This is a genomic window from Flavobacterium sp. 83, assembly GCF_000744835.1.
Classification (GTDB): Bacteria; Bacteroidota; Bacteroidia; order Flavobacteriales; family Flavobacteriaceae; genus Flavobacterium.
The window spans coordinates 3,748,318-3,790,620 of record NZ_JQMS01000001.1 but is presented as its reverse complement, the minus strand read 5'-3'; the positions used below and the strand labels follow the sequence as shown (position 1 = coordinate 3,790,620).

At 34.8% G+C, this 42,303-nt stretch carries 27 protein-coding genes, 2 tRNA genes and 3 rRNA genes (1 of these 32 only partly in view); 11 read left to right on the top strand and 21 right to left on the bottom strand.

Annotated features, from left to right (window positions below; translation table 11 throughout):
* From T410_RS16325 to pafA, 6 genes are all read left to right on the top strand, one after another.
* Nucleotides 1–1,315 (top strand): 16S ribosomal RNA (locus T410_RS16325); the annotation flags it as partial.
* A gap of 124 nt (nt 1,316–1,439) precedes the next feature.
* Nucleotides 1,440–1,513: transfer RNA gene (locus tag T410_RS16320), tRNA-Ile, on the top strand.
* A 94-nt stretch (nt 1,514–1,607) separates the two neighbouring features.
* Nucleotides 1,608–1,681, top strand: a tRNA-Ala gene (locus T410_RS16315).
* A 192-nt stretch (nt 1,682–1,873) separates the two neighbouring features.
* Nucleotides 1,874–4,757, top strand: a 23S ribosomal RNA gene (locus T410_RS16310).
* A 144-nt stretch (nt 4,758–4,901) separates the two neighbouring features.
* A 5S ribosomal RNA gene (gene rrf, locus T410_RS16305) occupies nt 4,902–5,011 on the top strand.
* Nucleotides 5,012–5,340: 329 nt separating this feature from the next.
* Nucleotides 5,341–6,957 carry an alkaline phosphatase PafA gene (gene pafA, locus T410_RS16300; RefSeq protein ID WP_035673844.1) on the top strand — a complete coding sequence of 539 codons (1,617 nt, stop codon included), beginning with the start codon at nt 5,341–5,343 and terminating at the stop codon, nt 6,955–6,957.
* Between the two features lie 160 nt (nt 6,958–7,117).
* Here the strand turns inward: pafA and T410_RS16295 are convergent, their stop codons facing one another.
* The 4 genes from T410_RS16295 to gltB all read right to left on the bottom strand — a co-directional run bounded on the left by T410_RS16295 (nt 7,118) and on the right by gltB (nt 15,197).
* A complete protein-coding gene (locus T410_RS16295) occupies nt 7,118–7,768 on the bottom strand; it encodes an SIMPL domain-containing protein (protein ID WP_035673841.1) in 651 nt (216 codons plus the stop codon).
* A 22-nt stretch (nt 7,769–7,790) separates the two neighbouring features.
* Nucleotides 7,791–9,020 carry a diaminopimelate decarboxylase gene (lysA, locus tag T410_RS16290; protein WP_035673840.1) on the bottom strand — a complete coding sequence of 410 codons (1,230 nt, stop codon included), beginning with the start codon at nt 9,018–9,020 and terminating at the stop codon, nt 7,791–7,793.
* Nucleotides 9,021–9,225: 205 nt separating this feature from the next.
* The gene (locus tag T410_RS16285) at nt 9,226–10,680 is read right to left on the bottom strand and encodes a glutamate synthase subunit beta (protein WP_035673839.1); all 1,455 of its coding nucleotides are present in this window, start codon (nt 10,678–10,680) and stop codon (nt 9,226–9,228) included.
* 2 nt (nt 10,681–10,682) lie between these two features.
* Nucleotides 10,683–15,197 carry a glutamate synthase large subunit gene (gene gltB, locus T410_RS16280; protein ID WP_035673838.1) on the bottom strand — a complete coding sequence of 1,505 codons (4,515 nt, stop codon included), beginning with the start codon at nt 15,195–15,197 and terminating at the stop codon, nt 10,683–10,685.
* Nucleotides 15,198–15,595: 398 nt separating this feature from the next.
* Between gltB and sucC the strand changes: the two genes are divergently transcribed.
* Both sucC and T410_RS16270 read left to right on the top strand, forming a co-directional pair.
* Entirely contained in the window at nt 15,596–16,789 is a 1,194-nt protein-coding gene (sucC, locus tag T410_RS16275; protein ID WP_035673832.1) for an ADP-forming succinate--CoA ligase subunit beta, read from the top strand.
* Between the two features lie 207 nt (nt 16,790–16,996).
* Nucleotides 16,997–18,562: a YdiU family protein gene (locus T410_RS16270; protein WP_035673829.1), complete on the top strand. Its 1,566-nt coding sequence runs from the start codon at nt 16,997–16,999 to the stop codon at nt 18,560–18,562.
* A gap of 156 nt (nt 18,563–18,718) precedes the next feature.
* Here T410_RS16270 and T410_RS16265 read toward each other — a convergent pair whose 3' ends face one another.
* The 6 genes from T410_RS16265 to T410_RS16240 all read right to left on the bottom strand — a co-directional run bounded on the left by T410_RS16265 (nt 18,719) and on the right by T410_RS16240 (nt 23,584).
* Entirely contained in the window at nt 18,719–19,411 is a 693-nt protein-coding gene (locus T410_RS16265) for an endonuclease/exonuclease/phosphatase family protein (RefSeq protein ID WP_035673827.1), read from the bottom strand.
* Between the two features lie 83 nt (nt 19,412–19,494).
* Entirely contained in the window at nt 19,495–20,151 is a 657-nt protein-coding gene (locus tag T410_RS16260) for an NAD(P)H-binding protein (protein WP_035673825.1), read from the bottom strand.
* On the bottom strand, nt 20,152–20,619 hold the full coding sequence (locus tag T410_RS16255) for a DUF1456 family protein (RefSeq protein WP_035673822.1): 468 nt from the start codon (nt 20,617–20,619) through the stop codon (nt 20,152–20,154).
* Between the two features lie 64 nt (nt 20,620–20,683).
* Nucleotides 20,684–21,709, bottom strand: coding sequence for an aminotransferase class I/II-fold pyridoxal phosphate-dependent enzyme (locus T410_RS16250; RefSeq protein WP_035673818.1), 1,026 nt, complete (start codon nt 21,707–21,709; stop codon nt 20,684–20,686).
* 6 nt (nt 21,710–21,715) lie between these two features.
* A complete protein-coding gene (locus tag T410_RS16245) occupies nt 21,716–22,726 on the bottom strand; it encodes a dipeptide epimerase (protein ID WP_035673816.1) in 1,011 nt (336 codons plus the stop codon).
* A 45-nt stretch (nt 22,727–22,771) separates the two neighbouring features.
* Complete coding sequence (locus tag T410_RS16240) at nt 22,772–23,584, bottom strand: alpha/beta hydrolase (RefSeq protein WP_035673814.1); 813 nt, start codon at nt 23,582–23,584, stop codon at nt 22,772–22,774.
* Nucleotides 23,585–24,012: 428 nt separating this feature from the next.
* On the opposite strand from T410_RS16240, the gene T410_RS16235 reads away from it, so the two are divergent.
* Together T410_RS16235 and T410_RS16230 are read left to right on the top strand one after the other, a co-directional pair.
* Nucleotides 24,013–24,351 (top strand): hypothetical protein, encoded by a 339-nt coding sequence (locus T410_RS16235; protein ID WP_035673812.1) that lies wholly within the window; start codon nt 24,013–24,015, stop codon nt 24,349–24,351.
* Between the two features lie 174 nt (nt 24,352–24,525).
* Nucleotides 24,526–24,927, top strand: a complete 402-nt coding sequence (locus T410_RS16230; protein WP_035673809.1) for a hypothetical protein — start codon at nt 24,526–24,528, stop codon at nt 24,925–24,927.
* Here the strand turns inward: T410_RS16230 and uvrB are convergent.
* From uvrB to trmD, 11 genes are all read right to left on the bottom strand, one after another.
* Nucleotides 24,924–26,915 (bottom strand): excinuclease ABC subunit UvrB, encoded by a 1,992-nt coding sequence (gene uvrB / locus T410_RS16225; protein WP_035673806.1) that lies wholly within the window; start codon nt 26,913–26,915, stop codon nt 24,924–24,926. The genes T410_RS16230 and uvrB overlap by 4 nt on opposite strands.
* Before the next feature lie 127 nt (nt 26,916–27,042).
* Entirely contained in the window at nt 27,043–30,099 is a 3,057-nt protein-coding gene (locus tag T410_RS16220; RefSeq protein WP_202963263.1) for a TonB-dependent receptor domain-containing protein, read from the bottom strand.
* 538 nt (nt 30,100–30,637) lie between these two features.
* Entirely contained in the window at nt 30,638–31,753 is a 1,116-nt protein-coding gene (locus T410_RS16215) for a FecR family protein (RefSeq protein WP_035673804.1), read from the bottom strand.
* 88 nt (nt 31,754–31,841) lie between these two features.
* Nucleotides 31,842–32,450: an RNA polymerase sigma factor gene (locus tag T410_RS16210; protein ID WP_035673802.1), complete on the bottom strand. Its 609-nt coding sequence runs from the start codon at nt 32,448–32,450 to the stop codon at nt 31,842–31,844.
* Between the two features lie 423 nt (nt 32,451–32,873).
* Entirely contained in the window at nt 32,874–33,854 is a 981-nt protein-coding gene (gene rlmF, locus T410_RS16205) for a 23S rRNA (adenine(1618)-N(6))-methyltransferase RlmF (protein WP_035673800.1), read from the bottom strand.
* A 67-nt stretch (nt 33,855–33,921) separates the two neighbouring features.
* On the bottom strand, nt 33,922–34,584 hold the full coding sequence (locus tag T410_RS16200) for a thiamine diphosphokinase (protein WP_035673797.1): 663 nt from the start codon (nt 34,582–34,584) through the stop codon (nt 33,922–33,924).
* A 228-nt stretch (nt 34,585–34,812) separates the two neighbouring features.
* Nucleotides 34,813–35,634, bottom strand: a complete 822-nt coding sequence (locus T410_RS16195; protein WP_035673795.1) for a DUF4249 domain-containing protein — start codon at nt 35,632–35,634, stop codon at nt 34,813–34,815.
* 5 nt (nt 35,635–35,639) lie between these two features.
* The gene (locus tag T410_RS16190) at nt 35,640–38,048 is read right to left on the bottom strand and encodes a TonB-dependent receptor (RefSeq protein WP_035673792.1); all 2,409 of its coding nucleotides are present in this window, start codon (nt 38,046–38,048) and stop codon (nt 35,640–35,642) included.
* Nucleotides 38,049–38,196: 148 nt separating this feature from the next.
* A complete protein-coding gene (locus T410_RS16185) occupies nt 38,197–40,419 on the bottom strand; it encodes an NADP-dependent isocitrate dehydrogenase (RefSeq protein WP_035673787.1) in 2,223 nt (740 codons plus the stop codon).
* 269 nt (nt 40,420–40,688) lie between these two features.
* On the bottom strand, nt 40,689–41,039 hold the full coding sequence (gene rplS / locus T410_RS16180; protein ID WP_035673785.1) for a 50S ribosomal protein L19: 351 nt from the start codon (nt 41,037–41,039) through the stop codon (nt 40,689–40,691).
* Between the two features lie 170 nt (nt 41,040–41,209).
* Nucleotides 41,210–41,887, bottom strand: coding sequence for a tRNA (guanosine(37)-N1)-methyltransferase TrmD (gene trmD / locus T410_RS16175; RefSeq protein ID WP_035673782.1), 678 nt, complete (start codon nt 41,885–41,887; stop codon nt 41,210–41,212).
* Nucleotides 41,888–42,260: 373 nt separating this feature from the next.
* Between trmD and T410_RS16170 the strand changes: the two genes are divergently transcribed.
* Nucleotides 42,261–42,303 carry the 5' portion of a peptidylprolyl isomerase gene (locus tag T410_RS16170; RefSeq protein ID WP_035674757.1) on the top strand. The gene runs 890 nt beyond the window's last position, so the window shows 43 of its 933 coding nt (coding positions 1–43); the start codon lies at nt 42,261–42,263; the stop codon falls past the right edge of the window.

Below are 42,303 nucleotides of genomic sequence, written 5' to 3'. Positions count from 1 at the left end.
AAAGATTTATCGGTGAAAGATGAGCATGCGTCCCATTAGCTAGTTGGTAAGGTAACGGCTTACCAAGGCTACGATGGGTAGGGGTCCTGAGAGGGAGATCCCCCACACTGGTACTGAGACACGGACCAGACTCCTACGGGAGGCAGCAGTGAGGAATATTGGACAATGGGCGCAAGCCTGATCCAGCCATGCCGCGTGCAGGATGACGGTCCTATGGATTGTAAACTGCTTTTGTACAGGAAGAAACACTACTTCGTGAAGTAGCTTGACGGTACTGTAAGAATAAGGATCGGCTAACTCCGTGCCAGCAGCCGCGGTAATACGGAGGATCCAAGCGTTATCCGGAATCATTGGGTTTAAAGGGTCCGTAGGCGGTTTAGTAAGTCAGTGGTGAAAGCCCATCGCTCAACGGTGGAACGGCCATTGATACTGCTAAACTTGAATTATTAGGAAGTAACTAGAATATGTAGTGTAGCGGTGAAATGCTTAGAGATTACATGGAATACCAATTGCGAAGGCAGGTTACTACTAATATATTGACGCTGATGGACGAAAGCGTGGGTAGCGAACAGGATTAGATACCCTGGTAGTCCACGCCGTAAACGATGGATACTAGCTGTTGGGCGCAAGTTCAGTGGCTAAGCGAAAGTGATAAGTATCCCACCTGGGGAGTACGTTCGCAAGAATGAAACTCAAAGGAATTGACGGGGGCCCGCACAAGCGGTGGAGCATGTGGTTTAATTCGATGATACGCGAGGAACCTTACCAAGGCTTAAATGTAGATTGACCGGTTTTGGAAACAGACTTTTCGCAAGACAATTTACAAGGTGCTGCATGGTTGTCGTCAGCTCGTGCCGTGAGGTGTCAGGTTAAGTCCTATAACGAGCGCAACCCCTGTTGTTAGTTGCCAGCGAGTCATGTCGGGAACTCTAACAAGACTGCCAGTGCAAACTGTGAGGAAGGTGGGGATGACGTCAAATCATCACGGCCCTTACGCCTTGGGCTACACACGTGCTACAATGGCCGGTACAGAGAGCAAGCCACTGGGCGACCAGGAGCGAATCTATAAAACCGGTCACAGTTCGGATCGGAGTCTGCAACTCGACTCCGTGAAGCTGGAATCGCTAGTAATCGGATATCAGCCATGATCCGGTGAATACGTTCCCGGGCCTTGTACACACCGCCCGTCAAGCCATGGAAGCTGGGGGTGCCTGAAGTCGGTGACCGCAAGGAGCTGCCTAGGGTAAAACTGGTAACTAGGGCTAAGTCGTAACAAGGTAGCCGTACCGGAAGGTGCGGCTGGAACACCTCCTTTCTAGAGCCTTAGTGTTAGTATTTATACACGCTAGGGAAAGAAGACGAAAGTTCAAGTTGGAAACAAATGCCAATATTTTATTACTCTTGCTGTTAGTTCAAATAATACCATTTAAGAATAAGAGTGTCTCGTAGCTCAGCTGGTTAGAGTACTACACTGATAATGTAGGGGTCGACAGTTCGAGTCTGTCCGAGACAACTATTTTAGACTTAAAAGAAAAGAAGAAATTCTAGAGTTGAGGAGTTATGAAGTGAAAATTCATAATTCATAATTCACAATTCATAAATAGATTGGGGGATTAGCTCAGCTGGCTAGAGCGCCTGCCTTGCACGCAGGAGGTCAACGGTTCGACTCCGTTATTCTCCACTATCTTGAGTAGTAATTATTAAGGATTGGGTAGTAAGTATGACTTACGACTTTATAATTAATAATTCATACCTAAAGAAAAAGTTCATTGACATATTGAGATAAGAAAATAATAAAAAGTAGAAAGCATTTTTTGCTTGTTTATTTATAGACAAGTAGAAGAAACGGCACATTTTAATTAATGTGTTGGTACAATAAGCAAAATAAGGGCGTATGGGGGATGCCTTGGCTCTCAGAGGCGATGAAAGGCGTGATAAGCTGCGAAAAGTTACGGGGATTGGCACACACGATATGATCCGTAAATACCTGAATGGGGCAACCCACTATGTTGAAGACATAGTACACCGATAGGTGGGCAAACCCGCTGAACTGAAACATCTAAGTAGGCGGAGGAGAAGAAAACAAAAGTGATTCCGTAAGTAGTGGCGAGCGAACGCGGATTAGCCCAAACCAATGATGTTACGGCATTGTTGGGGTTGTAGGACCACGACATTTGTTGCGGATAGAATTAGAATCTACTGGAAAGTAGAGCCAAAGAAGGTGATAGCCCTGTATAAGTAATAGAAGATAACGATAGTGGTATCCTGAGTAGGGCGGGGCACGTGAAACCCTGTCTGAATTTGGCGGGACCATCCGCTAAGGCTAAATACTCCTGAGAGACCGATAGTGAACCAGTACCGTGAGGGAAAGGTGAAAAGAACCGTGAATAACGGAGTGAAATAGATCCTGAAACCATACGCTTACAAGCGGTCGGAGCCCTTTCGTGGGGTGACGGCGTGCCTTTTGCATAATGAGCCTACGAGTTAACGTTGCTGGCAAGGATAAGTGGTTAAGCCACGGATCCGTAGCGAAAGCGAGTCTGAATAGGGCGCTTTAGTCAGTAGTGTTAGACGCGAAACCGTGTGATCTACCCATGGGCAGGATGAAGCTGTGGTAACACATAGTGGAGGTCCGAACCGGTTGACGTTGAAAAGTCTTCGGATGACCTGTGGGTAGGGGTGAAAGGCCAATCAAACTCGGAAATAGCTCGTACTCCCCGAAATGCATTTAGGTGCAGCGTTATGCATAAAGTTATATAGAGGTAGAGCTACTGATTGGATGCGGGGGCTTCACCGCCTACCAATTCCTGACAAACTCCGAATGCTATATAATGTTTCATAACAGTGAGGGCTTGGGTGCTAAGGTCCAAGTCCGAGAGGGAAAGAACCCAGACCATCAGCTAAGGTCCCCAAATATACGCTAAGTTGAAAGAACGAGGTTTGTCTGCCCAGACAGCTAGGATGTTGGCTTGGAAGCAGCCATTCATTTAAAGAGTGCGTAACAGCTCACTAGTCGAGCGGACGAGCATGGATAATAATCGGGCATAAGCGTATTACCGAAGCTATGGATTTACAATTAATTGTAAGTGGTAGGGGAGCATTCTAACAGGGTTGAAGGTGTGTCGTAAGGCATGCTGGACTGGTTAGAAAAGAAAATGTAGGCATAAGTAACGATAATGCGGGCGAGAAACCCGCACACCGAAAGACTAAGGTTTCCACAGCTATGCTAATCAGCTGTGGGTTAGTCGGGACCTAAGGCGAACCCGAAAGGGACAGTCGATGGACAACGGGTTAATATTCCCGTACTAGTTATTACTGTGATGGGGTGACGGAGTGATGAAAGCGCCGCGAACTGACGGAATAGTTCGTTGAAGTACCTACCTATAAGCTGCGCAGGCAAATCCACGCGGCTTGGGGAAATACGATAGTACTCGGAGTCTTCGGACAAAGAGATAGTGCGCCTAAGGGCTTCCAAGAAAAACCTCTAAACTTCAGGTAATAAGTACCCGTACCGCAAACCGACACAGGTAGTCGAGGAGAGAATCCTAAGGTGCTCGAGAGATTCATGGCTAAGGAATTAGGCAAAATAGACCCGTAACTTCGGGAGAAGGGTCGCCAGCAGCAATGCTGGCCGCAGTGAAGAGGTCCAGGCGACTGTTTATCAAAAACACAGGGCTCTGCAAAATCGTAAGATGAAGTATAGGGCCTGACACCTGCCCGGTGCTGGAAGGTTAAGAGGAGATGTTATCTTCGGAGAAGCATTGAATTGAAGCCCCAGTAAACGGCGGCCGTAACTATAACGGTCCTAAGGTAGCGAAATTCCTTGTCGGGTAAGTTCCGACCTGCACGAATGGTGTAACGATCTGGACACTGTCTCAGCCATGAGCTCGGTGAAATTGTAGTAGCGGTGAAGATGCCGCTTACCCGCAGTGGGACGAAAAGACCCTGTGCACCTTTACTATAGCTTAGTATTGACCTTGGATAAATGATGTGTAGGATAGGTTGGAGACTGTGAAGTGGCGTCGCTAGGCGTTGTGGAGTCATTGTTGAAATACAACCCTTTGTTTATCTGAGGCCTAACCCCGTTTTGCGGGGGACATTGCTTGGTGGGTAGTTTGACTGGGGTGGTCGCCTCCAAAAGAGTAACGGAGGCTTCTAAAGGTTCCCTCAGTACGCTTGGTAACCGTGCGTAGAGTGCAATGGCATAAGGGAGCTTGACTGAGAGACATACAGGTCGATCAGGTACGAAAGTAGAGCATAGTGATCCGGTGGTTCCGCATGGAAGGGCCATCGCTCAAAGGATAAAAGGTACGCCGGGGATAACAGGCTGATCTCCCCCAAGAGCTCATATCGACGGGGGGGTTTGGCACCTCGATGTCGGCTCGTCACATCCTGGGGCTGGAGAAGGTCCCAAGGGTTGGGCTGTTCGCCCATTAAAGTGGCACGCGAGCTGGGTTCAGAACGTCGTGAGACAGTTCGGTCTCTATCTACTGTGGGCGCAAGAAATTTGAGTGGATCTGATTCTAGTACGAGAGGACCGAATTGGACAAACCTCTAGTGTATCTGTTGTCACGCCAGTGGCATCGCAGAGTAGCTACGTTTGGAAGAGATAAGCGCTGAAAGCATATAAGCGCGAAACCCACCACAAGATGAGATTTCTTTTAAGGATCGTGGGAGATGACCACGTTGATAGGCTATAGATGTAAAGGCAGTAATGTCATAGTCGAGTAGTACTAATAATCCGTAAGCTTATGTACGCTTTTCCCCGGGGTAACCCGGGGAAGAAACTTTCTCAACACTTTTTGTTTTCTTTATCTCAGTATGTTAAGATATTATGTAGTTAATTGTCAATTATAAATCGTCAATTGTTACAATAATTGCCCAAAGCAATTATAACCTCTTAAGGTGGTTATTGCGGCGGGGCTCACCTCTTCCCATCCCGAACAGAGTAGTTAAGCCCGCCTGCGCAGATGGTACTGCAGTTATGTGGGAGAGTATGTCGTCGCCTTTCTTTAATCTGAACTGGTTTCAGATTCTATTAAATCCTCATCATTAATTTGATGAGGATTTTTTGTTTTGAAATGGTGTGACATGTTGTGCTAACACCTTGGTTCGTAACCTTTCTTTAATCTGAACACGTTCAGATTCTATTAAATCCTGTTCATTTATTTGAATAGAAATTTTTTCCGCGGAATAAACTGATATAATTCAAAACTATGCTAGAATTAAGTTCATTTTATATGAGGTTAAGGAAAGATTAATTCATAAGGCTTTAGTTCAGATTCAGACTTGTTTTATAACATTAAATTGTATTTTTGTTGAACTATATAAAAATACAATATGAAAAAAATTATTTTGTTTTTGACATTTATTATGTCTTTGAATATGCAGGCTCAAGAACGACCTAAATTAGTTGTTGGTATTGTTGTAGATCAAATGAAGATGGAATATTTATATCGTTTTTCGGATGATTTTTCGCCTAACGGTTTTAAAAAATTAATGAATAATGGATATACTTTTCAAAATATGCATTATAATTATATGCCTACTTATACAGCACCTGGGCATGCCTCTATTTATACTGGTACTACTCCTTCAACACATGGAATTGTGGGAAATGAATGGTTTAGTAGAACTTTGGGTAAAGAAATGTACTGTACAGATGATGTTTCGGTACAAACAATTGGAGATGGAACAGTGAAAGAGGGAGAAATGTCTCCTAAGAATTTACTAAGCACTACTATTACTGATGAATTGCGATTGGCTACTAATTTTAAAGGAAAAGTTATAGGAATGAGTTTAAAAGACCGTGGTGCTATTTTACCAGCAGGACATTTTGCTAATTGGGCTTTTTGGTTCAGTAAAACCGGAGCTTTTATTTCCAGTTCTTTTTATGGTTCAGCATTACCGGATTGGGTTACACAATTCAATCAAGAAAAAAGATATATGTCTTATATAACTAAAGGTTGGAATTTATTCAAACCTTTATCAACTTATAACGAAAGCCTCGCAGATGATAATCCTTATGAAGGGAAATTGTACAATGCTACTGCACCTGTATTTCCATATAATTTAAAAGATATGTATGATAAAAATGATGCAGGAGTAATACGTTCTACTCCATTTGGTAATAATCTTTTGGCACAATTTGCAATGAAAGCAATTGAAAAAGAAGAATTAGGGAAAGATACTATTACCGATTTCCTGACTGTTAGTTTTTCTTCTACTGATTATGTAGGACATTTACTTGGGCCAAGATCTATGGAGTTACAAGATACTTATTTGCGTTTAGATCAGACAATAGCTGAGTTTTTAGCTTATTTAGACAAAACGGTAGGAAAAGATAATTATTTGCTTTTTCTTACTGCAGATCATGCAGGAGCTGAAAATGCAAACTATCTTAGAGATAATAAATACAATGTAAAAAGCATCAATCCAAAAGATATTATTAAAGGATTAAAAGATTTTTCTATTGCCATTTTTGGACAAGATTTAATTTTAAATTATTCTAATTTTAATCTTTTCTTTAATAAAGAAATTATTAAGTCCAAAGGGCTTGATTTGAATAAAGTTAAACAGTCTTTTAAAGACTATTTAATGACCCAGGAGCAAGTTAAAAGAGTTTATACTGAAGAAGAAATTCTTGGTTCTACTGGAAATGATTATTATCTTAATTTGATAACTAAAGGATACGATGCAACACAAGATGGTGATGTTGTCATTCTGGATAAGGCTGCCTATATAGAATATCAAGGGACTGGCACATCACATGGAACACCATATAGCTACGATACACATGTACCGGCAATATTCTACGGTTGGCATGTTAAGCATGGTGAATCATTTGCAAAGAAATTTATCACACAAATAGCACCTACTATTGCTCAAAAAATAAAAATTCCTCTTCCAAACGGAACAGAAGCTAATGTTTTGGAAGAAGTACTAGATGTGAAATAAAAATATTTAGTTTATATTATAAATAATGCTAATTAGTATATAAAAAAAATCCCATTTCAATGAACAATGAAATGGGATTCTTTATTTAGTGCGGGGTTTTAAACAAGCCAGAGATTTGACTTTGTATAAGAAATAGCTTGTTGGTATAAAAGCAAATATATTATTCTAAACTTCTGTTTTCAAAAAGATATTCTTGTTTAATATACATTTTAATTTTCTTTTGTTTTGAAAAAATATCAAGTTCATTTGGATTTATATATTCTGTTTCAGAATTTATATTACTATAAGTTACCTTTTCGGTGTCTGAACTAACAAGGTTTCCTATTTTATTATTTGAACTTTTAGCAATAATATCTGCTTTATCTCGAGCATTTTTAGTAGCACTTACTAATAAACTAAGTTTTATTTCTTCTGTATTTTTAACAAAGAATTGAGGTCTGTCAAATTTTACATTGTATTTTTGAGAAATAGAAATATTTTTATATAAATTATCAACTTTGTGTACAAATTCTGATTGGATTTTAAAATATTTTTTATCAAAAGTAATCTCTTCTAATTTTATACCCTGCGTGATAAGGTATTTTTTAAAATTTATTATTTCATTTTCAGAATTTATAGAGCCTGTTAAAACCGCTAAATCGGAAAGTAAATTTTTTTCGGCAAATCCTACAACTACAATCGAATTTTGTTTATGAGAACTATTTATTTCCTTTTCAAAATTAAAGTAGGAGTAAGAAAATATAGTTGTTGAAATAATAAGACCTAAAGATAAAATTAAGGCTACTATAATTAAACTTAACTGTTTTGACATAATTCTATTTTAAAATTAATAATTATATATATTTAACTGTTGTGTCATATATTGGTAATGGAATTTGATTTTTTAATAAATCTTCAAAGGTTTCGTGCGCTCGAATTAAGTGCCCTTCACCTTTCATCCACAACACTTCTGCTGGTTTGTATCTTGAATTATAATTAGATGCCATAGAAAAACAATAGGCACCTGCATTTCTAAAACATAAAATATCGCCTTCTTTTATTTCAGATATTCTTCTATTATTTGCAAAAGTATCAGTTTCACAAATATATCCTACAACTGAATAAAAACGTTCTTTTCCTTTTGGGTGTGATATGTTTTCAATATGATGTTGTGAACCATAAAACATTGGTCTAATTAAGTGATTAAAACCACTATCTATTCCTGCAAAAACTGTTGATGTGGTTTGTTTTACTACATTAACTTTGGCTAAAAAGAAACCAGCTTCACTTACCAGAAATTTACCAGGTTCAAATATTAATGTTAATTCTTTACCGTATTCTGTACAAAAAGCATTGAATCTTTTTGAAAGTTTCTTTCCTAATTCTTCAATGTCGGTTTCGATATCATCCTTTTTGTATGGCACTTTAAAACCACTTCCAAAGTCTAAAAATTCAAGATTCTTGAAGTTTTTTGCGGCATCAAATAAGATCTCTGCTGCATATAAAAATACTTCTATGTCAAGAATATCAGAACCAGTGTGCATGTGTATACCAACAATATTCATTTTTGTATTTTCTACAATACGAACTAAATGAGGTAATTGATGAACTGAAATACCAAATTTACTATCAATATGACCGACAGAAATATTTGCATTTCCACCCGCCATTACGTGCGGATTTATACGGATACAAACTGGTACGGATGGATATTTTGTACCAAACTGTTCTAAAATGGATAAGTTATCTATGTTGATTTGTACTCCCATAGCAGAAACTTCTTCAATTTCTTCCAAAGAAACTCCATTAGGCGTGTAGAATATTTTTTCAGGCTCATATCCTGCATGAAGTCCTAACAATACTTCTTGAATGGATACGGTGTCTAATCCAGATCCCATTTCTTTTAGTAATTGAAGGATGGCTACATTTGAAAGTGCCTTCATTGCATAATTAATGCGCAACTTATCTACTTTTGAAAAAGCTTTTGTTAATCTATTGTATTGAGATTGTATTTTTTCAGCATCATAAACATATAACGGACTACCGAATTGTTCTGCTAATTGTAATAAGTCTTTTCCTTGCATTTTGATTCTATTTTTAGGCAAATTTATTATTCTTTATCAATACAAACAAATAAAAGTATGGGTTTTAACAAAATATAACAAAATGTTATTAATGTAACATTTAATAAGGTTTGTTTGTTTGTTTGTTTGTTTTTTATAACTTTTATGAAAATAAAAATCCCTTGATAATTATTTTTATCAAGGGATTTTACAAAATTATTTTTTATTATAAACTAGGTAAATCACCATTACCTTTAGTTGGTAAATTTGTGAAACCCATTAAATAATTATCTACTTCTCGAGCAGCTTCACGACCTTCAGATATTGCCCAAACAATCAGTGATTGTCCTCTTCTCATGTCACCGGCAGTAAATATATGAGCTACATTTGTTTGATAATTATTTGCTTTATAGTTACTTCTAAAGTCTACTTCCAATCCTAATTGATCACTTAATGTTTTTTCAGGACCTGTAAATCCAAGTGCTAGTAAAGCTAAATCACAAGGCCAAATTTTTTCTGATCCTTCTTTTTCTATCAATTCAGGTCTTTGACCAGGTGTCATTTTCCAAGCTACTTCAACAGTTTTTAATCCTGTTAATTCTCCTTTTTCGTTAGAAATGAATTCTTTGGTATTGATTAACCAGTTTCTGTCACAACCTTCTTCATGAGAAGATGAAGTTTTCAATTGTAATGGCCAAAAAGGCCAAGGAGTAGTTTCACTTCTTCCAACTGGTGGTTTTGGTAAAATCTCAAAATTAGTAACTGATTTTGCACCGTGTCTGTTTGAAGTCCCAACACAATCTGAACCAGTATCTCCACCGCCAATAACGATAACATCTTTACCAGTTGCTTTGATTTGATCTGGTATAGATTCTCCGTATAATACTTTAGTTTGTTGTGTTAAAAAGTCCATTGCCTGAACAACTCCTTTGCTTTCAATTCCTTTTGTAGGTAAGCTTCTTCTTTCAGTTGCACCACCACATAGTACGATTGAATCAAAAGAATTTAATTCTTCAATACTTAAATTTACTCCAACGTTTACATTGGTTTTAAATACAATTCCTTCAGCTTCTAAAACAGCAACACGTCTGTCAATAATTCCTTTTTCTAATTTGAAATTAGGAATTCCGTAACGTAATAATCCACCAATAGCATTATCTCTTTCAAAAACGGTAACGGTATGTCCTGCACGATTTAATTGTTGTGCAGCCGCTAAACCAGCAGGGCCAGAGCCTATGACAGCTACCGTTTTGCCAGTTCTTATCGCTGGAATTTGTGGTTTTATCCATCCTTCTGCGAAACCTCTTTCGATAATATTTTTTTCAATATTTTCAATAGCTACTGGTTCACTGATTATACCTAAAACACATGACTTTTCGCATGGAGCAGGACATAATCTTCCTGTGAATTCAGGGAAATTGTTTGTAGATTGTAAGATCTCCAATGCACTTTCCCATTCTTCTTGATGCACCATGTCATTAAAATCAGGAATTAAATTTCCTAACGGACAAGCACTATGGCAAAAAGGAATTCCACAATCCATACATCTTGATCCTTGTTCTTTTATTTTATCTTTTGCTAACGGAATTGTAAACTCATTATAGTTTGATACACGTTCTACAACAGCTATATTATTTTCGTCAGTTCTACTATATTCTTTAAATCCACCTATCTTACCCATGACTATGCTATTAGTTCTTCAATTTTCTTTTCTTCTGCTAATCTTTTCAATGCTTTTTTGTAATCAGTCGGCATTACTTTTATAAAGTGTTTTTGTTGATTTTCCCAATCAGCCAAAATTCTTTTTGCCAATGGACTATTTGTATACATAGAATGATTTTTAATTAAACGTCTCAGTTTAGTTATATCCTCTTCTTCTAATGTTTCAAAAGCAACCATTTCCATATTACATACAGTAGCATCGAATTTTTTATTTGGATCAAAAACATAAGCAATACCACCACTCATACCAGCAGCAAAATTTCTTCCGGTTTTCCCAAGAACTACAACAGTACCTCCAGTCATATATTCGCATCCATGATCTCCAATTCCTTCAACAACTGCAGTTGCTCCAGAATTTCTAACACAAAAACGTTCTCCAGCCATACCATTGATATAAGCTTCACCGGTAATTGCTCCATAAAGCGCAACATTACCAATTATTATGTTTTCTTCTGGTTTGAATGTTGCAGTAGGAGGGACTTTGATAATCAATTTACCACCTGAAAGCCCTTTTCCTAAATAATCATTACAGTTTCCATGAATTTTGAATGATAGACCATTGGTTGCAAAAGCACCAAAACTTTGTCCGGCAGAACCTTCAAAATCTACTAATATCGTGTCTTCCGGTAAACCTTGTGCACCATATATTTTTGAAATTTCATTACTTAATATTGCACCAACAGAACGATCCGTGTTTTTGATATCAAAAGTAACTCTTGTTTTTTCTTTTCTATAAATAGAAGGAATAGCTGCTTTTATAATTTCAAAATCAAGTACATTATCTAAAGCATGATCTTGTGTTGTTGTATTATGATTTGGAACAACTTTAGCTTTTTCTGGTTTATATAAAATGGTAGATAAATCTAATCCACTTGCTTTATAATGTTTAATAGCTTTGTTGACATTCAATTTTTGAGATTGTCCCACCATTTCTTTTAGTGTTCTAAATCCTAGTTGCGCCATAATTTCTCTTAACTCCTCAGCAATAAAATACATGAAGTTAATGATGTGCTCTGGAGTTCCTTTGAAATTTTTTCTCAATTCTGGATCTTGAGTAGCGATACCAACTGGACAGGTGTTCAAGTGGCAAGCTCTCATCATGATACAACCAGACGCTACTAACGGTGCTGTTGCAAAACCAAATTCTTCAGCTCCAAGTAAAGCAGCGATAGCTACATCACGTCCTGTTTTTAATTGTCCGTCACATTCTAAAACTACACGACTTCTTAAATCATTTAAGATTAAAGTTTGTTGTGCTTCGGCAAGTCCAAGTTCCCAAGGAATACCTGTATGTTGTAGTGAAGTTAATGGTGCAGCACCAGTACCTCCATCGTATCCTGAAATCAAGATCACATCAGCTTTTGCTTTAGCAACACCGGCAGCGATTGTTCCAACACCAACTTCAGAAACTAACTTAACGTTAATACGTGCTTCACGATTGGCATTTTTTAAATCAAAAATCAATTGTGATAAATCTTCAATAGAGTAAATATCGTGATGTGGCGGAGGCGAAATTAGTCCAACATAAGGAGTTGAATTTCTTACAGCAGCAATCCAAGGCACTACTTTCTCTCCTGGTAATTGTCCACCTTCTCCAGGTTTTGCACCTTGAGCCATTTTTATTTGAATCTCTCTGGCATTTGTCAAATAGTTGATAGACACTCCAAATCTTCCAGAAGCAACTTGTTTAATAGCACTATTTCTAGAATCACCATTTAAGTCTTTTTGGAAACGTTTAGGATCTTCTCCACCTTCTCCAGAATTACTTTTTCCACCAATTCTATTCATGGCAATTGCCAAGTTTTCGTGGGCTTCCTGACTGATAGATCCATAAGACATGGCTCCAGTTTTGAATTTTTTCACAATTTCTGTCCAAGGTTCTACTTCGTCAATAGAAATTGGATCTAAATTATTGAATTCAAATAAACCTCTAATAGTCATTAGGTTTTTACTTTGGTCATTGACCATATTGGAGTATTCCTTATAACTTTCTGGGCTATTTAATCTAACTGCCTGTTGTAACTTAGAAATAGTTGTTGGGTTGAACATGTGTTTTTCCCCGGTTCTTCTCCATCTGTAGATTCCTCCAATTTCAAGTGACAATAAATTGGCCACTTTTGAATTTGGGAAAGCTTTTTGATATCTTTTTTTGATTTCTTTTTCCACTTCCATTAGACCAATTCCTTCAATTCTAGAAGGGGTATAAGGGAAATATTTAGAAGTGAATGTTTTATTTAATCCTAAAATTTCAAAAATTTGAGCAGCTCTATACGAATGTAAAGTAGAGATACCAATCTTATTCATGATTTTAAGAATTCCTTTTGCAATCGCTTTATTATAATTTTTAATCGCATAATCTGCTTTTACACCAGTAATAAAACCTTCGTTAACTTGGTCATGAATAATCTCATTTACCATATAAGGATTTATTGCACTTGCGCCATAACCAAATAATAATGCAAAATGATGTGGTTCACGTGGTTCAGCAGATTCAATTATGATTCCAAATTTCGAACGAACTTTTAGAATATTTAGTGAATGATGAATATAAGAACAAGCCAATAACATAGGTATTGGAGCCATTTTTTCGCTCACACCTCTATCTGAAATGATTACAATATTGCAACCTTCTGAAACTGCTTTAAAAGTAGCTTGAACTGCTCTTTCCAAAGCGCGTTCTAATCCATTTACTCCTTTTTCGATATCGTATAAAGTAGAAATAGTCACCGATTTGAAATCAGCATGATCAATATTTCTTATTTTATCTAAATCCTCATTTGAAATAACTGGATTCTGGATTTTTAATTTCTTACAATGTTTAGGCTCAATATCAAAAATATTAAAATCTCCTCCAATTGCCAAGCTGATATCAGTAATGATTTCTTCACGAATACCATCCAATGGTGGGTTGGTAACCTGAGCAAATAATTGTTTGAAGTAGTTGTATAATAATTGTGGTTGATCTGATAAAACCGCTAATGGAGTATCGTTACCCATAGAACTTAAGGCTTCGTTACCTTGAGCTCCCATAGGGTTTATGATTGTTTTTAAATCCTCAATTGTATAACCAAATAAACGTTGTCTAGTAGCAAAGTCTATTTTTTCGGTTGGTATTGGATTATTAGTATAAGGAATTTGAGCTAATTGCAATAAATTCTCATCTAACCATTTTTTGTACGGACGTTTGGTAACTACTGAATTTTTGATTTCATCATCTTCAATGATTCTACCTTCGTTCATGTCTACCAAAAACATTTTTCCTGGCTCTAAACGACCATGTTGTACTACATCTTCCGGTTTGATGTCAAGAACACCAATTTCTGAAGACATAATTACGAAGCCACTTTTTGTAAGTGTATAACGAGATGGTCTCAAACCATTTCTATCTAATAAGGCACCAATAACGTTACCATCTGTAAAAGGTATAGAAGCTGGACCATCCCAAGGCTCCATGATACAAGCATTATACTCGTAAAATGCTTTTTTGTCTTCCGACATTGTTTGGTGTTTTTCCCAAGCTTCAGGAACAACCATCATCATTGCTTCTGGTAAAGAACGTCCAGTCATTAATAACAACTCGACAACCATATCCATAGAAGCTGAATCCGATTTTCCTTCTAATATAATAGGGAATAATTTTTTCAAATCATCGCCAAATACATCACTTTGCATCAATTCTTCACGAGCACGCATTCTGCTAATGTTACCACGAAGGGTATTGATTTCTCCATTATGACACATGTATCTAAATGGTTGTGCTAATTCCCATGAAGGAAATGTATTTGTTGAAAAACGTTGGTGAACCAAAGCTAATCTGGTAACTAAATCAGTATCAGATAAATCAGTATAGTAACGGCTAATGTCTTCTGGCATCAACAAACCTTTATATATAATGGTAGTTGTTGAAAAACTAGAAAAATAGAACATATGACTTTCTGAGGTTCTTGAATTTCTTATTGTATGTTCTGCAATTTTTCTTGCAGCAAACATTTTGGCGTTAAATTGTTGTTCTGTAATGTCTAATCCATTTTTACCAACAAAAACTTGTTTTACGGTTGGCTCTTTTTCAGCTGCAATTTGTCCTAAATTAGAAATGTCAACAGGGACGTCTCTCCATCCTAGGATTTCTAAATTTTGATTGCGTATAGAATCTTCAAAAGTTGTTTTGCAAAAAGCTACTTGGTTAATGCTTTTAGGCATAAAAACCATTCCTACTGCATATTGTCTTGCTTCCGGAATTTCAAAATCACATACTTTTTTAAAAAAGATATGTGGGATATCAAATAATATTCCAGCTCCATCTCCTGTTCTTCCATCTGCACTTACAGCTCCACGATGCTCTAGCTTTATTAAGATATCAAGTGCTTTATGAATAATATCATTAGACTTAATTCCATTCAAATTACAAATAAATCCTGCGCCACAATTATCATGTTCAAATTCGGGCAAATAAAGGCCTTGTTCTTTAACTTTCATGCTTAATATTTTTTTTACAAAATTAAAGATTTAGTAACATATAATGAATACAAAAGCCAAAATGAGCGTATTTTTACAGTAATAGTAGAAAAAGGTGCGATAAATCACAATAATTGTATTTAAATACATTTGAATTGATTTTTCGATAAAAAGAAAACGGATTAAAAGGTCATGAGGCAATAATTTTGAGAGAATTGTTTTACTGATGATTTTTGTTTTAGAATTATAACAAAATGTTTGTTATTTTTTATATTTTTTGCTTCGCTCAATGAATACCTTGAAATGTACAAATTTAGGGGCTACATTTAATAAAAAAAAATAGTAGTTAAGTTTAATTTTGCTATTTTTGTGCCACTTTTATTCTGAAATAAATTCAGAATCCAGACAAATTCTATATTATGAACATACACGAATATCAAGGAAAAGAGATTTTAGCTAGCTACGGGGTTCGCATTCAACGCGGAATCGTTGCTAATAGTCCAGTAGAAGCTGTTGCTGCTGCAAAACAATTAACTACAGAAACTGGTACAAGTTGGTATGTAGTAAAAGCCCAAGTTCATGCAGGTGGACGTGGAAAAGGTGGTGGAGTTAAGCTTGCCAAAAATTTACAACAAGTAGAAGAAATTGCAGAACAAATCATTGGAATGCAATTGGTAACACCTCAAACTTCTGCAGAAGGTAAAAAAGTACATAAAGTTTTAATTGCTGAAGATGTTTATTATCCTGGCGAAAGTGAAACTTCTGAGTTTTATGTTTCTGTTTTATTGAATAGAGCAACAGGTCGTAACATGATTATGTATTCTACTGAAGGTGGAATGGACATTGAAGAAGTTGCTGAACACACTCCACATTTAATTTTTACAGAAGAAATTGATCCTTCTGTTGGATTACAAGGTTTTCAAGCAAGAAGAATTGCCTTTAATTTAGGTCTTTCTGGAAATGCTTTTAAAGAAATGACAAAATTTATCGATTCTTTATACAATGCATATATTGGATCTGATGCTTCGATGTTTGAAATCAACCCGGTTTTGAAAACATCTGACAATAAAATTATGGCTGTAGATGCTAAAGTAAATATCGATGATAATGCTTTATACAGACAAAAGAAATATGCTGATATGCGTGACGTTCGTGAGGAAAACCCAATCGAAGTAGAAGCAAAAGAAGTAGGTTTAAACTATGTTGATCTTGACGGTACAGTAGGATGTATGGTGAACGGAGCTGGTTTAGCTATGGCGACTATGGATTTAATCAAGTATGCTGGTTTTGAGCCTGCTAACTTCCTTGACGTAGGTGGAACTGCTGATGCAAAACGTGTTGAAACTGCTTTCCGTATTATCTTAAAAGATCAAAACGTAAAAGCAATTTTGATTAATATTTTTGGAGGAATTGTTCGTTGTGACCGTGTGGCACAAGGAGTTGTTGATGCTTACAAAAATATGGGTGATGCTATAAAGGTGCCAATCATTGTTCGTTTACAAGGTACAAATGCAGCTATCGCAAAAGAATTAATCGATAATTCAGGAATGCCAATTTTATCTGCTGTTGAATTTCAAGAAGCAGCTGATCAAGTAAAAGCAGCACTTTCTTAATTAGAAAATTGTTATATATTTAAAAAATCCTGAGTGAAAGCTCAGGATTTTTTTGTTGTAAACTTAAATGAAGTTTTAATTTTAATAAACAAAACGATTTTGGTCATCAATTAAAGTTATCATAAGAATTCAAATATGTCTAATGTATCCAATACCTTTGTATGGTACTGATCTTAATTATTCTGGTTTGTATTAATCTGCTATCAAATGAAACTTCATATACAAAATAATTTTACTACAGAATTACCTGCTGACTCTAGCGAGATAAATACTCCAAGACAAGTCGAGCAAGCTTGTTATTCCTTTGTTTTACCCAAAAAGCCCTCAAATCCGTCACTAATTCATGCTTCAATCGAAGTGGCAAATTCTATTGGTCTTTCTGAAGAAGATATACTTTCAACTGAATTTTTAAATATTTTTTCAGGAAATACAATTTACTCAGGCACAAAACCGTATGCTTTGAGTTATGCCGGACATCAATTTGGGAATTGGGCTGGACAATTGGGTGATGGGCGTGCGATCAATCTTACCGAAGTTGTTCATGAAAATAAGTCATACACTTTGCAACTAAAAGGAGCAGGGCCTACGCCATATTCTAGAACTGCAGATGGTTTTGCCGTTTTGCGTTCTTCTATTCGAGAGTATTTGTGCGCCGAAGCGATGCATTATTTAGGCGTTCCTACCACACGTTCGCTTTCGTTGATGCTTTCTGGTGATCAAGTATTGCGTGATGTGTTGTATAATGGAAATCCTGCTTACGAAAAAGGAGCTATCGTTTGTAGAGTGGCTCCTTCTTTTATTCGTTTTGGTAGTTTTGAATTGTTTGCTTCTCGAAAGGATCTTGTTAATCTCAAATTACTAGCGGATTTCACCATTAAACATCATTTTCCTCATATTCAAAAAGAAGGGGTCGAAAAATATCTGGCCTTTTTTCAAGAAGTAACTAATACTACGCTCAAGATGATAGTCGAATGGCAACGTGTCGGTTTTGTTCATGGAGTTATGAATACCGATAATATGTCCATTCACGGCATCACTATTGATTACGGCCCTTACGGTTGGTTGGAAGATTATGATTCGGGCTGGACACCTAATACAACAGACAGACAGCATAAACGTTACCGTTTTGGGAATCAACCTGAAATTGCGCTATGGAATTTGTATCAATTGGCGAATGCTTTGTATCCATTGATTCAGGAGGCTAAACCGCTGGAATCTATTTTAGATGCTTTTAGTGTTGATTACGAAAAGGAGTATTTGAATATGATACAAAATAAGCTCGGTTTCCAAATTAAAAAAGAACAAGATGCCGTTTTGATTCAGAGTTTGACTCAATTGCTTGAAAAGGTAGAAACCGACATGACTATTTTCTTTAGAAATCTTGGCAATGTTACTAAAACTGATACTGCAATAACCGCTTTCAATGCCATAAAAGATGCTTTTTATAATGAAAAGGATTTGAATGAAACTATTTTGAAAGATTGGCACGATTGGTTTGAGAAGTACAGCATTCAAATCAATGAAGAAACACTTTCGGATTCTGAAAGAAAAGTTCAAATGGATAAAGTAAATCCTAAATACGTACTACGAAATTACATGGCGCAATTGTGTATTGATGACGCAGATAAAGGAGATTATTCTTTATTAAGCGATTTATTTGAAATGCTTAAAAATCCGTATGACGAACAACCAAATTTTCAAAAATGGTTTGCCAAAAGACCGGATTGGGCCAGAGATAAAGTAGGATGTTCTATGTTAAGCTGTAGTTCTTAAAGTCTTTTTATGGGATACTACCAAAACTGGGGATTAATCCTCAACCAGTTCTTAACTATATTTGAAAAAAGGGTTCAGCTTTAATTAAAAAGTCAAACCCCTATATTTTTTAACTTACACACTTTTTAGGATAGTGTCCTTTTTATGATGAAATATTTAAAGTTCAATTAATATTGGCATGTGATCGCTCCATTGTAGCCATTCTGTTTCATGACCTATTTTAATACTTTTTATTTTATTAAAGGTTTTTTTATCAGCAAATACATAATCAATATGATATGGTTTTAAAATATTTTTTTGCAAGTAAAAAGTTGGAGATTTCTCCTCGCCTTGTTCTTCATTAAAATATTCGTGATACAAACTTCTAATTTCAATTTCTTCTAATTCTCTTACTACATCAGAATGGTTCCACCATCTGTCCCATTTGTCCCAAATTTTATTACTATTGAAATCACCAATAATTAGAGCTTTGGACATTAAAGATTTATTGATTTGAAGATATTTCCAAAACTGTCCGATATAACCAAAAGTTGGTGAATTTGCATGATGATTCCATAAACCAATTATATTAAAATCATCATTAATATTTGCAGATATAAAATATTTTAGATCGTTTGTTTCCCAATTATTATTCGATATTTTCAAGGATTCTGTGCAAAATATACCTAGCCCTTTATTTTTGTTATCCCCAATCCAAATAAAATTTCCAGCCCATTTTTTGTAATTTTGATCGTTTGACCTTTCTGGGTCTTCACATTCTTGTATGACAATAATATCTGCTTCAAATTGCTCAAGTTGTTTAAACTTTTTTCTAAATGCTCCATTACAATTCCAGTTAATTATTCTCATAAATGATTTTAATTTCTATATTCTTTATTCAAATATAAGCAAATAAAAAATCCTGAACTCTCATTCAGGATTTTGATATTGTATTAGTTTCCAATTTCTTGAATCACATCTGATTCGTATAATTTGAAGCCTTTATTGTTTGTTTGAGCAATTTTCAAAAGTGCTTTGGCTACTGTTTTACTTTCAATTGGTTTGTACTTTTTCAGGTTTCCAAGGAATAAGAAGGAAAGTATTTTCATAAAAAAAGCACCCACTTTTTCGCCTAATCTAAATTCAGTTCGGTTTCCTAATAGGAGTGAAGGTTGCAATACAGCAACGCTTTCGAAATTACAATCCTTAAGAAAATCTTGAATTTCTCCTTTTGTTTTCAAATAGAAATTTCCGGATTTTGCATCAGCACCAAGAGAAGATATTATCAAAAATTGTTTGACTTTGTTTTGCAATGCAAAAGCGGAAAACTGACGAGGATATTCAAAATCTACTTTTGTAAAAGCTTCTTTACTTCCCGCTTTTTTGATTGTTGTGCCAATGGTGCAAAAGAAATCATCTCCAACGACTAATTCTTTATACGTTTCTGGCTTGTCAAAATCAATAATGTGCTGCGTTAATTTTTTATGCTTTATTCCTGTGTCTCTTTTTACGAAAGTGATCACTTTTAGATAGTCATTGCTATCTAAAAGAAGATTCAATAGTTGTGAACCTATTAAACCGGTACTTCCAATAATTAGGGCCGTTTTCACTTAGGATTTTTTATTCTTGCCGAAATTATATTTTACTTTCTCAACAACTTGAACTTTTGGAGTTCCTTTTGAGAATTGTTTTTTGAACGGTTTCTTAGCAGCAGGCTTAGATTTTGAAGGACTTTCATCGCCTCTTGATCTTTCTTCGTCTCTTGGTTTTGCTTTGAATTCTGCTCTTTCCGAAGCTCCTTCTTTTACAGGAATTAGAGCTTTGTGTTTCGCTAAAACATCATTTGGATTTTTTGGGTTTTCTTTAGTTCCACGCAAGTGAATTACCAATCCATTTAAGAAATTACGCAATACCTGGTCACCACATTCCATATAATTTTCATGTTTTTCATCACGGAAAAAAGCACCCAATTCTGATTTAGTGATTCTAAAATCTACTAATTCTAATATTTCAACTATTTGATCATCACGCAACATTAAGGCTACGCGAAGTTTTTTAAAGATATCGTTGTTTGTCATCATATTCTAATTTTTTACAAAGGTACGGTTTAAAAGCAATTGGACCACAATTTTAGATTTAGAATTAGTTTTGGTTCAAAATGTGAATTATTTTATCCAAATCCTCTTTTTTGTGATTGGCAGTAATTACAATTCTGTTTAAATCCTTAGTGTCAGTCGGATATTTAAAATTGGTAACGATGATTTTATTCGCAGTAAAAATTTCATTAATTCCTTCAATCACGGGATAGATTAAAGGATAATTTGGGTCAAAATGAATGGATCTGTTTTTAATTAAATGAGTTTCTATATACTTTAAATTGTCTTTTAATTTTTGATGCTGTTGCAAATAGATTGCTGCTGAATCAGCCATGGTTTGAACAAATGCAGCGTTCATTCCGGCACTAGAAACAAAAGTATCGTGATTTATAATTTGATTATTAAATTCAGAATCGCTGGCAATTACACCACCTGTTAATCCAAAGGCTTTGCCTAAAGATGCTACCGTAATTTTTCTTTTAATGTTAGGAAGATTAATTGCCGAATAGATTCCGCAACCATTGGTTCCTAAAATTCCCAGCGAATGGGATTCGTCAATAACCAAAGTAATTTCTTTATTGGGCGGAATCGAATTCAGAATAGAAAAATCGATTGGCTGTACATGAAAGGAAGGAACCGAATCCGTAAGAATCGTAATTCTTTCAGTTATATTATCCAGTAAACGAGGATTTAATTCATTTCCAATAAAAACTGGTAAACTGTCTGGGACTTTTATTGCAGGATGCGTATCAGGAAAGTGAAAAAAGCAGTCAGTTTGCGGAGTCAGTATTTCAATTACTAATTTCCCTGCCAACATGCCAGAAGAAATAGTAAGTGCAGCTTCTGCTCTTATAAAATTAGCTAAAAAGCGTTCTCCATTTTCGTAAGCAATCAATTGAATGTTGGCGCTTCTGGAACTTCCATAAGCCGTTCCCCATTGTAAAATATTTTTGATGAGCAGTTTTTGAAATTCAGGATGCGTTGGTAAACCTAAATAAGCTGTTCCTCCAAAATAGAGATATTTTTCGTTGTCTACTTCAACTATTCGATCTGGAAATTGGTTGACTTTCATTTAAAATCAAATTAAAGTTACACCGGTTCCGTTTAATTCAGAATAGTTTATTTTTCCAAAATCTATGGTTACACCAGTGGCAATATCTTCAGCCAAAAGCAATGCACCGTCCATATCTACATAATCCAGTTGCGGCAATAAATGCGCAATCGCAGAAATTCCTACAGTAGATTCAGTCATGCAACCCACCATAGTTTTCAAACCTAATTTTTTGGCTTCCTGAATCATTCGTCTTCCGGGCGTCAGTCCGCCACATTTTACTAATTTGACATTTACACCATGAAAATGATTATAACATTTGGCCACATCTTCTTCTATAATACAACTTTCGTCAGCGATAATCGGTAAAACCGAATGTTTAAAAACTTCCTTGTGTCCTTCCCAATTATCTGCTTTCATAGGCTGTTCTAAGAATTCTACGCCTAGTTTTTTTAACTCGATAGCATTATTAATAGTTTCTTCCACGCCCCAACCACAATTAGCATCAATTCGAAAAATGGCATTGGTATGTTTTCGAAGTTCAGTAACAATGGCAATATCTTCTTTGGTCCCCAATTTTATTTTATAAATTGGCCAAGGTAATTCTTTCATTTTAGCCACCATTTTTTCTATGGAAGCAATGCCAATAGTATAATCGGTCAATGGATTTTTATCGATGTTGTAATTCCATAACTCGTACAATTTCTTTCCTTTTTTACGAGCATACAAATCAGTATACGCCATATCCAAAGCGCACAAAGCAAACATATCGTCTTTTAAATACCGATGGATTTTTGCCCAAAATGCTGAGGGTGTTTCATTTGTTGTAGTTTCAATTACAGAGCGAATTTTCTCTAAATCCTGCATCATCATTGGAACGGTTGTCTTATAATATGGATTAGATGTCGCTTCGCCAAAACCTGAAAATCCTTCACTTTTTAATGCTACAATCAATGAAGGCTGAAAGTCAATCGATTCTCTTGAAATCGTAAAGGTGTGTTTTAATTTAAGGTTGTATTCTCTTAAGATTAGTTCCATTTGAATCTGATTTAGTACTTAAAATTAATGTATTTATCTTTTAAATTAATAGCCGAGCCATAAAACGGCTTTGACAAAACCATCGCGCCATAACTTTTCATTGTGTTGTCCTCCTTTTACGATTTTCTTTTCATTCAAATTGAGGCAATAACATCGTTTAGTATTAATTAGGTATTCCATTTTATTGAGGTCAACAATCATAGAATCATCGTCACCTTCTTTATCTCCGCAAAGGAAATAATATTTGGTTTTTTGCTTTTTATTTTTCTCTTCTAATTCGAAAATTTCTTTACGGTTAATCCAAAAAGCGGGCGAAAAAATACCTGCTTTGCCAAACACTTCAGGATACTTTAAAGTAGCGTAAAAGGAAGTCAAACCACCCAAAGAACTTCCCATAATTATGGTATTTCTCTTCTCCCGTTTGGTTCTATAGGTTTCGTCAATTTTTGGCTTCAACGTTTTTACAATGAATTCTAAATAATCAGCTGCTTTTCCGCCATCATATTTTTCGTTTTTAAAAGGAGTTAATTCTTCTAAACGTTTGTCATTTCCATGTTCGATTCCTATAACGATGACTTGTGCATTAAGACTGTCCAGTTTTTCATCGACATTCCATTCTCCGCTATAGGATGTTTTAGCATCAAATAGATTTTGTGCATCATGCATGTATATCACGGAATATTTCTTTTTGGAATTTAAGTAATTTTTAGGTAGATATACCCAGATTTTCTTTGACGTTTTAAGTTGTGGTGCCTCTATAGTAAAGGTAGAAACTTGTTTTGATGCAGTGCTTTGTTGAGCTATTGTATTTGTAAATGTAAAAAGTAGTACAAGAAGAAGGGGAAGCCGTTTAATCATTAAGTTATAATTTGTAATTTAATTTAGAAGGAATTTTTTAGCTAAAAATAGTAATTATTTTTATAATTTGATTTTGAATAAAATTATAATTGATGATCTTTTATTAAAATAAAGGTCTTGTTCTAGAAATCAAATTCATTCAGTCTTTGATCTCTACTTTTATTTCGAATATATTGTTATTTATTGCTTCGAATGATAGCAGAAGTACTTCCCAAATTACTATCGTTCCAGTACTCGAATTTTGTTTATTTGTTAAAGTTTCATTTTATTGTGTTTTTTTATTTGGTTTAAATATTTGATAATCTGAGTGATAGTTTTTTTTATTTCGATTTTTATTATATTTCGTTAATTCATGCCAATATTGAAATTATTTACTGGCACAGTTGTTGGATTTCGCAATAGTAGTTACTAATTAATATTTTGAAAAGATGAAAAAAATAAAGTTACTCGCATTATTAGGTATAGCCTTTTTTGCCACAAGCGCAATAAATGCACAGGTATCGTTTGGTTTAAATGTTGGACTTCCTACAGTAGTAGTATCAGGTCATTATGGGAGAGGGTATGCCCCTCAAAGAGTTTACAAAGAATATTACGATAATGATAGGGTCTACTGTAATCCTGGACGATATGAGAACCGGAGAGATTATGATAGGAGAAGATACGAAGCACAAAGAAGGTATGAAGCGCAACAAAGATACGAAGCACAAAGAAGATATGAAGAAAGAGATAATCATGGACATTGCGATAACGATGAGTACGATGATTAATTACTATTAAATTAAAATAGAAAAGAGAGAGAATCAAAATTGATTCTCTCTCTTTTTTTGTATTTTCTATAGTTGTTCAAAAACAATATGAAAATCTATAAAAGATGTCTAATTGGTGACCAATTTTTTGTATTTTAATTTAAAAGAGATATTTTAGCTAAAAATAATAATTTCATGGATACTTACGAGGAAAAAAGAAGCTTACTTTTAGAGATGATTGCTTTTTCTACTGTTGACGGACAATTGCATAAGAGAGAATACGATTTTTTGTTTATTGTTGCCAATGAGCTAAATATTGAAAAAGGAGGATTCAATGATTTGTTTCATCAGGAATTACCAAAACTGCCTATTAAATCGGAGTTTCAACGCATCCAACAATTTTATAGACTGGCTTTGTTAATGCATTGCGATGGGGTTTTGCATAAAAAAGAAAGTATTGCAATTAAACAAATAGCAATTGATATGGGACTCAATCCAGAGGCAACTAAACGTATTCTTAAGTTAATGAAGGAAGCGCCAAATGCAATTATTAATAGCGAAGTTTTATTGAATGTTTTTCAGGAACAACAGAATTAAGTTAATTGTCCTTGCAGCACTTTTATTTCATCACGTAATTTTGCAGCCTGCATAAAGTCTAATTCTTTTGCCGCTTTTTCCATTGATTTGCGTTTTTCTCGAATTCGTTTTTCAATATCTGGTTGGGATAAATATTCTGTGACTGGTTCGGCTGCAGTTGAAAGACCGTAGCCTAATTCATAATCTGCCAAAGGATTTTTGGTAAAAGCACTTTCTATTTTTTTATTTAAAGCTTGAGGAACCAAATTATTTACTGTATTGTAATTAATTTGTTTTGTTCTTCGATAATTGGTTTCGTCAATGGTTTTTTGCATGCTTGCTGTAATTTTATCAGCATACATAATTGCTTTTCCATTTAAGTTTCTCGCAGCACGACCAATTGTTTGCGTAAGCGAACGATGACTTCGTAAAAAGCCTTCTTTGTCTGCATCAAGAATGGCTACCAATGAAACTTCGGGTAAATCCAAGCCTTCACGAAGTAAATTCACACCAATCAAAACATCAAAGATACCTTTTCGTAAATCTTGCATGATTTCTATTCGCTCCAATGTGTCTACTTCGGAGTGAATATAGCGACAACGAATATTCACTTTCGTTAAATATTTAGCCAATTCTTCCGCCATTCTTTTGGTTAAAGTCGTCACCAACACACGTTCGTCAATTTCGGCCCGAACTTGAATTTCTTCTATTAAATCATCAATTTGGTTTAAACTTGGACGGATTTCGATAATTGGGTCTAGCAATCCTGTTGGACGAATTACTTGTTCCACAACAACGCCTTCTGTTTTTTGCAATTCATAATCGGCTGGTGTTGCCGAAACATAAATCACCTGGTTTTGCATCGCTTCAAATTCTTCAAACTTCAAAGGACGATTGTCCATCGCTGCCGGAAGTCGGAAACCATATTCCACTAAATTTTCTTTTCGGCTTCTGTCTCCGCCATACATTGCGCTAACCTGAGAAAGCGTTACGTGACTTTCATCAACCACCATTAAGTAATCTTTAGGGAAATAATCCAATAAACAAAAAGGTCTTGTTCCGGGTAAACGACCGTCAAGATAGCGGGAATAATTTTCAATTCCGGAGCAATAACCGAGTTCGCGAATCATTTCCAAATCAAAATTGGTGCGTTCTTCCAATCGTTTTGCTTCCAAATGTTTTCCAATTTCCTTGAAATAATCGACTTGTTTAACCAAATCCTGCTGGATTTCCCAAATGGCGCCTTGCAAAACATCTGGTGAAGTCACAAACATGTTAGCAGGATAAATAGTCAGTTTTTCAAATTTTTCAAGAACCTGAGAATTCTTTGGGTCGAAACTTTCAATTTCCTCGATTTCATCACCAAAGAAATGAACTCGATAGGCGTCATCCGCATAACTTGGGTAAACATCTACTGTATCGCCTTTTATTCTGAAACTTCCGGGATTGAAATCGGCTTCCGTTCTGGAATATAAACTTTGCACCAATTGATGCAATAATTTGGTTCGAGAAATGATTTGTCCTTTTTCAATTGGAATTAAATTTTTCTGAAATTCTATAGGATTTCCAATACCGTACAAACACGAAACAGATGCTACTACCAAAATATCTCTTCGTCCTGAAAGTAATGAAGCAGTGGTTGACATTCGCATTTTTTCCAGTTCTTCATTGATAGATAAATCTTTTTCAATGAAAACACCAGTTACTGGCATAAAAGCTTCGGGTTGGTAATAATCGTAATAAGAAACAAAATATTCTACGGCATTATTTGGGAAAAATTGTTTGAATTCCGAATACAATTGTGCTGCCAAAGTTTTATTGTGTGCCAAAACTAATGTTGGTCTTTGTACTTCCTGAATCACATTGGCCACTGTAAATGTTTTTCCAGATCCTGTAACTCCTAATAAAGTTTGGAATTTATCACCATCAATAATCCCTTGAGTCAATTTTTCAATCGCTTGAGGTTGGTCGCCCTTAGGCTGGTAATCAGATACTACTTGGAAATTCATTTAAAACTAGGGACTTGGGTTAAGAGTAACAAAGGTACAAAGTTTGGATTCTTTTTTTACCTAAGTTTAAGCCAAAAAAAAAGCCATCAACAAAAGTTGATGGCTTTCCATAATATTAAATGTTTTTCTAGAAGCTGAAACTTAATCTGGCAAAAACAAAACGACCGTTTTGACCAAATTGAGATGTGTTTCTTGAATACACAAATTGATTTGCATTTGACAAATCAATTGAATTATTTGAAGATGTAGTTGCTGAATAAATAACAGCTCCATTAGCATCAACTCCAGAAGCTCTTTTTGCAATTGTTTGAGGTCCTAAATTGAAAGTTGGATAAATATCAAAAATGTTATTAGCTCCTACAACAATTTTTGTTGCAGTAGTAATTTTAAATCCTACAGATAAATCGGTAATGATTTTCGCAGCCCATACTGGATGTTCGTTTTCAACAGCTTGATTATTTACAACAATAGCATTGATAGTCCCATCATTATTTGCATCAGCAATGTTCGGGTCAGTTACTTTACCAAAATAAACGTTTCTCAAGAAAAAATCGAATTTTTTGTAAGAAAGTGAATTCGTTAAATTAGCTTTAACTCTTGGCACTGCTTCTTGTAGATAAATTCTCGAAGATTCTGAATAATATCTGTTGATTTGACCCGCTGCTTCTAGTATTGGAGATGCATGGATGTCGCCTACTTTTTGGGTATTAGAAATGGTCCCTGACAAATCAGTTTTTAAAGACAAACCTTCACCTAAACTTACTTTATGGCTAATTACAACGTCAATTCCTTTTGACTCCGTATCAATTGCATTAGCAAAAAAAGTTGCAGCAGTTGCCCCAGCAGCATCAAAGTAAGGTTTTGTAACAGCATTCGAAGTAAATTGATCTGTAAGAACGACTCTATCATTGATTTTTACAATATAAGCATCAGCAGTTAAAGTGATATTGGCATCAGGTATTTTTGCTGTAAATCCTACACTGGCGCTTTTAGATTCTTCTTGTTTTAATGTTGGAATTCCCAAAGCTTTTGCTACTGGAGAGTCATTGCTAAATGTTCCAACTTCAAATGGGACACCACCTACGAATTGAGTAGCTGTTGAGTTAAAATAGATTTGGTGTAATGATGGTGCTCTAAATCCAGTTGAAACGGCACCACGTAAATTGATATTATCCGTTAGTTTGTAACGAGATGCAACTTTGAAATTAGTTGTGTTTCCAAAATCAGAATAATTCTCAAAACGAACTGCTCCGTTAACTAACCATTTGTCAGTAAGGTCTAATTCTAAATCAGTATAAACAGCATAACTATTACGTCCTTTGTCAATAGCATTTGCAGGTCTGAAACCTGGAAATACTTGCGCTCCGCCTGGTCTTGTAGCCCCATAAAAGTCAGTAACTTTAATGTTCGCTGGAGTTGTGCCTGTAACTACAGCTCCATTGATGTCGTATAGGTTATATGAATCCGGCTCACCTGCATTGATAGTAAAGTTTTCATGTCTGTATTCAGCACCAAACGCAACGTTCAGTCCTTTCATAACATCAAATTTTCTATTCATATCAAAATTGGTTGTATTTTGAGAGAAACCTAAACCTCCAGCATCAAAGTGTGTAGCTGATTTTTCTCTTAAAGAAGCATTAACCGTGTTTTCGATATTATAGTCAAAAGTATTTTTTCCAAAAGTATTACTTAAGTCAAAATTCCAATTTTCGAATAACATACCTCTTAGACCAGCAGCTATAGATACATCACCAATTGTAGAATGAATTTCTGGCAAGAAACCGTTTGGATATAATCCAGTATATGATCTGGCTTGATTCGGTTTTCTGTAAAAACCAGCAGCTTCTCCAGTTCTATAACTAGTTCCGCCAAAAGCATAAGCTTCTAATTTATCAGTGATTGGATAAGCCGCGTTCAAAAAGAATTGTGCACTTTTCAAAGAAGATTGTCCCACTTTCATATTGAAATCTTTTCTTTGAAGTTTTCTGTAAGCCAATTCATTTTCTGTTACATCTCCAATTCCACTTGCTGAACTTCCTAAAATAGTTTGCAGTCCATTTGCTCCATATAATGATGTTGCACCAGCAATAGATGCTTGTTGTGCAGATGTGAAATATGCTACTTGAGGAGCATAGGTTTGAATAGCTGAAACAATTTGTGCTTCATTAGCGGTTGGGGCAGCTTGTGTTCCAATATTTCCCCATAGTGCATTAATATTTGTTCCGTCTTTAGCTGCTCTTTGCTCAATTGCATTGAAAGCACTGAATAATCCACCAGTTACATCTTTAGCTCTGCTAGTAGCATCTCTAAGTTGAAAACTCGCTGTTGCATTGATAAAACTTTTCTCTTTACCAAGACCTGTTCCGTAGTTTAAATCTAATTGGTAATTACCACCATCAATACCACCAGAATGGTCATTAGCGCCTTTAGAAGCATTTCCTCCACCAAAAAGAGCAACATCTAATTTATTGGTGTTTTTCTTTACATTGATGTTGATTACACCTGCAATAGCATCAGAACCATATTGTGCAGAAGCTCCATCTCTTAATACTTCGATTTTTTCGATAGCAAAAGCAGGAATTGCATTTAAATCTGTTCCTACAGATCCTCTTCCTGGGGATCCATTAATATTTACTAAAGATGAAGTGTGTCTTCTTTTTCCGTTAACCAATACCAATACTTGATCTGGTCCTAAACCTCTTAATTGTGCAGGGTCAATGTGATCCGTTCCATCAGCTACAGTTGTAGTATTAGATGTAAACGATGGTGCAACCATGTTCAAAATTTGATTTAAGTTAACTTGTGGCCCTTGTGAAGCAATCTCTTTCATGCTGATTACATCAATTGGCACAGCAGATTCAGTTACCGTTCTGGTTGGATTACGCGATCCTATTACAACAACATCTTGCAATGTTTCGCCGCTTCCTGTTAAAGTAACATTTACAATGTTTCCAGTTACAGTTACCGATTTAGTTTCTAATCCTACATAAGAAAATTGTAAAACAGCTCCCATTTGAGTAGTGATAGTGTAATTTCCATCTGCATCAGTCGTAGTCCCTTTAGTAGTCCCTTTTACAAGAATTGTTACACCTGGCAAAGGTTGACCGCTATCATCTACTACACGACCTTTTATGATTTCAGCAGCTAAGTTTTCATTTAGTGTTGACATAAGGTCTACATTCATGCCTGCTTTTTGAATACCTTCCTTTTGTAAAACAATTTGATTGCTTACCTCAGTGTAATTCATTTTAAGTGGTTTCAAAATGCGGGTAAGTACACTTGATAGCGCTTCATTATTAGCATAAACACTCACTTTTTGATTGAATTGTGTCATTCTCGAATTATACGAAAATTTTACATTTGCCAGTTTCTCAAGTTTAGTTAACGCAGTATCTAAGTTCAAATCGGTTAGGGTAATAGTTACCTTTGTGTCTAATTTCCTCTGCCCTCTAATATTATTTGCTATTGTAACGCTTGAAAAAACAAGGGCTAAAACAAATTGAAATAAGGTTATTTTCATGATTCGAAAGAGTAATCGTTGTTTAAGGACGGTTTTTTTCATAATTTTGGGTTGTGTTTGTTAGTATTCTTTTGTTTGGTTATTGATAACGCAACAATTACTCTTTACAGAGAGGTAATTGATTTAATGTAAGGCGTTGGGAATGTTACAGCATTTCCAGCGCTTTTTTAGTTAAGTATTTTAATTCATAGGCAAAATAAGGTTAGTTGCATCCATCTGATATAATTATTATTTGGTTTCCATTCATTTCATAACTGCTGTTGTTTCCAAGACTTTTACAGATAATTTTTAGTTTTTCAGGTAAAGGTTGGTCACCCAAAGATGTTGTAAGATAACAGTCTTTTAATTTTTCCTGAGGAAAATCAATTTTTACTAAATAAGCTTGCTCAATTGTTTTAAAAATTTGGGCAACCGGAATATCTGTAAATTCAAATCCCAATTGTTCAATAGTACTTGTGGAATGACTTAAAGATTCATCTTGCGTTATATCTGTAATTTTATTAAAAACTAAATTTTTACGCACGAATCGTAACGCTTGGTTTGGTAACAATACAATCAATTCGTCCTTTGAGTTTGCTATTAAATGGTTTGATCTCACTTTAACTTTACCGGTACGAACTACCACCTCTATATTAGGCTGATTAGCATATGCTTTTATTTTAAAACTGGTTCCTACTACTTTAGTAACAATTTCATTAGCAAATACAAAAAAAGGTTTTTGTGGATTTTTACTGATTTCAAAAAAACCTTCACCAGATAAGTAAACTTTTCTTTCATTACCCACAAATATTTTTGGATAACTCAACTTACTATTAGGTTGTAATAATACAGAACTCCCGTCGGATAATGTTATTATTTGTGGTTTGTCTGAATTATTAGTTTGTTCAACCAAACCTTCGTCGTTTTCATTGATTAGTTCATTATAGCTAAGAGCTGAATTTTTATCAGCTAAATGTTGGCTATAAAACCAGCCAGATAAAAGACCTATAACTAAAATAGCAGCTACATTTCTAAACCATTGGTTTTTCCAAAGTTTTATAACCGGTTGGACTACTGCATTTTTATTTTCTTCTTTTGTTTCAATTTTCATCCAAGTTGCTTCTAATGCATTTTGGATGGCCTCAGAAGATAAATCACACTCAGGGGTTTTCATTGCTAACAGCCATAATCGGGCTTCTTCTACTAATTTAGCACGACTCGGGTTTTCTAAAGTCCATTCTTCCCATTGTTGCTGGTCGTCTTTGAAACAAACCCATAATTGGAATGATTCATCGGCTAAAAAGTCTTCTATTTCAGTATAACTGTTACGGTGTTGCATCAAAAAAAAGGTTACAATTATATAGAGGACAGTTTTTTTACTGGATACTCATTAAATTCTATTTTTTTTTTTAAATTTTATTTTAAACCTAAAAAGCATTTAAAAATAGTAGTAAAATAAGGGAAATACTTCCTTTCCAATCCTTGCGTAAACATAATAGAGCACGATGTAAAAGGTTGTTTGCTGATTGATAATTAATATCAAGCGTATCTGCTATTTGGTCCACAGTAAGGTCTTGATTGTAGCGAAGATATAAGGCTTCTTTTTGTCGAGAAGGCAAATTATTAATCAATTGGTTGAGACGTGATACTTTATCAGCAGTTATCTCATCAGCAATGAGATGATGTTCTATAGAAAAGTCAAATAAAAATTTAATGGAATCAATTGAAGTACTTACACGAAAAATACGATCACGTTCTTGTAGTCTTGTGATACGTTTACGAACGCATGACAGTAAGTATGCTTTTACTACAACTGAATCATTTAGTTTATTTCTGTAAACCCAAATATCTGTAAAAACATCTTGTACGCAATCCTGCACCTTTTCAGGAAATGGAATAAATGAATTTCCATAACGGACTAAATGGGAGTAATGCTTTTTAAAAAGTAGCGAAAAAGCTTTTTCATCTCCTTTTTTTAGATTGATCCAAAGTGTGGTGTCATCTTGTGTTTCGGTATGTAGTAGCTGCCTTTTCACAATTTAGTTTGGATAAGTTCATTTTTTTAATGCTAAATAACATTTGAATTGCAATAAAAAAGAGGTTTTTTTCTTCCTTTTCAATGTTGCACCATTTTAAAAATGAATGATTTTTTTGCTAATAATTTGCTGAATCGTAAAAGAATGTCTTTTTAATTATTTAACATTTTCTTAGCAAACTTACGTAAAACTATATTAAAAAATATTTATAAGTATGAAAATATAAAGAAATTCGATTTTTCGTGAATATTTTCATATTTTTTTTTGAAAACAATTTTTTTAGAAGTTTAATTAATGATTTAATAACAGAAGCATTTGTTTATTCTTCGATTAAATAAATAATTTTTATGAATGATCAACAACAACACATTAAATAGGCAAATGAATTGTATCATTTGGAATTGTTTTATAGTGTTTTTTATTCTAAAATTTCCAAGCTTTCTGTTGTGCTCCGCTCAAAAAAGTCCAGGCTACAATTCGGCTTGTTTTTTGGCCTTGAGCCATATCAATTGTTTTTACTTCAACTGCGCTGACTTTGTTTAATGTTTTATAAATACTGGATAGATTCTCTTTTTTGGAAACCAAAGTCGTAAACCACAAACAATTCATAGGATATTTAGCACTTTCGTAAATCATTTGAGTCAGGAAACCTATTTCGCCACCTTCACACCATAATTCAGTATTTTGACCACCAAAATTCAATACCGGATTTTTAGTTCGGGTATTTTCCAGATTGTTGATTTTTCTTATGGAAGATTTTGTGGCTTCTTCTTTTGAATTATGAAAGGGAGGATTGCAAATGGTAAAAGTAAATTTATCTTCGGGTGTAATTATGTTTTTAAAAATGAAGCGACTTTCAGTTTGTAATTGCAGGCTTATGGTATCCATAAAATTTGGATTGTCTTGGATGATTTTTTTGCAATTTTGGATTGCTTTTTCATCAATATCGGTTCCTACAAAACTCCAACCGTAAGTTGAATTTCCTATTATTGGATAAATACAGTTAGCGCCTATACCAATATCTAAACCTTGAACTGTTTCTCCTTCAGGGATAATTTCGTTATTGCTTGAAGCCAATAAATCAGCGATATAATGAATGTAATCCGCTCTTCCGGGAATGGGCGGGCAAAGGTAGTTTTTAGGAATATCCCAATCTTGGATTCCGTAATGAGTTACCAGTAAGGCTTTATTTAGCGACTTTACAGCTTCAGGATTACTAAAATCAATGGTTTGCTTCGCCTGTTCGCTGTCGCTCGAGTCTATATTGTGCTCATTGGCAGAAACAAAAGCTTTTAATTCAGGGCAATCTTTGATTAATTGTTCAAAATCATATCCAAATCGATCTAGATTTCTAGGATGTAAATTCGTTTTTTCGGTAATCGTTTTTTGTTTTGTTTTTTCCATTTCGGCGCAAAGATAGACAATCTTTTTTTGTCAAATTACAGTAAGTGTTAAAGAACGTTTTTTATCATTAATCCATGCATTCCATCATCAATAAATCACCTTCATTGTGTTCTATTGTGACGATGCCATCTTTAATAACATGATTGCTGCTTCCAGTTCTATATCCAATGGTTAGGCTATCGTCTTTTAATGGATAAAATAAATTATCAGAATGAATTCCGGTGACGTGGCCAATGGGAATTAACGAAATGGGCGTGTTAGCCGTGTACCATTTTTCGAATTTGTTTGGTAACAAAAATATTTTGGAATGGTCGTCTAATATCACAATTTTTAATAGATTTCTATATCGAACTATATTCGTAAGATTGGTAATAGTATGATCTGCTCTTCTTCCGGTTGCCCAAACGACATTTACGGCTGGAATTTTACGCTGAATTAAATAATCAAAAGCCTTTTCTAAATCGGTTTTGTCTTGATTTGGTGTGTGGATTATTTCAATAGGATACTGTGAAGTTTGGTATTGTTTCGGATCAAATCCTCTGTCAAAATCCCCTAAAAGAACATCCACTTTTATATCTAATTCCATGACTCTTTCCATGGCCGAATCCAATACAATTACTAAAGGCGACCATTCTAACAATTGTCCTAATAATTCTGAATTGCAAGCTGCGCCATTAGCAATTATTAAAGCTGGTTCTTGGTCGTCGCGAACGATGTGATGTGAGGACATGAATATTGTAGTTTTTAGAATGTAAATTTTATATTTACCATGTAAAAGTAAATAAAAGTTATCATTTTATCTTGTGCGGGAATAGCCCAGATAAAAATGAAAAACAAAACATGTTCTAAACTTTAGTTTTATTCCTGTAGAAGAGCGACCAAAGGAAGCTCCTTATACGGGTTAAAAAACTTTTTAGAACCTGTTTTGTTTGTAATGGATAGCTGGATTGGCTCCTAATTATTCAACGGTGTAGTTTTTAATGTCGACTTCGCTAAGCGAAAAATAACCCAAAGGATAATTTGCTGAATTTGTGGTGTTGATTATATTTCCTCTTACCGTAGCGGGTGGAGATTGAAACGGACCACCGCCATTGTTTCCTGCAATACTTACTAATACATTGAGATAATTGTAGTAAGATTTTGAAATTCCGTAGTGGCTGATTTCGATTAAATCACCGGCTTTTAAATCTTCATTTTGGGAAATACTAAAGAATTTATTTCCATCAAAAAACTCATCTTGGTCTACGTAAAAATTAGATTTAATCTGATTGGAGTAAATGTATTTATACAAATAATAATTAGGTTCGTTAGCTGCATCCGTATAATAGGATTTGATTTCTATATTCTTTCCGGTGAAGCCCCCTGCGTTGTTTTGGATAATTTCAGTTATTGGCGGAACTGCTTTTAATGTTTCAGTAGCCGTGTACGTTGCGCCCTCACTAATAACCGTTAATGTGTACAATTCATTTAGGACCGGAATAAAATTATTGCAAAAGTATTCTCCTTTAGTAGTCGATTCAGTAAAACTGAAAATCACATTTGAACTATTTTTAATTGTGATTTTGGCTCCAGAAACTTTAGGAATCACACCGCTGTAATAATCAGTGGTTGTGGTTAATTTTATTTTTTGTTGATTTCCATCGGTACCTTTTCTCCAATTTATAGATGCCTCAATAATCAGTTTTGGTGGCGCAGTATATAGATCTATTGGAACAACTTCTTGGCAACTGCTTAAAATAAGTGCTGCTACAATACCTAAAAGGAGTATTATTTTTTTCATGATAATTAAAATTTGAAGTTATAACTAACTGCAGGAACTACTCCAAAAATTGAAGTTTTTACAGCCTCATTAGTACCAGTGTCTGTATTTTGCCTGAAATTGATTGAAGCTGCATTTTTTCGGTTGTATAAATTGTAAATGCTAAATACCCATTCTCCTTTCCAGTTTCGGTCGCTATTTTTGCGTGGTGTCAATGTTGCTGCAATGTCGAGATGATGATAAGCAGGCAGGCGGTTTTCATTTCTCAATCCATAACTTGGAACGGTTATGCCTAAGTATTCATATTGTCCATTAGGATAGGTAACAGGTTGTCCGGTTTGTAATGCGAAGTTAGCTCCAAAAGACCATTTTTCATTTAAATTATAAGAACTGGTAATCGCAATATTATGCAATTTATCATAAACAGAGTTGTACCATGACCCATTGTTGATTCCCGTCTCGATAGGTGTTCTTCCTGGTGTTTGTTGTTCAGATTTAGATAAAGTATAGGAAACCCAACCATTAAATTTGCCTTCATTTTTACGGAACATAATTTCCAATCCGTAAGATCTTAATTCTCCATTTAGAATCACTTGTTCGATTGCTTTATTAGCAATTAGATTTGCACCATCAATATAATCCAATCTGTTTTTTACTTTTTTATAATACGTTTCAACTTCTAAAGAATAAATGCCTTCTTTGAAATTTTTAAAATAACCCAAAGCTACTTGGTCTGCAATTTGAGGTTTGATGAAATTATCACTTGGTGTCCATACGTCAAGCGGAGTAGGAGAGGACGTATTGGAAATCAATTGTAAATATTGTACCATTCGGTTGTAACTCGCTTTTACAGATTGGTCATCGTTGATTTGATAGGCCAATGAAAAACGAGGTTCCAGGTTATTATAACTCTGAATGGTTTTGTTTTTTCCATAGAATTTAGTTCCTATAGGAGTGGCTTTTTCATAAATCTGTAAATCTGGATTGAAGGTCACAGGATTATTATCAGCATAAATATTTACTGTGGATTGTCCTAAACGGTAAAACATACTGTAACGAAGCCCATAAGAAAGTGCGATTTTTTTTGAAATTTCGTGATCCGCATTTATATATAGTGCGGGTTCAAATGCATATTTTTTATCTAATTGATCAAAATTAATTCCAGAATTTAAATCCGAAGGTCTTATGGTTCCCGGATTAAAATCATAATAAATAGCACTTACGCCATAATTCAATTTGAATTTATCGGAAATGTAATTCTTGAAATCGTATTTGATATTGTAATTCTTGATGCCAGAATCCCATTTGAAACCTACAAAATCCAAATCCAATCCATAATAATAGTCACTGTAGATTAACGATAAATTCGAAAATAGTTTATCTGAAAATAAATGATTCCAACGTAAGTTCAAAGTAGAGTTTCCATAAATATTGGTAAAGCTTTTGTTTAGGCTAAAAACGTCTCTTCCAAAATATCCCGATAAATATAAGTTGTTATTTGGTGTCAATTTGTAACTCAACTTAGTATTCAAATCATAAAAATAAGCAGAGTTGTCTTTTTGATCTTTTGATAGTTTCAAGAATAAATGAGCATACGAACTTCGCCCTCCAATAAGGAAGGAACCTTTGTCTTTTACTATTGGTCCTTCGGCCAAAATTCGACTAGAGATTAATCCTATTCCTCCATTGATATGAAATTCTTTACTGTTGCCGTCTTTTTGATAAATATCCAAAACCGAAGAAGCTCTTCCTCCAAAACGAGCCGGAATTCCTCCCTTGTATAACTTTAAATCCTTTATAGCATCCGGATTAAAAACGGAGAAAAAACCAAAAACATGGGAGGAGTTAAAGATGGTTGCTTCGTCCAATAGAATTAAATTTTGGTCAGCACCGCCACCGCGAACATTAAATCCGGACGCGCCTTCACCAGCATTAGTAACTCCGGGAAGTAATAAAATAGATTTGAGAACATCCACTTCGCCAAGCACTACCGGCATTTTCTTAATAGTCGAAATAGAGAGTTTATTGACACTCATTTCTGGTTTCCGAATATCAGTTTTAGTTTTAGTATCAATAATGATTACTTCTTTTAAGGCAGTTTCATTACTTATTAATTTAAAATTATTCTTTATGTTTTGGTCTAGATTTATTGATTCCTCAATAGTTTGATATCCTAAATAAGTGATTTGAACACTGTAATTTCCTTTTGGTACAGTAATAGAATAAAAGCCATATTCATTGGTAGTGACGCCAGTTTTTAATTCTGGGATAACAATGTTTACGCCAATTAATGTTTCATTGCTGTTGGCATCAATAATAGTTCCGCTAAGTGTGAATTTTTGTTTTGATTGTTCGCCTGTGTTTATATCCTGAGAGAAAGAAGTAAAGAAGGACATAAGTACAATAAGAAAGGGAATAATTTTCTTTATAATCATTGTTTAAATTTTCTAAATGAAGAATTACAAATTTCATTGAAATGAATACTAACTCTAGTATAACAAATGTTAAGGTATTGCTAAGATAAAAAAAAAGACAACTGAAAACAGTTGCCTTTTAATAGTATTATTTATTATAAATTTCTAATTATGCAATTTTTGCAACGATAGCATTGAATGTTTCGCTAGGACGCATTGCTTTTTCAGTCAATTCAGGATTTGGTTGGTAATGACCACCAATAGCTTGAGGTTTCCCTTGTGCTCCAATTAACTCTGCATTAATTTTTGCTTCGTTTGCAATAAATTCAGCAGCAATAGGAGCGAAAATAGTTTTTAATTCAGCATTTTTATCTTGTGCAGCTAATGCTTCTGCCCAGTACATTGCTAAATAAAAATGAGAACCACGGTTGTCAATTTCCCCAATTTTACGTGCTGGGGATTTATCATTTGCTAAGAATTTCTCTGTAGCTACATCAAGAGTTTCGGCTAAAATTATTGCTTTAGCATTATTTAAAGTTTGCCCTAAGTGTTCTAATGAAGCTCCCAAAGCCAAGAACTCACCTAATGAATCCCAACGTAAATAACCTTCTTGTGTAAATTGCTCCACATGTTTAGGGGCTGACCCACCTGCACCAGTTTCAAACAAACCTCCACCATTCATTAATGGAACGATAGACAACATTTTAGCTGATGTTCCTACTTCTAAGATAGGAAATAAGTCAGTTAAGTAATCACGCAATACGTTTCCTGTTACAGAGATAGTATCTAATCCTTTAATGATTCTTTCTAATGTGAAGTCAGTTGCTTCAATAGGATTAAGAATGCGAATGTCTAAAGCTGTTGTATCGTAATCTTTTAAATATTTCGTTACTTTTTCGATTAATTCTCTATCATGTGCTCTGTTTTCATCTAACCAAAAAACGGCTGGAGTATTTGATAAACGAGCTCTGTTAACAGCTAATTTAACCCAGTCTTGAATCGGAGCATCTTTTGCCTGACACATTCTGAAAATATCTTTTGCTTCAACAGCTTGTTCCATTAAAACGTTTCCATTAGTATCTACAACACGTACAACGCCGTCTGCATTCATTTGGAATGTTTTGTCATGAGAACCATATTCTTCTGCTTTTTGTGCCATCAAACCTACGTTTGGAACACTTCCCATAGTTGTTGGGTCAAAAGCACCATGTTTTTTACAAAAATCTATAGTTGCAGTATAAATTCCAGCATAACATCTGTCTGGAATAATCGCAATGGTATCTTGTCTGTTTCCTTCCTTATTATACATTTGTCCCGAAGTACGAATCATTGCAGGCATAGAAGCATCTACAATTACGTCAGAAGGAACATGAAGATTAGTAATTCCTTTTTCAGAATTAACCATGGCTAATGCTGGTCCGTTTTCTATTGCTTGATTTATTGCAGCTTCCACTTCGGCTTGCATAGGGTGTCCTGCAATTTTTGCATATACATCACCTAAACCATTTCTGGTGTCAATATTCAATTCATTGAATAAAGCAGCATATTTTTCGAAAACAGCAGCAAAATAAACTTCTACGATTGCTCCAAAAATAATTGGATCAGAAACTTTCATCATCGTAGCTTTCAGGTGAACTGAAAGTAAAACGTTTTGTTCTTTAGCTTCTTTGATTGTTTTAGCAACAAAACTTTTCAAAGCATTTAGGTTCATAACTGAACTATCAATTATTTCACCTGCTTTTAATGGAGTACTTGCTTTCAAAACAGTAGTAGAACCATCTTTACCAATAAATTCTATTTTTACATCAGTAGCATCAGCAACTGTGATTGATTTTTCACTTCCGTAAAAATCACCACTTTCCATAGAAGCTACCTGTGTTTTTGAGTCAGATGTCCAAGCTCCCATTGAATGTGGGTTTGCTTTAGCGTAATTTTTAACTGCTTTAGGAGCTCTACGGTCAGAGTTTCCTTCACGTAAAACTGGATTTACGGCAGACCCTAAAATTTTAGAATATTTGGCTTTTATTGTTTTCTCTTCGTCGTTTTGCGGTTCTTCAGGAAAATTTGGTAAATTATAACCATGAGATTGTAATTCAGCAATAGCCGCTTTTAATTGGGGAACGGATGCTGAAACATTTGGTAATTTTATAATGTTTGCTTCTGGAGTTGTTGCTAATTGTCCAAGTTCTGATAAAGCATCGCCTTTTTTTTGATCTTCAGTCAAAAATTCTGGGAAGTTTGCTAAAATTCTTCCGGCTAAAGAGATGTCTCTAGTTTCAATTTCAATATCAGAAGTTGCTGTAAATGCTTGTACAATAGGTAAAAATGAATAGGTTGCCAATAAAGGCGCTTCATCAGTAAGGGTGTAAAAAATTTTTGATTTTTGTGTCATTTTTTTATTTTTATAATCGAATCACGGTTAAATGTAGCTTAAATAAGGTCTTTCACTTGAAATAAGGCGGACAAATATATGAAAATCAGATGTAATAGAAGGTGGATTTTACATAGAAAAATACGATTTTTTAGATTACTAACTTGTTATTCTTAAATTGTTAGTTTTATAGGTTCTATAATCCTAAATTAGGAATTTATGAGGGTGAAAATTAGCAAAAAAAAAGTCCCAACATTGTTGGGACTTTTTTATAGTAAAGAGACAGTTGACTATCTTCTTTTGTCTTTAATTTTAGCTTTTTTACCAGTAAGTTCTCTAAAGTAGAAAATTCTAGCTCTACGAACTGCACCTTTTTTGTTGATTTCAATTTTCTGTAAAGCTGGCAAGTTTACTGGGAAGATACGCTCAACTCCAATTGCACCTGACATTTTACGGATAGTAAAAGTTTCTGTATTAGCAGAACCTCTTCTTTGAATAACAACTCCTTTAAAAAACTGTGTTCTAGTTTTTTCACCCTCTCTAATTTCGTAGTAAACTGTGATAGTATCACCAGCTCCAAAAACAGGAAAATCTTTTCTAGCTACTAATTCGTCTTGAACGAATTTCATTAAATCTGCCATGATAATTTTTAATTATGGTTTTTATTAAATCAACATTCACGGATCTCGCCAGAGGTTAACTTAATGTGGGCGCAAAAGTAAATAAAAAAGTTTAAAGTTTAAAGTTTTTCTTGTTTAAAGTTTAGAAGTTCTTGAATACCAACTTTAAAGCGTAAACTTTAAACAAATTTCTAATCTTCCAATAAATCCGGTCTTCTATTCTTAGTGTGTTCATACGCCATGTCTTCTCGCCATTTATCAATTTTGGCAAAATTTCCGCTAGTCAACACATCAGGTACTTTCCAACCGTTATAATCTGCAGGACGCGTGTATATTGGTCCCGATAACAAACCATCTTGAAAACTATCCGTCAATGCTGAGGTTTCATCGCTCAAAACACCAGGAATCAATCGGATTAAAGCATCCGATAATACTAAAGCGCCTAATTCTCCACCGCTTAAAACATAATCGCCAATAGATATTTCCTTCGTAATAAAATGGTCGCGCACGCGTTGATCCACACCTTTATAATGGCCGCAAAGAATAATGATATTCTCATACATCGACATAGTGTTGGCCATTTTTTGGTTCAGGGTTTCCCCGTCTGGCGACATATAAATGATTTCGTCGTAGGTTCTCTCACTTTTCAAATGTGTAATGCAAGCATCAATGGGCTGAACCGTCATCACCATTCCTGCACCACCTCCGTAAGGATAGTCGTCCACGCTTTTCTGTCTGTTGGTCGTGTAATCCCGCAGATTATGAAAATGAACTTCCACCAATCCTTTGTCAATAGCACGTTTCATAATCGAAGCCTCAAACGGACTTCGCAATAATTCTGGGAGAACAGTTATAATATCAATGCGCATAATTTCTTTTCTAAGTTTTAAAGTGCAAAGGTACAAAGTTTTTGAGACTCAAAATTTTCCAAATAAACGAATCAATAAATAAGCGATTAAACTTTTCTTTAGGAGCTATTTCCAGCTGTCCGTTGCAATCTTTCCAGTGCTGAACCTATTGCAGAAACCGGAAAGATATTCAGCACTGGAAAGGATTTTCACTTCCATCTGGGCTAGTATTTTGTGGGATTAACGAGGTTTTAAAGAAGGTATTATGTTTGAAATAGCTTCAAAATCGTATCTCTATTTAATCCCTAAATTTCTAAATAAGCAAATCAACACCTCCAATTCCCTTTTTAAAATTAATTTCGTAAATTTGCCTTTCAATAAAAATTATACAAAAATGGAAAACGGAATATATGCTAAATTCAACACCGCAAAAGGAG

What these genes read in the sequence shown, in the direction of transcription:
- T410_RS16185 (WP_035673787.1), bottom strand. Translation starts at nt 40,419, where the DNA reads ATGACACAAAAATCAAAAATTTTTTACACCCTTACTGATGAAGCGCCT.
- T410_RS16270 (WP_035673829.1), top strand. Translation starts at nt 16,997, where the DNA reads ATGAAACTTCATATACAAAATAATTTTACTACAGAATTACCTGCTGAC.
- T410_RS16285 (WP_035673839.1), bottom strand. Translation starts at nt 10,680, where the DNA reads ATGGGTAAGATAGGTGGATTTAAAGAATATAGTAGAACTGACGAAAAT.
- T410_RS16215 (WP_035673804.1), bottom strand. Translation starts at nt 31,753, where the DNA reads ATGCAACACCGTAACAGTTATACTGAAATAGAAGACTTTTTAGCCGAT.
- T410_RS16230 (WP_035673809.1), top strand. Translation starts at nt 24,526, where the DNA reads ATGGATACTTACGAGGAAAAAAGAAGCTTACTTTTAGAGATGATTGCT.
- T410_RS16255 (WP_035673822.1), bottom strand. Translation starts at nt 20,619, where the DNA reads ATGACAAACAACGATATCTTTAAAAAACTTCGCGTAGCCTTAATGTTG.
- T410_RS16190 (WP_035673792.1), bottom strand. Translation starts at nt 38,048, where the DNA reads ATGATTATAAAGAAAATTATTCCCTTTCTTATTGTACTTATGTCCTTC.
- T410_RS16250 (WP_035673818.1), bottom strand. Translation starts at nt 21,709, where the DNA reads ATGAAAGTCAACCAATTTCCAGATCGAATAGTTGAAGTAGACAACGAA.
- T410_RS16240 (WP_035673814.1), bottom strand. Translation starts at nt 23,584, where the DNA reads ATGATTAAACGGCTTCCCCTTCTTCTTGTACTACTTTTTACATTTACA.
- T410_RS16235 (WP_035673812.1), top strand. Translation starts at nt 24,013, where the DNA reads ATGAAAAAAATAAAGTTACTCGCATTATTAGGTATAGCCTTTTTTGCC.
- rplS (WP_035673785.1), bottom strand. Translation starts at nt 41,039, where the DNA reads ATGGCAGATTTAATGAAATTCGTTCAAGACGAATTAGTAGCTAGAAAA.
- T410_RS16200 (WP_035673797.1), bottom strand. Translation starts at nt 34,584, where the DNA reads ATGTCCTCACATCACATCGTTCGCGACGACCAAGAACCAGCTTTAATA.
- T410_RS16265 (WP_035673827.1), bottom strand. Translation starts at nt 19,411, where the DNA reads ATGAGAATAATTAACTGGAATTGTAATGGAGCATTTAGAAAAAAGTTT.
- T410_RS16220 (WP_202963263.1), bottom strand. Translation starts at nt 30,099, where the DNA reads ATGAATGTAGACCTTATGTCAACACTAAATGAAAACTTAGCTGCTGAA.
- lysA (WP_035673840.1), bottom strand. Translation starts at nt 9,020, where the DNA reads ATGCAAGGAAAAGACTTATTACAATTAGCAGAACAATTCGGTAGTCCG.
- T410_RS16245 (WP_035673816.1), bottom strand. Translation starts at nt 22,726, where the DNA reads ATGGAACTAATCTTAAGAGAATACAACCTTAAATTAAAACACACCTTT.
- rlmF (WP_035673800.1), bottom strand. Translation starts at nt 33,854, where the DNA reads ATGGAAAAAACAAAACAAAAAACGATTACCGAAAAAACGAATTTACAT.
- T410_RS16295 (WP_035673841.1), bottom strand. Translation starts at nt 7,768, where the DNA reads ATGTCAAAACAGTTAAGTTTAATTATAGTAGCCTTAATTTTATCTTTA.
- gltB (WP_035673838.1), bottom strand. Translation starts at nt 15,197, where the DNA reads ATGAAAGTTAAAGAACAAGGCCTTTATTTGCCCGAATTTGAACATGAT.
- uvrB (WP_035673806.1), bottom strand. Translation starts at nt 26,915, where the DNA reads ATGAATTTCCAAGTAGTATCTGATTACCAGCCTAAGGGCGACCAACCT.
- sucC (WP_035673832.1), top strand. Translation starts at nt 15,596, where the DNA reads ATGAACATACACGAATATCAAGGAAAAGAGATTTTAGCTAGCTACGGG.
- pafA (WP_035673844.1), top strand. Translation starts at nt 5,341, where the DNA reads ATGAAAAAAATTATTTTGTTTTTGACATTTATTATGTCTTTGAATATG.
- T410_RS16195 (WP_035673795.1), bottom strand. Translation starts at nt 35,634, where the DNA reads ATGAAAAAAATAATACTCCTTTTAGGTATTGTAGCAGCACTTATTTTA.
- trmD (WP_035673782.1), bottom strand. Translation starts at nt 41,887, where the DNA reads ATGCGCATTGATATTATAACTGTTCTCCCAGAATTATTGCGAAGTCCG.